Source organism: Haloferax sulfurifontis ATCC BAA-897 (assembly GCF_000337835.1).
In the GTDB taxonomy this organism is placed as follows: domain Archaea; phylum Halobacteriota; class Halobacteria; order Halobacteriales; family Haloferacaceae; genus Haloferax; species Haloferax denitrificans.
Window position 1 is genome coordinate 1 of record NZ_AOLM01000002.1, and the last position, 53,710, is coordinate 53,710.

Here is a 53,710-nt window from a genome sequence, read left to right on the forward strand (position 1 = left end):
GGCGGGGAGCGGTCCCCCGAACGACCGGTCGAGGACGGCGAGCCCGAGTCCCGTCGAGGCGGCGATGGTCACGCAGGCCGCCAGCGTCGCCCGTCGGGTCGGTTCGGTCCAGACGAGCGCGACGACGACGCCCGCGAGCACCAGCCACAGGTAGTCGCGGACGACGGGGTAGCCCTCGACCAGCACGTCGGTGAGCGGCACCGCGACCGGCACGGCCAGACAGAGCGCCGCGCCGCTCCCGAGCGCCGACAGCCGAAGCGCCTCCCGCCCCCGCCCGCCGAGGACGAGTTCGTGCGCCGGCAACGCGCCCGGCGCGAGCGCGGCGTCGGGCACGCCGAGCGTCAGCGCCGGCACCACGTCGAGGAACGTGTGAACCGTCGACGCGGCGAGGACGGCGGCCGCGACGGCGACCGGTGGACCGGGGAACTCGGACGCGACGCCGGCGAGAAGCAGGGCGAAGGCGTTGGCGTGGAGACCCGGGACCAGCCCCGAGCAGGTCCCGAGGAGGACGCCGACGGCCACGCCGAGGAGGGCGGCGACCGTCGGGTCGGCCGCGGCGGGAGCCGCGAGCGTCGCCGCTCGGCCGAGGAGGGAGACGACCGCGCCGCCAATGACGACCATCGCGCCGCAGTGGCCGCGGCTTCCGGTATGAAGCTACGCGCTCGGCGCCGACGCTGACGGCGACTGCGCCGTGGCCTGTATCCGAGTCGGCGGGCGTGCGGCCGACGCCGTCGCTGGCGGGTTACATCGAAAGAAATCGGAGTTTCGAAGCGAGCGTCGCCGCGGACGCGGCGGGGTCTCGCGGGAGTTAGCCGAAGAGCGCGCCGAGGCCCTCGCCGTCGGCCTCTTCGTCTTCGTCGTCGTCGTCGTCGCCGCCTTCGTCGGCGGCCTCTTCTTCGGCGTCTTCCTCGTCGTCGTCGTCAGCGGCCTCGACCTCGCCACCGGCGGAACCGCCCGCGGCGGGCGCGGGGGCGGCGGCGGCCGTCTCGATGGCCTCTTCGATGTCGACGTCCTCGAGCGCGGCGACGAGCGCCTTGACACGGGATTCTTCGACATCGACACCGGCGGCCTCGAGGACCGCGGTGATGTTCTCTTCGTTGACCTCTTCGTCCGACTCGTTCAGGATGAGCGCAGCGTAGACGTATTCCATTGTTGTGTACCTTGTGTGTTGTTAGAACAGGGAGCCGAGGGCGTCGCCAGCGTCTTCGTCGTCGTCGCCGTCGTCTTCGGCGGCGGCGTCGTCGGCGTCGGCGTCTGCCTCGTCGGCGTCCGCTGTTTCTTCGTCAGTCGATTCTTCTTCCTCGGCGGCACCCGTGTCAGCCGCGGACACGCCGCGGAGTTCCTCGGGAAGCGCCTCTTCGTCGTCGATGTTCGCCGCGAGCGCCCGAAGCTGGGCGTCCGCCTTCGAGATGAGCTCGGGCATGAAGTCCGGGCTCTCGATGTTGGCGAACAGACCGACGGCCTTGGCCTCGCTCGTCGCCTTGGCGATGAGCGTCGGCGCGGTCTGGGCGGTCGGGTAGACCGCGTTGACAGAGAGGTTCGTCGCGGCGGAGACGGCCGACTGGATGTCGGCGCGGTACTCGTCCACGTCGATGGCGAGTTCGTCGGGCTCGAACAGGACGCCTTCGGAGAAGACGCCGCGGAGGTCGAGACCGACCTCCTTGGGCTCGATGCCGAGTTCCGCCAGGACGTTCGCGAGTTCCTCGGAGACTTCCTCGCCCGCCGAAAGGACGTTGGAGTCTTCCGTCACCTTGATCGAGCCGTCCATGATGCGGGCGGACGCCCCGACCTGCTGGAGTTCGCCGACGAACGGACCCGGGTCGACACCGGTGTCACCCTCGGGGATGACGATGTCGTTCGGGGCGACTTCACCGGCGTTGATGGGCGCGGGCGTCTTCGACGCCTCGAGCTCCTTGTACAGGGCGAACGGGTTGTCGTTCGTGCCGATGAGGGCGACCTGCCCGGCGATGTACTCCTTGAGTTCCTCGAAGCCGTCGTTGACTTCGTCGAGCGCGCGGTTCGCGAGCGTGTTACGGCTCATGCGCACCGCGGCCGAGCCGTGAAGCTCGCGGCGCATGGCCTGAAGCTGGCGGCTCGGGATGCCCGCGACGCCGACGACGCCGACGGATTCGTAGGATTCGATGAAGTCGACGAGCTCGTCGACCTCTTCACGCTTCCACTGTGGGATGACCTCGGTCTGCCGGACCTCGGATTCGCTCATGCGGGCACCTCCACGGACGGCCCCATCGTCGTCTTCACGTAGACGGAGTCGATGTTGAGCGGGCCCTTTTCGAGCGTCGCTTCGAGACGACGGACGATGACGTCGATGTTCTCCGCGATCTCGTCGGGCGTCATGTCGTCTGCGCCGACGCGCGTGTGGAACGTACGACGGTCACGCGAGCGGAGCTGCACCGTGTTCTTCATCCGGTTCACCGTCTCGACGACGTCGTCGTCGGGCTGAAGCGGGGTCGGCATCTTACCACGGGGACCGAGCACGGTACCGAGGTAGCGACCGATGTCCTGCATCAGTCCAGCCTCGGCAACGAAGAAGTCGGTCTCGTCGGCAAGGTCTTTCGCCGCATCGGTGTCGTCGCCGAAGTCTTCGAGCTCATCGGGCCCGAGAACTTCGTCGGCGACATCCTCTGCGCGGAGCGCGGTTTCACCGGTCGCGAACACCACAATCTGGGTGTCCTGGCCGGTGCCAGACGGGAGCACGATGCTCTCGTCGACACGCTTCGACGGGTCGTTAAGATCTAAGTCTCGCAAGTTCACGGCGAGGTCAACCGTTTCGCGGAAGTTCCGCCCGGGTGCCTCGTCGAGTGCGCGAGAGACTGCGTCAACTATTGTGTCTGCCATTATTCACCTCCGTAGTACGCAGGATTGCTCCTACGGGTCAGTGAAACAGGCTACTGCCTGCCTCATCCGGCAGGACGAGTAGGCTCAACTTAAGTCCGTCGAACTACGGGAGCCGAAACACCCGAATTCGGGGGTTTCGCGTGCCACAGCCACACATGCGGGCTGGCGAGCACGCGAGCGATATGGGGGTCGCTCCGGCGCGGTCGGGTCGGTGGAGAGAAGAAAGCGGGCCGAGTCGCTCGGCCCGACGGAAAGGGCGGTTCGAACCGCCGAGGCGGGTCCGAGACGATTACTCGTCGTCGAAGTAGTCGTCGAAGTCGCCGCCGTCGATGCGCTGTTTGAACGTGCGGGCGTCTTCGCCTTCGATGGTGACGCCGAGGGACGCACACGTCCCGGCGACTTCCTTCGAGGCGTTCTTGAGGTCGTACGAGAGCAGGTCAGAGGACTTCTGCTCTGCGACCTTCTTCAGCTGTTCGATGGACATGTCGGCGACGAAGTTCTCCTGGGGTTCGCCGCTTCCGGTGTCGAATCCGACTTCGTCCTTGATGAGCGCCGCCGTCGGCGGGACGCCGACCTCGATGCTGAACGAGCCGTCGTCGTCGTACTCGACGGTGACGGGGACTTCCATGCCGTCGAAGGCCGCCGTCTGGTCGTTGATGTCGTTGACGACGTCCTGCACGTCGACAGGGGTCGGGCCGAGTTCCGGGCCGAGCGGCGGACCGGGGTTCGCCTTCCCGCCGGGAACGAGTACTTCGATAGTTCCAGCCATACGTGGAAACACCGTGTGGCGACTTTTAACGGTTTTCTTTCGCCCGGAGCCGTATGCGACAACTACGCACAGCTCGCGGGGCCGCCGTCCGCCCGCTTACAGTTCGACGCCGAACGAGTCCACGCCGCCCGCGAGCGCGGCCATCGACCCGAGGAGTTCGGCCACGTCGTCGAGGTCGCTCGTGGAGACGACCTCCACGGGCGTGTGCATGTAGCGGTTCGGGATGCCGATGTTGAGCGAGGGGATGCCGGAGCGACTCGTGTAGAAGGCGTCCGCGTCGGTGCCCGTGCGGACGCCGGCGGCCTGCAACTGCACGCCGATGTCGGCCTCCGCGGCCGCGTCGCGGGCGAGCGCGACGACGCTCGGGTGGTTCGCGCTCCCGCGGGAGACGACCGGACCCTCGCCGAGTTCGACGGGGCCTTTGCGCTTTCCGGGCACGTCGGGGTTGTCCGTCGCGTGAGTCACGTCGACGGCGACCATCGCGTCGGGGTCGAGGTCGTAGCCGACCATCTTCGCGCCCTGCACGCCGACTTCCTCTTGGACGGTGCTGACGGCGTACACCGTCGCGGCCACGTCGGCCTCGACGGCGGCGCGGAGGCCCTCCGCGGCCGACCACGTGCCGACGCGGTTGTCCATCCCGTTGGCCGCGACGCGGTCGCCCGCGAGGTCGCGGACCCGCGCTTCGACCGTCACGGGGTCGCCGACTTCGACGTGGTCCTTCGCGTCGCCCTTGCTCGTCGCGCCGATGTCGACGAACTGCTCTTCGAGGTCGTCGTACTCCTCGCTCCCCACGTCGCGGAGGTGGATGGCCGTCTGGCCGATGACGCCCGCCACGTCGCCGTCGTCGCCGTGGACCGTCACGTGCTGGCCCTTCGAGACGGTGCGGTCCGCGCCGCCGATGGGGCCGATGCGGACGAAGCCGTCGTCGTCGATGTCGCGGACGATGTAGCCGATTTGGTCTGCGTGGCCGGTGAAGGCGATTTCGGGGCCCCCGCCGGTTCCCTCGTGGACCGCGACGGCGTTGCCGTAGTCGTCGACCGTCACGTCGTCGGCGAACTGCGAGACGTAGTCCACCCACACGCGCTGGCCGGCGACCTCGTAGCCGGACGGACTGGGTGTGGTGAGCAGGTCTTCGAGGAAGGCGCGTCGGTCGTCGTCCATACGGGACGTTCGCGGGCGGCGGGACAAGAACACAGCGAATCCAGCACACCCCACCGGAAGCCGGTCGGTCGTCTCCGCGCACGGCGTCCCGCGGCGACCCGCATCGACCCGTCGCCACAAGGCATATCCATCTTGTGAGCGTACTGATGGATATGGCCGACTTCACCCTCTTCGAGGTCCACCTGCACGACGGATTCGAGTTCAGCCCGACCAACAGTTCGCCGCTTTTCTCCAAGCGCGGCGACGCGGAACTCGAAGCCGACGACGAATCGTACGACGACTACGACGCCGAGTTCGACGCCGACGAACGCGACGAGCTCGACGACGCCGAGTCGGACGAGTCGGGCGGCCGCTCCGGACTGGGGCTTCTCGTCGGGCTGGTCCTGCTCGTCGGCATCGCGGCGGCGGTCCGCTACATCCGCGGCGGCGACGACGACCTCGACGAGCTGACCGACCTCGACGACGACGCCGACGAGGAGCGCGGCGAAGTCGAAATCGACGCCTGAGCCGACGGCTCCGAACACCGTTTTTCCGCGGCCGTGTCACCGACTGTTTCCACCGGCCCCTATCCTCGATGCCCGCCGCCGGGTTCGACCGCAGTCGGATACCCTTAAGCGAATCCCGTAGCAACTCCGGAGTATGACCGTTTCGAGCGCTCCCGGCAAGGTGTATCTGTTCGGGGAGCACGCAGTCGTCTACGGCGAGCCGGCGGTCCCCTGCGCGGTCGAGCGCCGGGCGACCGTCACCGTCTCCGCCCGCGACGACGACCACGTCCGCGTCCGCGCCGAGGACCTGAGTCTCAACGGCTTCACCGTCGAGTACCGCGGCTCGACCGGCGACCGGCCCGACGTGGACGTTCCGGCACCGCTCGTGGAGGCCGCGATGGGCTACATCGACGCCGCGGTCGACCAGGCCCGCGACGCCGCCGACGCGCCCGACGCCGGCTTCGACATCACCGTCGAAAGCGACATCCCGCTGGGGGCCGGCCTCGGTTCCTCCGCGGCGGTTGTCGTCGCCGGCATCGACGCCGCGACCCGCGAACTCGGCGTCGAACTCGCGCCCCGCGAAATCGCGGAACATGCCTACCAAGCCGAACACGAGGTCCAAGACGGACAGGCGTCCCGCGCCGACACCTTCTGTTCGGCGATGGGCGGGGCCGTCCGCGTCGAGGGCGACGACTGCCGGACCATCGACGCGCCGCCGCTCCCGTTCGTCATCGGCTTCGACGGCGGCGCGGGCGACACCGGCGCGCTCGTCTCCGGCGTCCGCGCGCTCCGCGAGGAGTACGACTTCGCCGCCGACACCGTCTCGACCGTCGGCGACATCGTGCGCCGGGGCGAGGAACTGCTGGCCGAGGCGGACCCCGACGCCGACGACGCGCCCGAGGAACTCCTCTCCGAACTCGGCCGCTTCATGAACTTCAACCACGGCCTGCTGGAGGCCCTCGGCGTCTCCTCGCGCTCGCTGGACTCGATGGTGTGGGCCGCCCGCGAGGCCGGCGCGTACGGCGCGAAGCTGACGGGCGCTGGCGGCGGCGGCTGTATCGTCTCTCTGGACCCGACGCCCGAGACCCAGACCGCGCTCCGATTCACCCCCGGTTGCGAGGACGCCTTCCGCGCCGAACTCGCCACCGAGGGCGTCAGGGTCGAGGTGCCGCCCGAAGCGGACGCCGAGGGCGAGGCCGAGCGCGCTGGAGACGGAGAACACACGGGGGCTGACTCGGCGTGAGCCTCGTCGTCCTCAAACTCGGCGGGAGCGTCGTCACCGACAAGGACGAACCGGAGACCGTCGACGAGGCGGGGCTGGCGGCCGCCGCGGACGCGGTCGCGACCCTCGCCGAGTCGGGCCGCGTCGTCGTCGTTCACGGCGGCGGGAGCTTCGGCCACCACCACGCCGCCGAACACGGCGTCTCATCGGAGACCGGCAGTCACGACGCCCGCGGCGTGCGCGCCATCCACGACGCGATGAAACGCCTCAACGACGCCGTCCTCGACGCCCTCGCGGACCGCGGCGTCGCGGCCCTGCCGGTCCACCCGCTTTCGGCCGGCGCGCGCGAGACCGACGGCTCGCTGTTGCTTCCCCTCGCGGCGACCGAAACGATGCTCGACGAGGGCTTCGTCCCGGTCCTCCACGGAGATGTCATCGCGCACGCGGGCAAGGGCGCGACCATCGTCAGCGGCGACGACCTCGTGGTATCGCTCGCGTCCGGCCTCGGCGCGGACCGCGTCGGCCTCTGTTCGACCGTTCCCGGCGTGCTCGACGCCGACGGCGACGTGATTCCCGAGATTACGGCGTTCGCGGACGCGGCCGACGCGCTCGGCGGGTCGGACTCCACCGACGTGACCGGCGGCATGGCCGCGAAGGTCAGAAAACTGCTCGCGCTCGGCGCGCCGGCGCACGTCTTCGGCCCCGAGGGACTGTCGGCGTTCGTCGCCGGCGAGTCGCCGGGGACCGTCATCCGCGGGGAGTAGTCGGCGTCGGACTCGGGCTCGGATTCGGACTCGGGCTCAGTGTCAGGCTCAGAGTTCGACGACCAGCCCGTCTTCTGCGACTCGGACCTCGCCGTCGAAGCGGTCGCTCACGCTCGCCCGGAGGTCGTCGGTGACACGGTCGGCGTGCGGGTAGAGATGCGTCAGGTAGACCGAGTCGATGTCCCGCCCGGCGAGCGCCTCGCCCACCTGCGACGGCGTCGGGTGGTTCGACACGTCCACGTCGTCGGGGAACGAGCAGTCGTGCGCGAGGACGCTCGCGCCGTCGGCGAAGTCGCCGAGGGCCGAGAACGCCTCGGTGTCCCCGGAGAAGACGAAGTCGGCCTCGCCACGCTCGTTGCTGAAGCGGTAGGCGAGCGTCGGCATCGAGTGGCGGACCTCGAATCCCATCACGTCGAAGCCGGCGATGCCGAACTCGGTCGGGCCGACCTCCCGAATCTGCACGTCGAGGCGGCCCCGCAGGTAGTCGTGGACGTCGAACAGTCCCTCGACGAGCGTCTCGGTCCCCTCCGGGCCGACGATTTCGAGGCTGTCAGCGCCGGCGAGCCACCGGGCTTTCACGAGCGCCATGAGGTCCGACACGTGGTCGAGGTGGTGGTGCGTGAGGAGGACCGACGAGACCCCCTCGTAGCCGACCTCCGTCTCGGCGAGTCGGGCGAGGACGCCCGACCCGCAGTCCACGAGGAGGGCGTTACCGTCCGATTCGAGGAGGAGACCGGTCTGGGCGCGGCCGGTGACGGGCATCGCACTGCCGGTGCCGAGGAACGTGACGCGCATGCGCAGATCTACCACGGCGGCGGCGTTAGTCCTTGTGCTCGCCGGGGCGGCCGCCGCGGACACAGGCACAACCCTCATACCCGCGCGGGCTAACCCCGAGGTAATGACCCGGCGCGGCCGCTCGCTTCTCGCGTCGAGAGGCGGCGACTACGAGTTCGACCCCGAGTCGGTGTCGGTCGCCGACGAGGACGTCCTCGACCTGCTGGAGCCCGCCGTCCAAGAGTGGTGGGTCGACCGATTCGGCGAGTTCGTCCCCGACAACGGCGGCTTTTTCACCCCGCCGCAACGCGGGGCCATCCCGCACATCCACGACGGCGACAACGCCCTCATCTGCGCGCCGACGGGGTCGGGCAAGACGCTCGCCTCCTTCACCGCCATCATCAACGAACTGTTCCGCCGCGACCGGGAGTCGCCCGACGGCCTCGACAACTCGGTGTACTGCCTCTACGTCTCGCCGCTGAAGTCGCTCGCCAACGACATCCACCGGAACCTGACCGAGCCGCTTTCGGGCATCGCCGACATCGCCGAGGGCCGCGGCGAGACGGTGGACATCAGACACGCCATCCGCCACGGTGACACCTCCTCTGCGGACCGCCAGAAGATGCTGTCTGAGACGCCGCACATCCTCAACACGACGCCCGAGACGCTGGCGATTCTGCTCAACTCGCCGAAGTTCAAAGAGAAGCTCCGAACCGTCGAGTACGTCGTCGTCGACGAGATTCACAGCCTCGCGGAGAACAAACGCGGCACCCACCTGTCGGTGTCGCTGGAGCGACTGGAAGACCTCGCCGAGTCGTCGCCGACGCGCATCGGCTGTTCGGCCACTGTCGAACCGCTCGACACGGTCGCGGAGTTCCTCGTCGGTTGCGAGGACGGCGAGCCCCGTGACTACGAACTCGTGGACACGCGGTTCGTCCGCGACTTCGACGTCCGACTGGAGTGTCCGACCGACGACCTGATTCGGACGCCCCGAAGCGAGGTCCAGAATCGGTTTTACGACCGCCTGCACGACCTCGTGGCCTCGCACACGAACACGCTCGTGTTCACCAACACGCGGTCGGGCGCGGAGCGCGTCCTCCACAACCTCCGCGAGGAGTTCGACGACATCGACGAATCCAACTCTGGCTGTCACCACGGGAGCCTCTCGAAAGAGCGCAGACAGGAGATAGAGTCGAAGCTAAAAGCCGGCGAGTTGCGCGTCGTCACCACCTCCACGAGCCTCGAACTCGGCATCGACATGCCCCACATCGACCTCGTCGTGCAGGTCGGCTCCCCCAAGTCGGTCGCCGCGCTCCTCCAGCGGGTCGGCCGTGCCGGCCACCAGCTCGGCCAGACGGTCGAGGGACGCGTCATCGCCCTCGACAGGGACGAACTCGTCGAGTGCGCGGTGATGCTCTCGAAGGCCGAGTCGGGCTTCGTCGACCGGGTGTTCATCCCCGAGAACGCCTTCGACGTGGCCGCCCAGCAGGTGTACGGGATGGCCATCAACGCCATCCGCCCCGAGTCGGAACTCCGCGAGACGCTCCGGCGGGCCTACCCGTATCGGAACTTCTCCGACGACGACTTCGAGCGCCTGTTCCGCTATCTCACGGCCGACTACGACGGCCTCGAAGACAAAAACGTCTACGCGAAAATCTGGCGCGACACCAACGACCCGCCGGACGGCGAACACCACTACGAGGAGTACCCCGTCGGCGAGCCGCTCATCGGCAAACGCGGTCGGATGGCCCGCGTCATCTACATGACAAACATCGGCACGATTCCCGATTCCTTCACCTGCGACGTGCTGGTCCGCGGGGCCGACCAGTGGGTCGGCACGCTCGACGAGGGCTACCTCGACACGCTGGAGAAAGGCGACGTGTTCGTCCTCGGCGGCGACCACTTCGCGTACCGCTACCGCCGCGGGTCGAAGGTGTACGTCGACCGCACCGCCCAGCGCCCGACGGTCCCCTCGTGGTTCTCCGAGCGCCTGCCGCTTTCGTACGACCTCGGCCGCGAACTCGCGGCGTTTCAGGCCGACCTCGTGGCCCGACTCGACGCCGGCGGCGCGCCCGCCGTCAGGTCGTGGCTCCGGGAGTTCCCGCTCGACGAGAACAGCGTCCGCGCCGTCACGCGGATGTTCGACGAGCAGGTCAGGTACGCCGGCCCCGAGAGCGTGGCGACGCCCGACAGACTCGTCGTGGAGACCGAACTCGACCGCGACACCTACCGCCGGCACTTCTACGTCCACTGCACCTACGGCCGGCGGTTCAACGACGGTCTCTCGCGGCTCCTCGCGTACCACGCGGCCCGCCGGACGAACGCGAACGTGCAGGTCGCCGTCGCAGACAACGGCTTTTCGCTGTCGATGCCGCTCAACCGAAAAGTCGACCTCGCGGGCGTCCTCCGCGACCTCTCCCCCGAGGAAGTCGAGGACGACCTGCGGGCCGCCCTCGACGGCACCGACCTCCTGAAGCGCTACTTCCGCATCAACGCGACGCGCTCGCTCATGATTCTCAAGCGCTACAAGGGCTACGAGAAGTCCGCCGCCCAACAGCAGGTCTCCTCGGAGATGTTGCTGTCGTTCGCCCAGGACCTCGACGAGTTCGCGGTGATGGTAGAGACCTACCGCGAGATTCTCGAAGACAAGCTGAACCTCGCCGCCATCGAGGACGCGGTCGCGGCGATTCGGGCGGGCGACGTGGACGTGGTCGGCCACCAGGTCTCGTCGCCGACGCCGCGGGCGTTCGGCCTCGCCACGCTGACCGCGAGCGACGTGGTCCTCGCCGAAGACGAGAGCGCGGCGCTCAGAGAGTTCCACGAGCGCGTCAAAGCCGAAATCGGCGACGACGAGGCGGACCTCGGCATCGACGTGAGCTGACGGGGCGACAGGGCGACGGGACGACGGTCGGTGCGCCGCCGAGACGTCCTACCGGCGCGCCCACGCGAGCATCCGGTCGTAGAACGGGTCGGATTCGAGCGCGTCGGCGTCGCCGACGAGACACAGCGCCTTCTTCGCCCGCGTGAGGGCGACGTTGATGCGGCGGTGGTCCTCGAACAGCGGGCCGTCCAACTCGCCGGTGGCGACGAAGGAGACGACGATGACCTCCTTCGAGGAGCCCTGGAATCGGTCGACCGTGTCGACGGTCGCGTCGGTTCGGCGGGAGATCTCGGCGACTTGCGCCCGGAACGGCGCGATGACGCCGATGTCGTCGGTGTCGACGCCGGCGGCCTCGTAGGCGGCGACGACCTCGGCCACGCGGTCTGCCTCGACGGGATTCGTGTTGCCGACGCGCCGGCCGTCGGGGTCGACGAAGGAGACTTGGTCCGCGAGTTCGGCGGGGAGGTCCGCGGTGTCGACGCCGAGGTCGCGGAGGTGCTGAGCCGCGACGGCCCCCGTGGCCGGGCGGAGCGCGCCGTCGTAGAACTCCTTGGAGGCGAACGCCTGAATCCGCTGGGACATTCGGTACTGGCGGTCGAGCATGACCGAGGCGTCGGGGTAGGTTTCGATGAGCCGCTGGAACAGCGATTGCTGGAGGTCGTTTTCGGCGCGGACGACCGGCGGAAGCTGTTTGTGGTCGCCGACGAGGACGAACCGGTCGGCGAGGTTGACGGCGGCGAGCGTCCCCGGTTCGGTTATCTGCGACGCCTCGTCGACGAGCGCCGCGTCGAACGACTGCTCGCGCATCACGCGCGACCCGCAGGAGGCGGTGGTCGCGGCGACGACCGGCGCGTCGTGAAGGGCGGCGGCGAGCGCGTTCGGGTCGCCGCTCCGCGAGAGCCGAACGTCCTGCATGTCCTCGCGGACGCCCGATTCGGTGCCGACGCGAACGATATCTTCGAAGCCTTGGTCGCGCAGGGCTTCGAGCGCGTTGTCGACCGCGCGGTTCGTAAACGCCGAAAGGAGGACGCGGTTGCCGTCCTCGACGAGCGCGCGGATGGTGCGGGCGATGGTGTAAGTCTTGCCCGTCCCCGGCGGCCCGTGGATGAGCGCGAGGTCGTCGGCGTCGACCGCGAGGCGCACCGCGTCGTCCTGCGCGTCGTTGTTGTCGATGAACGTGCGACCCGCAGAGCGGTCCGCAAACTCGGGGTCGCGGCGGCCGAACAGCACGTCTTTCCGGTCGGGCGAGCCCTTGAGCACCGCGTCGTGGAGGGAGGTGAGCAGGCGGTCGACGGTGAGTTCGGAGGGGTACACGTCGAGGCGGCGGAGCGGCACGGGTTCGTCGGTCGTGACGACGATTTCGTCGCCGAGTTCGGCGATGCGCGCGAGTTCGGCGTGGCCCTCGACGGGGTGGCCGTCGCTGGCGAGCGCCACGTCGCCCGCGCGGAGCTTCGACACCGCGTCGTCGGTCTGCTTCGCCCGGAGTTCCCACGTGCCGTCGGGGCGCTCCGTCTGGCCGAGGGGTTCGAGGCCGATGAGCGCCCGGTCGTCGGCGGCGCGCTCCTCGGCGCTCTGGTCCCAGAGCTTTCGGTACTCGTTGTGGACCGACCGGCGTTCTTCCTCGACGGCGCGGTAGAAGCGGTCGAAGTAGTCGCGTTCGTCCTCGGGGACCGGCTTCCCGATTGCGCCGGCCTTCGACTCCTGGTCGAGTCTGCCGGAGACGACCATGCAGGTGTCCTTCTCGAAGCAGTACTCGCACTTCGAGTTCACCTCGTAGCCGGTCGGCACCGACGCGTCGTGTTCCATCGCCGCGATTTCGTTGCGAGTGCGGACGACGAATTCGAGGAGGCCGCGGCCGATGGAGAAGTCCTTCGCCGGCGAGAGGTCGCCGGACTCCTCGGTGCGGTCGAGCGTCGTGTTCTTCGTGTAGAGGAGCGTCCCCGTGTCGACCGGCACGCCCCGCTCTTCGAGGATGAGCGCGTAGGAGGCGGCCTGAATCTTGTCCTGGAACCGCGGGTCGCGGTTGAGGTTCTTGCCGGTCTTGAGTTCGACGGGCGACCCCCGGCGGAGGGCGTCGGCGCGGCCCTTGATGCCGAACGTCGGCGAGATGAGGGTGTACTCCGAGCGCCACTCGTCCTCGTCGGTGAGGACGCCCTGCGAGAGCCAGCCCTCGATGGCGGCGGCGTTGCGGCGCACCTCGTCTGCGACTTCGTCGACCTCGCGGCCGAGCAGGCCGAGTTCGAGGCCGCGCTCGTCGATGCGCTCGTCGATGGACGACTCGAGGTCGCGGCCGCGGAGGAGGTCGCCGAACACGTCGTGGACGATAGTCCCTTTCACCACCGGGTAGTTCAGCGGGATTCCCGAGAGCTTGTTCAGGTAGTACATCCGCGAGCACTGCACCCACGAGCGGATGTCGGTCACGTCCACGAGGAAGTCGGGTTCGACGACGACGAACGACTCCGAGCCGGTCGAGTACGTCGTTTCGCCGCGATACTCGGACTCCTCGGCGTCGGTGACGAGCAGGTCCATCCCCGGTTCGGCGTGCTCGGCGGCGTGGGTCCACTTCCCCCAGAGGGTAACAGTCACGGGGTCTGCGGTCCCGCGTTCGGGGCGGAGCGTCACCTCCGCCAGCGAGCGCTCGCCGTACTTCGTTTCGACGTCGCGCGGCTCGCCGACCTCGACGAGCGGACCGCGAAGGTTCACGTCGAAAGCGTGGGTGAGGCGCGGGCAAATAGCCGTCGGTGGGGCGCGGGCGGTTCGACGGGTCGCGTGCGCGACTCCCCGCGACCGTCACGCTCTTTCTCTCCCGCGCGGTACGCACACCCATGCGCGTCAGAGATTGGCAGGACATCCTCTCGGAGGTCGTCGACGACGGCCGCGACCGCGACCCCGACGCGTGGCGGGCCGTCGCGGGCACCCGGCGGCGGAGCCTCGGCGAGGACCTCTTTCTCGCCCACCCCGACGCCGGCGTCTACCAACTGAAGACGTACGCCAAGAACCCCTACGAGGTCCGCGGCGTCGGCGCTCGCGTCGCCCGCCGCGTCGACGACGGCCTCGACCCCCTGTTCCCGCGTCGGCGCGACGACGGCGAGAATGACGCCGGCCGGTTCGCCGTCCAAAGACCGCCCGAAGACGAGTCGCAGGCCGAGTCGATGGCGCGGCGACTCGAAGAGACCGTGAAGGTCCACGCCGACGCGCCGACCACCGCCGACGACTTCTTCACCGACGTGATGGAGGCGCTCGACAGCCCGGCGTTCGGCCCGATGGACTACGAGTTCGACGCCCGACCCGACCGCCTCGACGACCTCGCAGACGAGTTCACGGACGCCGACGAGTTGCTCTCGTCGGACCTCGACGACCTCATCGAGTCCGACGGCGTCGACCGCGGCTTCCAGTAGGATTCACCGGTTTCAAACCCTCGCACATCCATTACTCATCTATGAACGATAGGCTCGGCGGGCGGTCGCGGCACTCCCCGCACGGCGCGAGTTCGGAGGGACGATGGTCGGTTCGAGCATGAGCGACGAGGAGACGCGACTCGCCAACAACCGGCTCAAAATCGGCTTTATCCTGCTGGTCGGCGTGTCGGCCGCGCTCGTCGCCGTGCAGGCGGGCGCGACGCTCCTTCAGAGCGCAATCGCGCTCGTCGCCGGACTCGTCATCGGCGGCCTCCTCACGTGGTACCTGAAACGGTGGAGCCGCGAGTTCACCGCCGTGAACCGCCGGTAGAGGCGGTCGCTCAGGGCGACACCCGCGTGAGCCATCGCTCGGGCGCGTCCAGTTCCGCGTCGGTCGGTAGGTTCTCCGGGTGGTCCCACACCCGCGACGCGGCGGCGACGCCGCGCTCGTCGGCGACGTGCTCGAAGAAGCGAGCGCCGCGTTCGTACTGCCGGCGCTTGAGGCCGAGGCCGAGGAGCCGCCGCGCGAGTTTCGCGATCGGGCCGCCGCCCTGCCGACGCTCGTCGAGTTTCCGGCGGAGGTCCTCGTAGTCGTCGTCGAACGCTCGGTCCATCAGCAGTTCCGCGTAGCCCTCGACGGCCGTCATCGCCGTGTCGAGCTCGCGGAAGGCGTCGCGGTCGATGTCGCCGTCGACGAGGGCGTCGACCCCGCGTTGCATCCGCGATTCGAGGTGCGTCGAGAGCCACGGGGCCGCGCCGAACTCCGCGGCGTGCGCCACCTCGTGGAAGGCTATCCAGCGGCGGAACCGCGGGTAGTCCACGTCGAGGCTGTCGGCGACCCGGCGGATGTTCGGGTGGACGAAGTACAGGCCGTGGTCGTCGTCGCCCTCGGCGAGGAGAAGCGGGTCGTACTGCCCGAGGACGTTGTTGCCGAGAAACGAGAGGACGAAGGCGAACGACCCGGTGTTGACCGCGCGCGTGACGCCGGGGAGGACCGCGGGACCGTGTTCTTCGAACGGGGCCATCACCCGGCGGAACGTCGCCACGTTCGCGTCTATCCAGTGGTGTCGGTTCTGGACTTCGACGACCTCGGGCACGTCGAACTCGACCTCGGCGACGGCCGACAGACGGTCGCGCGCGTCGCGAACGTCGGCCGCGTAGCCCGCGCGCTCGGCGTCCGTGAGGTCGAGCGAGCCGGGGTCGGTCGCTGACTTCGCGGCCTCGGTGACGGCGTCCCAGTCGATGGTACCGGAGCCGGTCGCCGAAGCGTCCGCGACCGCTCTGACGCTCCGAAAGAGGTTCATACCGTACCGTGGCGGGCCGGACGCAAAACGCTTCGGTCGGGGTGTTCGAACCCGCCGATTCGCAGACACGACGACCCTAGACACTATACCGAGTCCGACGTGGGAGGCGTATGGACCGAACCATCGACCACGTCGCGTTCGGTGGTACCGAGCTGTACGAACTCCGCGCGGCCGCGAACGAGGTCGGTCTCACGCCGACTTACGGCGGCGAACACGGGACCGGAACGACCCACATGGCCGTCGTTCCGTTCCCCGACGGGTCGTACCTCGAACTCATCGCGCCGACGCTCGGGACCGACGCCGAGGACGCCGGCTTCTGGCCCGACTACCTCGCGGCCGACGCCGGCCCCGCGGCGTGGTGTCTGGAGACCGACGACGCCGCCGCCAGCGCGAAGACTGCCATCGACGCCGGGCTCCCCGTCGACGGTCCCCACGAGGCCTCCCGCGCTCGACCGGACGGTCGCCTCGTCGAGTGGGATATGTGCTTTGAGGGCACAGACCAGCGACTTCCCTTTTTCATCCGCGACCGAACCCCGCGGAGCTACCGCGTTCCGAGCGCCGTGCGAAACGCCGCCGTCCGCGGACTCCGAACCGTCGTCGTCGCCACCGCCGACCGCGAGGCGACCGCGGCGCTGTTCGCCCGGCGGCACCGCTACCCATCGCCGGTCGATATCAACGGCCCGTTCTCCGGGTTCGCCGTCCTCCCCGGCACGCCGCTCGCCCTGTGCGAACCCGGCGACGGCGCGCTTAAGGAGCGCATCGAGGAGGTCGGCGAGGGTCCGTGCGCGTTCCTCGTCGGCGTCACCGACCTCGACCGGGCGCGGAACTCGCTGTCGCTCGGCCCCGAAATTCGCTACAGCGACCGCCGCATGGCGTGGTTCGACCACGACCTGTTCGACGGTCGGTTGGGCGTGGTCGAACTCCCCTGAGCCGCCGATTGGAGCCGGATAACGGGCTCAAGCGGCGCAGTTGTTCGGCCCGAGTTCGAGTTCGGTCGCCTCCTCCTCGTCGCCGACGGAGGCCCGCCCGGTGTTGATGTCGATGACGCGCTCGTAGTTCACCGGCTTCTCGGGCGTGTCGTCGGCGACGCGAGAGACGAACGCTGACTCGTCCATCGACAGGAGGTCGAGGTCCGAACGCAGGTCGCCGAGCGTCGCGCTCACGAGTTCGCCCGGCGCGGCGACGCCGTAGCGTCCGTCCGCCCCGACGGAGACGTGGCCGGGGAGGACGCGCGTCTCGTCGGGAAGCGACAACAGCGTGTCGTGGAGCGTCCCGTAGAGGAGTTTCGCGCCCGTCGCCGCGTCGGCGTCACCGAACTGGAGCTCCGTGCGGCCGACCGACTCGACGAACAGCGTGTCGCCGGTGAGGAGGAATCGTCCGTCGACGAGGTAGTTCGTCATGTCCGAGGTGTGTCCCGGCGCGTGAATCGCCTCGATATCGTGGTCGCCGACGGTCAACGCCTCGCCGTCGTCGAGCGGGGTGAACTCGTACGCGACGTCGCGGTCGGCCGCCTCCGACCCGAGGTAGTACGGCACGCCGAGTCGGTCGGCGAGCGCGCGCCCCCCGGAGACGTGGTCGGCGTGGACGTGCGTGTCGAGTACACCAGTGACCGTCATCCTCGCGTCGGCGGCGACGAGTTCGAACTCGTGGGTCTGCCGGGTCGCGTCCACGACGACCGCCTCGCCGGCCGACCGCGAGCCGACGACGTAGCCGAGACAGCCCTTCGCGCGGCGCTGGACCTGCGCGACGAACAGGTCGTCGTCGCCGGTGTCGAGTTCGACCACCTCGTACAGCTTGCTCCAGTCTTCCATGCCGCCCTTGACGACCTCCACGTCGTCGTAGCCCCGCGTCGCGAGTTCGAAGCCGAACGACGTGGAAGACAGCCCTTTCCCGCAGATGGCGACGACCGGCCCCTCAGCGGCGAGGTCGCCGACGCGGTCCCAGTCCCAGTCGCCGCCGAGTCCGTCGACGGGGTGGAAAGGGACGTTGACCGCACCCTCGATGTGCCACGACTCGAAGCTCTCCGGCGGCCGCGTGTCGACCACGGTGAACGAGTCGCCGGCGTCTACTCTGTCTGCGAGTTCGCCCACGGTGAGCTGGTGGAGGAGTTTGCTCATGTGGTTAGCTATGGGAACGACGCACAAAACCATTTGCGGCGGACGCGGCCGACACGGCTCTCGCGCGGCGGGGAATCAAGGCACGGTCGGCGTTTCGTAACTGCGGCTGAACCGAGCGAAAGCGCCGCCGCTCGCCGGGCGGGCGTCAGAAAAGTCGAATCGAAACGTCGTCCCGAACTACAGTTCGTCCTCGAAGTCTTCGAGGGCGTAGACGGTGTCGGAGCCGCGGCGGTCGAGCGTCTCGTTGGCGAGGAGCCAGTAGACGACCGACAGCGCGCGTCGACCCTTGTTGTTCGTCGGGACGACGAGGTCGACGTTCGACGTCTGGTTGTTGGAGTCGCACATCGCGATGACCGGGATGCCGACCGTGATGGCCTCCTTGACGGCCTGCGCGTCACCGATCGGGTCAGTGACGACGACCACGTCGGGTTCGATGTAGCCGGCGTAGTCCGGGTTCGTCAGGGTTCCCGGGATGAAGCGGCCCGTGCGGGCGCGAGCGCCGACGGCGTCGGCGAACTTCTCGGCCGGGAAGCGACCGTACTGGCGGGAGGACGTGACCAGAATCTGCTCCGGACTGTAGTTCGCGAGGAAGTCCGCGGCGGTGCGGATTCGCGAGTCCGTCTGGCTGACGTCGAGCACGTAGAGCCCGTCGTCGCGGACACGGTGGATGAACCGGACCATGTCCTTGGTCTTCTGCTGGGTACCGATGTGGACACCGGCGGCCAGGTAGTCCTCGACCGGGATGAGCAGGTCGGCATCTTCGTCGGGCATGACGTCCTCGTCGAAGGCCGGTTCCGGCTCTGCTTCTTCTTCGGCCTCGGCGGCGTCGTCGGCCGCCTCGGCGGTCTCTGCTGTCTCGTCTTCGGTGGCGGCCTCGGCGGGTTCCGTCTCGGCGACCGCTTCGGTCTCCGTCTCGGGTTCCTCGTCGGCGACCTCCACCGCGTCGTTTTCGTTGTCGCTCATACTGCGTCGTCCGCGATGCGGATGAGTTCGTTCAGTTTGGCGGTTCGCTCGCCCTGCACCGTGCCAGTCTTGATGAACGGCGCGTCGGTTGCGACGGCGAGGTGTGCGATGGTCGCGTCTTCCGTCTCACCGGAGCGGTGAGAGATGACGGCGTCCATCCCGTTTCGGGAGGCCAGTTCGACGGCGTCGAACGCGTCGGTCAGCGTCCCGATCTGGTTCGGCTTGATGAGAATGGAGTTCGCGGCGCCCACGTCGATGCCGTCCTGCAGACGGTCGACGTTGGTGACGAACAGGTCGTCACCGCAGATGAGCGTGCGGTCGCCCACGCGCTCTGTGAGTTCCGCGAAGCCCTCGTAGTCGTTCTCGTCGAGGGGGTCTTCGACGTAGACGAGGTCGTACTCGTCGACCATCTCGGCGACGTAGTCGATCTGCTCGTCGGTCGTCTTCGTCTCGTCACCGTAGTGGTAGACGCCGTCTTCGAACATCTCCGAGGCCGCGATGTCGAGACCGAAGCCGATCTCGAAGCCGAGTTCGTCCTCGACGTCGGAGACCGCTTCGCCCATGATTTCGAACGCCTCGGCGTCCGATACCGGCGGCGCCCACGCGCCCTCGTCGCCCTTCGCGGCGGGCACGCCGCGCTCGTCGAGAATCTCGGACGCGCGGGCGTGGACCTTCGCGTTGGCGAAGACGGCTTCGGAGACGCTCGGCGCGCCGACCGGCGCGGCGAGGAACTCCTGGATGTTCGTCGCTTCCTTGGCGTGTTCACCGCCACCGATGACGTTCCCGAGCGGCGTCGGGAAGTTGTCGCCGCGGAACGCGCCGCCGAGATGCTGGTACAGGGGCGCACCGAGCACGTCGGAACCGGCCTTGGCGGCCGCCATCGAGATGGCGACCGCGCTGTTCGCGCCGATTTCCGAGAAGTTCTCGGAGCCGTCGGCGGCGCGGAGCGTCGCGTCGACCTCGCGCTGGTTGCCCGCGTGGACCTCGTCCACGAGTCGGGGAACCGCGTGTCGCCGCGCGGCGGCGATGGCTTCGGTCGGCGGCAGTTCGATTGCCTCGTACTCGCCGGTGGACGCACCGCTGGGGGCCGCAGCGCGACCGAACCCACCGGATTCGGTGAGCACGTCGGCTTCGACCGTCGGGTTCCCACGGGAGTCGAGCACGCGGCGCAGAGCTACGGATGTGATTCGTGTCATGTTGTCACTTACCCTCTCGTTTGACGGTGAACGGAAGTACACCTGCGTCGTACTCCTCAGCGGCGATTAATATCGGTTCTGTCTGTTCCGAATCGACGAGAACCGGTGCGCCGTAGGATACCTGCAGCGCTCGCGCGCCGAGGATGCGTGCCTTCTCGTATCGGTTGTACCGTTGCATCATTGGTAGGGAGACACGACGTCCACGAGGTCCTTGTGCGACACCATCATCCGCCGGCAGCAAGCACGGGTGACCCCGAGGTCGTCGAGGACGTCAGCGGGGTCCTCGTCTCCCTCGCGAGCACGGGCCTTGAATTCGTCCCAGTGTTCGCCGATCACTGTGCCGCAGGTGAAACACCGGACGGGAATCATCATGGTTAGATCACCTCAGCGGTAGGACTTCTGGTAACGAGCGCGCGCGCCCGGTCCGCCCCACTTCTTGGGTTCGGACTGGCGGACGTCGTTGACCAGAAGCGAGCGGTCGAACTCCATGTACGCGTCGCGAAGCTCCGCGTCGTTCAGGTGCTGCACCAGCCCACGAGCGAGCGCGGTGCGGACTGCGTCGGCCTGACCGGCCACGCCGCCGCCGTTGACGCGCACGTCGATGTCGACCTGCGAGCGGAGGTCCTCGCCTGCGATGCGGAACGGCTCCAGCATCTTGAGGCGGGCCATCTCCGGCTCGACCAGCTCGACCGGCTGGGAGTTGATTCGGACTCGACCCTCGCCCTCGCGCACGGTGGCGCGGGCGATTGCGGTCTTCTTCTTACCGGACGTGTTCGTTACCATGTGACGTTAGCACCCAGCTTCTCGGAGACCTCTCCGAGCGAGATGAACTTGATGTTCGAAAGGCGGTCCAGCGAGGTGTCTTCGAGCATCTCGCCGTCTTCGTCGTACGGATTGCCGACGTAGACGCGGACGTTCGAGAGCGCCTCGCGGCCGCGGGGCTTCTTGTACGGAAGCATGCCGCGGATGGCACGCTTGAAGATGCGGTCGGGACGCTTCGGGTAGTACGGACCCTGGTCCGAACCGACTTCGACGCGCTTTCTGTACTTGGCCATCACGTCCTCTTCCGAGCCCGTGATGACGGCGTCTTCCGCGTTGACGACGGCGACCGTCTCGCCCGCGAGGGCGCGCTGTGCGACCTCCGAGGCGACGCGGCCGACGATGCAGTTTCGAGCGTCGACGACGACGTCTGCGTCGAATTCTGCGAGGCTCATCGGATCACCCGTACGTTGGACCCGTCGGGGTTCTGTTCAGCGAGTTGTTCTAGCGTCACGGTGTCGCCGACCTGCTCGATCTTCTTTCGAGCGGTGGACGAGAAGTCCACGGCCGCGACTGTGACGTTCTTCTGCAGCACACCGCTACCCAGCACCTTGCCGGGCACGACGACGGTCTCGTCTTCCTGAGCGTATCGTTCGATACGACCAAGGTTGACTTCCGCGTGGGTGCGCCGTGGCTTTTCGAGACGGTCCGCGACATCCTGCCAGACGTTGGCACCGGACTCACGCGAGACCGCCTTCAGCTCGGCGATGAGACTGTTGAGTCTCGGGTTCGTCTTACTCATTGTCTACCTCCAGAGAGAAAGCGGAGTGCAGGGAGCAGGATTTGAACCTGCGGACTCCTATGAGACAGCGCCCTGAACGCTGCGCCGTTGGCCAGACTTGGCTATCCCTGCAAGTATTCCGCTGTACTTCATGCCCCGTAAAAACACCTTCGGTCCGACCCGCCGCCGTGAGGGAGTCACACGCCACGCTATCGGTGGCTGTGACCCCTCGTGGGGCGGGCGAACGTCGGTGTTGAGACGGGGCAGTGTTCATTCTTACAGTGCGACCTTCTCTTCGAGTTCGGCCGCGCGGTCACCTAAGGAGGCGACGGCGCGCGTCACGAGCTCGTCGACGTCGAACGAACCGTCCGTCTCCACACTGAAGACGAACGCTCCGGGCACGTCGTGTACTTCGACCTCTTTACCGGGGTACCGCTCCGTCAGGTCGTTGCCGAACGTCTCCGTCGCGACGAGGTCGCCGTCTTCGGCGTCCCCCTCGGCGTGCTCCGCCGCGGCCTCTTCGATGACGCCGCGGAGGATGTTCGGCTCCTGTTCATCGAACTCGCCGGCGTCGCCGACGACCTCCACGCGCTGGAGGTGTCGGTAGCCGACGGCGACCCCGCCTTGGTTCTTGGCGTGGTCTTTACCGTAGCCGAGGACGGCGTCTGCCTCGAACTCGAGGCGCTGGCCCTCCTTCAGCTCGATGATGGGGATGTTCTCGTCCGCCGGGACGACCATGTCGTCCGCGGATTCGATGTCCCCGGAGTACGCGGTTGCCGGCCCGTCGACTTCGAGCGCGACGGTGACGGTGTCACCGGGCTCGAAGTCGTCGAGAGGCGTGGTCAACGGAACCAGACCGAGACGAAGCCCGATCATCTCGTCGAACATGACCGAGGTGTTCTCCACGAACCGAACGGTGTCGATGGAGAACGTCGGCACGTCGGCGACCATCGCCCGGCGAATGCCGTTGGCTAGCGCCGGGGTCAGACCGCGCGCGACGAAACGGGCGCGTCGGTCTTCGCGTTCGATGAACTCGACCTGGAAGTCGTTTACCATGGTGTGTTAGAGTCGGCTGTTTTTCGGCGCGCGAGTTCCGTCGTGCGGAATCGGCGTCACGTCCTCGATGCGACCGATTTCGAGACCGGCGCGAGCGAGGGCGCGAATCGTTGCCTGTGCGCCGGGTCCGGGGCTCTTGTTACCGTTGCCACCGGGACCGCGAACGCGGACGTGCAGACCGGCGATACCGGCCGCCTTAATCTGGTCGGCGACGCTCTCTGCCATCTGCATGGCCGCGTACGGAGATGCCTCGTCACGGTTCTGCTTGACGACGGAACCGCCGGACGACTTGACGATCGTCTCGGCGCCCGTGATGTCAGTCACCGTGATGAGCGTGTTGTTGAACGATGCGTGAACGTGGGCGATTCCCCACTTGTCACCGGTTTCGGATTCGCTCATTCTTGGGCCTCCGCGCGCTCAGGGTGCAGTTCGTCCGCGAGCTTCGACGTCTCGTCGAACGCCACGGTGTCCTCTTCGTCGACCTCGACCTTGCGGGAGGGGACGGTCGTCCGCGCACCGTCGACGGTCACGTGACCGTGGACGATGAACTGACGGGCCTGCTGGGGCGTCTGTGCGAGCCCCTTGCGGTAGGCGACCGTCTGGAACCGACGTTCGAGGATGTCGGTCACGTCGAGACGGAGTGTCTGGGAGATGTCGTCCTCCGCAGAGAGGATGCCGTAGCGGCGCATGCGCGCCATGAACTCGTCACCGAGCGACTCGGCTTCCTCGACGTCACCCTGGGCCTCGCCGAGGAGGCGTCGCGCCTCGCGGCGGAGGTTGCGCAGTTCGGACTGCGCGCGCCAGAGTTCTTCCTTGTTCTTGAGACCGTACCGAGAGAGGAGGTCCGATTCCTGCGCGATACGCTCGCCCTGGAACGGGTGGTTCGGGGTCTCGTAGAACTTGGTGTTGTTACCCGTCGTCATTCTTCAGCCTGCGCCTCCTTGATCTCCTCGACGTTGACACCGATGGTGCCTTCGGTACGTCCAGTGGACTTCGTCCGCTGGCCGCGAACCTTCTGGCCGCGCTGGTGTCGAACGCCCTTGTAGGAGCTGATCATCTTCATGCGGTTGATATCATGCCGCCGCTTTTCTTCGAGGTCCGAACCCGTGATGTGGTCGGTCTCACCGGAGAAGAAGTCCTTCCGTCGGTTTGCCATCCACTCGGGGGCGTGGTCCTCGAAGTTCTCGACGACATCGACAACGGAGTCGATCTCGTCTTCGGGGAGCTTACCGAACAGCGCCGTTCGGTTCACTTCCGCGGCGTCGGCGATGATGCGCGCTGTGCGCTTGCCGATACCCTTCATGTCCGTCAGACTGCGCTCTACCGTCTTCGTCCCGTCAAGGTCGGTCTGACCAATTCGGATGAAGTAACGGAGGTCCTCTTCCTCCTCCAGAGAGCCGTCCTGTGGTTCTTCTGCACTCATGACTTTGGAAGTCGTGTTGTGAGCGTTGCGGCGGGGATTCGAACCCCGGGGGCTTGACGCCACTGAGTTAGCAACCCAGCGCCTTGGGCCAGGCTTGGCTACCGCAACACTTCGGTTGTGTTAGTTTCGCCCTTCCGGACTCGGGGACGACATTCCCCTACATCGATTGCATCCGTTACGAGACGGGGGCATTACTTAAACATCACGAAAGGGACCTCGCGTGACAGCCCGAGACACCGCCGCTCGCGGGCGATGTGGTGTGGTATACCACCTCACCGAAATCATAATAATGGTGGTTACGTATTCACGCCAATGAGTTCGACAGAGTCCGCGACCGCGACGACGAAGCCCGTGCGAATCGACACCGCCGAGGAGCTCGACGCCCTCGTGGCCGAACACGACCGCGTCCTCCTCGACATCTACACCAAAGGCTGTACGCTGTGTCAGAGCATCGAACCCGTCCTCGGCAACGTCGCGAAAGCCACCGACGTGGTCGTCGCGATGCTAAATCCGCAGACGGATATGTCGGTCGCAGAGCGGTACACGATTCGGAGCGTCCCGACGCTCCTCCTGTTCGAGGACGGCGACCTCGTCGACCGTCTCGCCGACGGCTTCCAAGGGGCGCAGGCGGTCGTCGACTTCGTCGAGAAAGAGCGGTAAGGTCGGGTCGCGTCGGTTCGGCGCGGCCGCCGGCGGGGGCACTCTCTTTCGACCCCGCGGTGGCGGTCTCAGCGGTCGGTCGGTTCGTCGAGTCGGGTCGTACACCAGTGACAGAAGTCGATGTCGGCGTCGACCTCGCGGCCGCACTCGGGGCACGTGACGGCGTCCGCGTCGGGGTCGGCGACGGTGGCCGCCGACTCCTCGGCGTCTTCGACGGCGGAGCGCTCTGCCCGCGCCGCGGCCTGCCGCAGGCCGAGGAAGAAGGCGTCGAGGACGCTCGCGAAGCTCACCACGAGAATGGGCACCAGTTCCCCGAGCACCGCGGCGAACTCCGACGGCGGGATGGCCGCACCGCCGGTCAGCGGGTCGAACGCCTCCGGCGGAACGAACAGCGCGGACACCGCGAACGTGAGAAGCACCCAGAGCGCGGCCCGCCGCCAGCGTCGCAGATACAGGTGCCCGAGCCCCGTGAGTACGAGGCCGAGTATCGCGGCGAGCCAAGGGCGGTGTTTCGTGAGTGCGGACATACGTGGATTGGGTTGATTCTCGCTCATGAGAGTTCCGTTCGTGAGACGCGGCGAGCGAACGCGCTCGCGCGTCCGCCGCTGACGCCGAGCGACCGAACGCACATCGACACGTGAACCGACGTGGAACGGACACATAAAGTGAGCCACGCAACCCGGCGCGGCGCTCCCGAAACAGTCTCCGCGAGCGCGAATTATCGTCGCTCGGGCAAGTCGATGGCCTCGTCGTCGCCTGCACTCGGAACGACGAGTGCCGGTACCCCGACGTGGCGGACGACTCGCCCGACCACGGTTCCCGCGGTGCGGTGCTCCGCGAGCCGAACCCTGTCGTCCCCGCCGACGCCGAGGACGACCGCATCGGCTCCCGTCCGTTCGACGTGCGCCAGCAGTTCGGCCGCGGGGACGCCGGTTCGGACGCTCCCGCCGGACTCGACGGCGTCTCTCGCGGCCGCGGCGGCGACGGCGTTCACGCGGGCTCTCGCCTCGGTTTCGAGCGACCGGCGCGTGTCGGGCGACGCCGTCGAGACGGCGCGCTCGTCGACGACCGCGAGCGGTTCGAGAACCCCGCGAGTCGCCGCGACGATGCGGCGAGCGAGCGTCGCGGCCGACCCCGACGACGGCGCGTCGTCGGCGAAGAGCGCGATTCGCCGGTACGTCGGCTGGGGTGACGCCGACGGAACCACGAGCGTCGGGACCGGCGACGCGTCAAGGACGCGCTCTGCGACCGACCCGACGAGGAACCGACCGGGACCGGACCGGCCGTGGCGACCGAGGACGAGCAGGTCGCCGTCGCCGACGACGCGTTCGACCGCGGTCGCGGCCGGCCCGCCGACGACTTCCGAGGTCAGACGGACGCCCGCGAGGAGCGCCCGACGCGTGACCGCGCCGACGGCTTCCTCCGCTTCGACGGCGGCGCTAGCGGACAGTCCGGCGGTCTCGGGTCCGGACGTCTCGGTCGCGTGAGTCGGTTGCACGCCGGTCGCGGAGACGACGTGGAACGGCGCGTCGAGGACGCGGGCGAGAAACAGCGCGTGGGCCGCGGCGGTCGCCGCGGGGGCGCTTCCGTCCGTCGCGAGAACCACTCGCTCGACGGTGACAGTCATGCGACCCGAGAGGTCGTCGGAGGAGAAAAGCTCGCGCGTCGGGGCGACCGGCGCTCAGGCGCCGATGTACTCCTCGTTTATCGTCCAGCCGTCGTCGCCGTCGCGGACGAGGTACTCGCCGTAGTACGGCACGCGGTTTTCGACGACAGCCTCGAACGTCTCGCGGATGTCCGCGCGCGTCATCTCGCCCATCGGGCGCAGGTCGTCGTTGCGGTTGAGACAGCCCTTCAGGTACCCTTCGTGCGTCACGCGCACGCGGTGGCAGTTGGCGCAGAACTCGGGGTTCTCGACGGGGTCGACGATTTCGACCATGCCCTTGCCGACGTAGTAGCGGCGGCGGTGGTGCATGTCGCGGACCTCCACCTCGTCGGCGAGGTCGGCCAGCCACCGGTGGACGCGCTCGATGTCGATGTTCCACTCCGGGCGGCCCGTCAGTTCGGGCATGTACTGGATGAGTTGGAGCTGAAGCCCCTCGTTTTCGGCGACGTACTCGACCATCTCCTCGACGTGGCCGGCGGTCTTCGTGAACACGACCATGTTGAGCTTCACGGGCGTGAGGCCGGCGTCGACCGCGGCCTTGGCGCCCTCCATCACCTTGTCGTACGCGCCGGACTTCGTGATTTGGGCGAACGCCTCGGGGTCGAGGGCGTCCTGCGAGACGTTCACGCGGTCGAGTCCGGCCGCGACGAGGTCCTCGGCGCGGTCACCGAGGAACGTCCCGTTGGTGGTGAGCGAGGTCTCCATCGAATCCGGCGTCCGGCGAATAATCTCTTCGAGGTCCGCGCGGAGCATCGGCTCGCCGCCGGTGAACTTCACCTTCTCGACGCCGTACTCCTCGACGACTTCGAGAAAGCGGACCACGTCGTCGGCGCTCATCTCCGCGTCGGAGGCGTCCATCGGCCCGCGCGTGTCGCCCAACCCTTCGTTGTGGCAGTAGACGCAGTCGAAGTTACACCGGTCGGTCAGAGAGATTCGAACGCCAGTTACCTCGCGGCCGAAGTCGTCCACCAGCACCATATACCGAATCCTGGGAGTGTACGTTGATAAATTCGCTGTCGATAGCCGGGGCGTAGTAACCGTATTTCGTTACGGACGCGGCGTCTCGAAGTCGGTGCGGGTTGGGTCGGCGACGCACCGACGGCGGTCGGAGCCCGACGCGGGCCGCACGCTGGCCGGGTCGTTAACGGCGACCGTCACCGCGCGACGAGACCTTACAAAACCCTTATCGGCCGCACCGCCGGAGTGACGGACATGGACGAAGCCGACGTACGCGACCGCTTGCGTGCGGTCGAGGACCCCGAACTCGGAGACGACATCGTCTCGCTCGGACTGGTGAACGCCGTCGAGGTGGACGGCGACACCGCCCGTATCTCGCTCGCGCTCGGTGCCCCGTACTCCCCGGCGGAGACGGACATCGGCCATCGAATCCGCGAGGTCCTCGCCGAGGACGGACTGGAGGCCGACCTCACCGCCAAGGTCCCGACCGACCGCGACCCCGACGAGGAGGTGCTCCCGGGCGTGAAGAACATCATCGCCGTCGCCTCCGGCAAGGGCGGCGTCGGCAAATCGACGGTCGCCGTGAACCTCGCGGCGGGGCTCTCGAAACTCGGCGCGCGCGTCGGCCTGTTCGACGCCGACATCTACGGGCCGAACGTCCCGCGGATGGTCGCCGCCGAGGAGGCCCCGCAGGCGACCCAAGACCAGACCATCGTCCCGCCCGAGAAGTACGGGATGAAGCTCATGTCGATGGCCTTCCTCGTCGGCGACGACGACCCCGTCATCTGGCGCGGCCCGATGGTCCACCAGCTTCTCACCCAGCTCGTCGAGGACGTCGAGTGGGGCAGTCTCGACTACCTCATCCTCGACCTGCCGCCGGGCACGGGCGACACGCAACTTTCCATCCTCCAGACGCTCCCGCTCACGGGCGCGGTCATCGTCACGACCCCGCAGAACGTCGCCCTCGACGACGCCAACAAGGGGCTTCGGATGTTCGGCAAGCACGACACGAACGTCCTCGGCATCGTCGAGAACATGAGCACGTTCCGGTGTCCCGACTGCGGCAACCGCCACGACATCTTCGGCGCGGGCGGCGGCCGCGAGTTCGCCGCGTCGAACGACCTGCCGTTCCTCGGGGCGCTCCCGCTCGACCCGGCCGTCCGCGAGGGCGGCGACGGCGGCAAGCCCATCGTCCTCGAAGACGACGACGAGACGGCCGACGCGTTCCGCGTGATGACCGAGAACATCGCCGACATGGTCGGTGTCGTCCAGCGGCGAACCGTCAGCGAGCGATGAGCGACGGCGGACGACCCGACGCGGACTCGAACTCCGATACCGACGCCGACGAAGTCGACTGGGAGATGGCCCCGGACTCGGACGCCGACTTCCCCGCGGACCCCGAACGCGTCGCGTTCCTCCGTGAAATCGCCGACGACATCTACGGCGAGTCCTCCGAGAGCCGGCAGGTGTCGGCCATCCTCTACCGCGTCAGCGACCTCTACGACCCCGACGGCGACACCTCGCCCGAGGAGATTTACCTGAACGTCCGCCACATCATGGACATCAAGGCGCAGGGCGGCATCGACCGCTGAACCGTCGGAACCCACGCCTCCCCAGTCCCCGGCTGGTGTCCGCCTCCAGCGGCTTCACTTCCGCTTTCTCTGAGTCCGCGGTTCGACCGCCAGCGCCGCCTCCGTCGACTCGCCCGCCTATCCGCCTCGTGTTCACTTTCACCACGGACTGGACGCCGGGGGACGCTGAACCTGCGCGGACCGGGCGGGTTTTGGTTCCGGAGCCGAATTCGAGGGTGTGGACGCACACCAACGCCAGTTCCGGAACCCCTTCTCGATGGACACCGACTGCACGAACTGCTCGGCGCTCTGCGAGACGCGCGAGCGGGTCGTCCACGGCTACGGCGACGTGGGCGCGGAGTTCCTGTTCGTCGGCGAGGCCCCGACCGCGGCCGCGGAGCGGACGGGCGTCCCCTTCACCGGCGACGAGACCGGAAAGCGCGTCCAGCGCATCCTCGGCGACCTCGGGTTCGTCCGGTCCGACCCGGACGCCGACGAGCCGGACGTGCAGAACGTCTTTTTCACGTATCTCACGCGCTGTCGACATCCCGACCGAGGGCCGACCGATAACGAAGTTGCGACCTGCGAGCCGTATCTGAACGCGGAGATTCGGATGATAAACCCGCACATCATCGTCCCCGTCGGACAGGCCGCACTGGAGGCGCTCGCGTTCGATTACACCACGCGTGCGGCCGACAGCTTCGACGTCGACGCGGAGCACGCGACGACCATCCGCGGCCGCGGCTTCGAACTCGTCCCGATGAAGGAACCGGAGCGCCTGACCGACGACGACGCCGAGGCGTTCGTCGAACACGTCAGCGAGTCCGTCTTCGCCCGGGACTACCGGCAGACGAAGGGCCGGCAGAGTCGCTGAGGCGGCCCGCGGGGTTCGAGGCGTCCGCGACCACGCCTCGCAAGCGGCGGGTTCAAGGGTTCCCCGAAGCGAGGGAGGGTATGACGGTCATCGCCGTACTCGCCGAACCGCCGCGGCCGGGACTGGTGCTTTCGGAACTCGCGGAGACGAGTCCGCTCTCCGAGTCCGAAGCCGCGGAGCTCTACGCCGCGATGCTCAAAGACGTCTGTATCGCCGTCGAGCGGTCGGGCGGCGACCTCCTCGTCAACTACCGCGCCGAGGACGACATCCCCGACGGGTTCGCCGGGGACCACGAGTCGGAAGCCGAGGTTCGGAGCGTCGTCGCCGACGCCCTCGGCGGCACCGACGACGCGCGGTTCGAACCGCAGGTCGGCTCGACGTTCTCCGCCCGCGCGGGCAACACCGTCTCGCACCTCCTCAACGAAGAGGAGGTCCACTCGGTCGCCGTCGTCCGCCCGGTCGCGCCGCTTCTCGGCCGCACCCACATCGACAGCGCGGCGATGAAGCTCCGGAGCACGCCGGTCGTCCTCGGTCCCTCGACGGAGGGTCGGGTCTACTTCTCGGGCTTTCTCGACCCCATCGACTTCACCGACGCCTACGCGGAGCCGGAGGTCGAGACGCTCGCCGAGCGCGCCGACGACGCGGGCCACGGCCTCGACTACGTCCCGATGTTGCCCGTCCTCGAAACGGGCGCGGACCTCGCGACGGTCGTGCCGATGCTCCGCTCGCGGGTCGAATCCGAGCGGCTCGTCCCCGAGCACACGACGACGTTCGTCTTCGAGAAGGGGCTTCGGGTCGAATCGACCGACGGCGTGTTGGAGCTCGTCCGCGACTGAGCGAAGCGACAACACTTAGGTATCCGACTCAAAATTCCCGTGTGAAGGTGGGATGGCGGAGTGGCCTAACGCGCCTGCCTTGAAAGCAGGTTTCCTCACGGAATCCTGGGTTCAAATCCCAGTCCCACCGCATTCTCAGAGAACCGAGACGCGCAGGTTTATCTGTGCGTCTCCGGTGAACGCGTGACGCGGAAACGGACTGGGATCTGAAGCAGGGAGCGGAGCGAACGACGTGAGCGGAGCGAGTGGGGTTCAAATCCCAGTCCAGCCGCACAACCCATACCGACAACCGATAAAACGCGACCGACGGACTGCGACCCGCTCAGAACCGGTACGCCATCATCACCTCGTCGACGTGTTCGTCGCCGATGGTGTAGTGGTCTCTGCGAATCGCCTCGGTCTCCCAGCCGTGGTCGCCGAGGAACTCCAGCGCGCGGTCGTTCGTCATCGGGACGCTGTTGTACACCTTCCGGAAGCCGTTGGCCTCGGCCCAGTCGAGGCCGCGGCGAAGGAGCAGGCTCCCGATGCCCGACCCGCGGTAGTCCTCCTTGACGCCGACGGTCTGCTGGGCGGTCTCGCGGATGCGCGACACCTGCGGGAGGTCGAGGTGCGTCCAGCCGACGACCTCCTCGCCGAGAGTGGCGACGAAGAACACGCGGGACTCGACGCGGTTGTGGCGCGTGACGGCCTCGTCGTAGAGGAGTTGCTCGGCGATGGTCTCGGCGACGACGTACGTCTCCTCGGAGGTCACGTCGCGAATCGCGTCGATGAGGCCCTCGAAGTCGCGCTGGCGGCCCGGCCGGATGGTGACGATGCCGGCGTCGGTCTCGTGTTCCTCGATAGCGCCCACGTCGAGCGCCAACTGGAGCGTCCCGCCGTCCTCTTCGAGGTAGCCGCGGGACTTCAGCCGGTCGAGTTCGCTCTGGAACTCGTCGGAGGACACGGGCGCGACGTCGAGGAGGACGTTTCGCTTGGCGGTGCCGTGCCGCTCGACGTACTCGTAAATCAGCTTGCTGGCCTCGGATTCGAACGTCGGCCGCTCGGTCGCTCGCATGACTCCGAGAACGATGGCGTGCCACGCGTATATTTCTTGTTTATCGGTAGCAAGCCACATGAGATTGTGACGGCGACCTGACGCCGACGCGGCGGCGACGCGCCGCGTGACAAATCCCCACAGATGCGTAACGGCTTTGAATCGGCCTGCCAACACTCGGGTATGGATTGGCCACACGACCCGGACGGCGAAGAGGGGAGCGAAGGCGGACGCAAGTACGGCCAGGCGGTCATCGCGAAGAAAGTCGACGAAGACGAGGACTTCCCGCTGAACAAAGCGGAGTTCGTCGAGGAGTTCGGCGACCACCCCATCCGACTCGACTACGAGCGCGTCGTCTCGCTCGCGGACATCTTCGAGCACGTCGAAGGCGAGGAGTTCGGCGACTTCGTCGAGCTACACAAGGCCATCGGCAAGGCGATGCGCGAAAACGGCTTTTGGTTCTACGAGGGCGCAGACCAGTTCGTCACCGGCAAGAACGCGTAACCTTCGGGACATCTGTTTTCGGCCCGCGACGGCGAGCTAGTTGCCGGACCCGCGAAACGAGGTCCGCTCTTGGACTTTCTGCTCGATAGCGTCGCGCTCCCAGGTGCGCGTCTCGTCGCCCTCCACTTCGGCTTGCACCTTCTCTTCGAGGAGCGTGACGGCGACGCTGTTGGCTCCCTCGGGGATGATGAGGTCCGCGTGCTTCTTCGTCGGCTCGATGAACTGCTCGTGCATCGGCTTGACCGTCGAGAGATACTGGTCGATGACGCCCTGAAGGTCGCGTCCGCGGTCGATGGCGTCGCGCTGGATGCGCCGGAGGATGCGGACGTCGGCGTCGGTCTCCACGTAGAGCCGGAGGTCGAGCATCTCGTTTACGTCCTCGTCGTAGAGCGCGAGAATCCCTTCGAGGATGATGACGTCGGTCGGCTCGACGGTCTCCCGCTCGGGCTTTCGGTTGTGAATCTCGAAGTCGTACCGGGGCATCTCGACCGCTCTCCCCTCCAGCAACTCCGAGAGCTGTTCGTACAGGAGGTCCCACTCGAACGCCGAGGGGTGGTCGTAGTTCACCTGCTCGCGCTCGTCCATCTCCAAGTGGCTCTGGTCCTTGTAGTAGTTGTCAATCGGAATCCGCGTCACGGACTCGCCGACGTTCTCCGTGATGAGTCGGGACACGGTGGTTTTCCCGGCACCGCTCCCCCCCGCGATACCGATGACGAACGACGGGATGGTCATTGTCCCAAAGACGCCCGCGAACGGGTTTGAACGCAGCGGTTCGCCGGCTTCGGCGGACGAGTATATAAAACACGTTGACAGGCAGTTTCACACAACCGATTCTCGCACCGCCGTCGGTCGCAATTATCATGGCTTTTCAAACGCGGGAAGTAAGTTTTATAAGTAGGAGTTGCCATTGGCTTTCACATGGTACGTGATATCGTACGCCGCGACTTCCTCAAGGGAGTGGGAGCCGCGGGCGCGGCAGGCTTGACTGGCTTATCCGGATGTATCGGTGGCGGCGGCGGTGGCGGCGGCCCCGAGGGGCTCGTCGTCATCGGCTACCCCGAAAGCGGTATTCAACTGTTCCGTGACTACTACAGCGCGTCCGACGGGAGCGAGGAGATTCTCGTGCCCGACGGGATGCGCTCCGGCTCGATGCCCGGGCAGGTCGGCAACGACATGGCGAACGTGACCGGGACGGCACCCGCGGCGGGCGGTCCGAACCAAGAGACGTTCAATCAGCTGTTCGAAGACGAGTACGATGCGGCACCGGGCGTCTTCACGTCGCAGACGTACGACTCGGTCGCGATTCAGCTTCTCGCGAACGCCGCCGCCGGGGAGAACTCCGGGCCGGCCATCAAAGATCAGATGCGCCGGATGGCGAACCCCGGCGGGATGACCGTCGGACCGGACAACCTCGTAGAGGGTATCGAGGCCGCCGCGAACGGCGAAGACATCGACTACCAGGGCGCGTCGTCGTCCGTCAACTTCGACGAGAACGGCGACCCGGCGGAAGCCGCGTACGCCATCTGGGAGTTCGACGCCGAGAACAACGCCACGTCGAGCGTCGAGACGCAGTCGTTCGCCGGTGAGAACCCCGACGGGAACGGCCCGTCGGCGGACAGCGGCCCGGGCGGCTCCGACCGCGAGATGTCGGTCGGTATCCTCCTGCCCGAGACCGGCGACCTCGCGGCCGTCGGTGCGCCGATGATTCAGGCCGGTCAGATTCCGGTCATGCAGGTCAACGACGCCAACCCGGCCGGCCTCTCGGTCAACGCGCAGATCGAAGACACCCAGACGTCCCCGGACGCCGGTGTCTCCGCCGCGCAGTCGCTCGTCTCCGCGGGCGTTCCCTCGGTCTGTGGGTCGGCGTCGTCCGGCGTGAACGTCCCCGTCTCACAGCAGGCGTTCATCCCGAACGAAATCGTCGGCTGTTCGCCGTCCTCGACGGCGCTGTCCGTCTCGAACCTCGAAGACAACGACTTCATCTTCCGGACCGCACCCTCGGACTTCCTGCAGGGCCGCGTCATGGCGCAGGTCATGTCCGAGCGCCTCGAAGTCAGCTCGGTCTCGACGCTGTACGTCAACAACGACTACGGCCAACAGCTCTCCGAGCGCTTCGCGAACGTGTTCAGCGACTCGTTCGACGGCGAGGTGTACAACCAGGTCGCGTTCAACATCGGCGAGTCCTCGTACTCCTCCGTCATCGAGACGGCGCTGTCCGGTCCGGAGAACTAACCCGACGACAACCCCGAATTTTCTTTCGTCGCCGCCGACGCGAGCGACTGCGCTCTGTCGCCGCGCCCACGTACCAGTTCGCGCCTCCGTTCCTGTTCCGTTTCCGTCCGTTTCAGTTCCAGCTATTCCGTTTCCGTCTATTCCGTTCCGCCTTCCCGCCGCACGCCTCCGGGGGACACAAGATATACATACGACCACTGACAGATTCGAGTCGATGAAGCGACGCGCCCTCCTCTCGACCGTCGCCGGGTCGGCTCTCGGACTCGCCGGCGGCTGTCTCTCCGACACCGACGCCCCGACCGACACACCCACGAACCCGCAGACCACCACGGCCGCGACTGACGGCCCGGCCGAGTCAGACACGCCGGGGCCGGGTTCCGAGTCCGGCGCCGGTCTCTCGGTCGTCAACGAGGACGACGAGCCGCACGCGCTGTCGGTCCGAGTGACCGACGGCGACGAGACGCGCGTCGACAGTTCGCTCGACGTCGGTGCCGGCCCCGGCTACGGTCGGAACGTCGCGAACGACCTCGTCGACGCCGGTCGTTACCGCGTCGTCGCGGAACTCGACACGGGCGCGACGCTCGACTACGAGTGGACGGTCACGAACGAGACGCGCCGCCTCGAACTCGTCGTCACGTCCGACGCCGGCCTCGAACCGCGACAGCGCGTGACGCCGGCACTCGACGACGCCGACCTGCCGTACTCGGTGCCGGGCTCGACGGACATCTTCTCGCCGCCGACCGCGGGGATTCGGAACCGGAGCGACGCCGACGCCCGGCTGACGGTCGCCATCGAACACGGCGGGACCCGCTTTTTCGAGCACGCGTTCGACGCGGCGACCGACAGAGAGATTTCGACGCCGGCGCTCGTGAAGTCCCACGGCACCTACGAGGTGTTCGTGGAGGCCGACGACGGCCGCACCGCGACCCACGAGTGGCACATCCCGGAGAAGTGGGCGTGGCCGACGCTCGCGGTACTCGTCGCGGACGACGGCTCGCTCCGGGTCGGCTCTGGATGGCCCGAGATGGCCTCGGTTCGCGTGACGAACGAGGACGAGACGGAACGCGACCTGACGCTGACGCTCGTCCGACCCGACGACGCCGATGCCGGCGGTGACGACGCCGGCGGGGCCGGCACCGACTCTGGTGGTACGGTCGTCTCGGAGACGGCGCAGACTGTCCCACCCGGTGAGTCGACCGTGGCGGTCGACATCCCCATCGGCGACGAGTACGAGCTAACCGTCGAGACGGCCGCGGGGTCGGAGACGGTCGACTACCCGGCGTGTTACTGCTGGAGCACGACTGCGGAAGTAACGGTCGGCGGTAACTCGGCGGGGGGTTCGAACGGCGGAGACGACGGTCCGTCGGTCGAGTCGTTCCAGTACGTCTGCGAGTGATCGCCGAAAAATAACGCCGGATTTCGAGGCGGGCTATCCGCCGAGGAAGTCCTGCCGGACCTGTTCGTCTTCGAGGAGCGCCGTCCCGGTGTCCATGTAGCGGTTCTGTCCGTTGGCGAGGACGTAGCCGCGGTCACAGCGCCGGAGCGCCTCCTTGGCGTTCTGTTCGACCATCAGGATGGCCGTGCCGGCCTCGTTGATTTCGTCGATTTTGTCGAACATCTCCTCGACGAGGTCGGGCGCGAGGCCCGCCGACGGCTCGTCTAAGAGCAGGAGGTCGGGGTCGAGCATGAGCGCGCGACCCATCGCGAGCATCTGCTGTTGCCCGCCGGACATGGTGCCCGCCTTCTGGTCTTTCCGCTCTCTGAGGATGGGGAACCGCTCGTAGACCGCCTCCATGGCGTCCTTCGGTACCTCGTCGAGGATGTACGCGCCCATTTCGAGGTTCTCTTCGACCGTCAGCGTCGGGAAGACGTTGTCGTTCTGCGGGACGTAGCCGATGCCGACGTGGATGATGTCCTCGGGCCGGCGGCCGGTGATGTCCTCGTCTTTGAACCGGACGTTGCCCCCCATGTGGACGGTCAGTCCGAAGACGGACTTCATCGTCGTCGATTTGCCGGCCCCGTTCGGCCCGACGATGGTGACGTACTCGCCGTCGAACACGTCCATGTCGACGTCGGTGAGAATCTGGAGGTCGCCGTAGCCGGCGTCGAGGTTGCGGACGCGCAGGAGCACGTCGTCGCGGCCCTCGACGCCCGCGCCGCTCGTCGCGTCGGTGTTGGCGTCGACGCTCATACGTTGCCTCCGAGGTAGGCCTCGATGACCTCTTCGTTGCTCCGAATCTCGTCTGGCGTCCCCTCGGTGAGCACCGAGCCCTGGTGGAGGACGATGACGTGTTCACAGTTGTTCATGATGAGGTCCATGTCGTGTTCGACGAGCAGGAACGTGTAGCCCTGCTCGCGGAGTTCGTGTACGTGTTCGAGTAGCTTCTTCTCGAGCGTGGGGTTGACCCCGGCGAACGGTTCGTCCAAGAGTAGCATGTCGGGGTCGGTCAGAAGCGCCCGCGCCATTTCGAGGAGTTTGCGCTGGCCGCCCGAGAGGTTGCCCGCGTACTCCTCTGCGATGTGGGCGATGTCGAAGAAGTCGAGCACCTCCCAGACGCGTTCGAGCAGTTCCTCTTCCTGTTCGCGGACGTCGTCGCGGACGCCCGGCATGACCGAGCGCCACAGCGTCTCGCCCCGCTGGTGTTTCGGCGCGAGCATCATGTTTTCGAGGACGGTCATCTCGCTCAGTTCGCGGGCGATTTGGAACGTCCGGACCATCCCGCGGTTGGCGATTTGGTGCGGCTCCTCGCCGGTGATGTCCTCGCCGTTGAACGTGACCGTGCCGGCGTCGGGCTTGAGCATGCCCGTGATGAGGTTGAACGTCGTCGACTTGCCGGCCCCGTTCGGGCCGATGAGGCCCGTGAGCGTCCCGGATTCGACCTCGAAGGTCGCGCCGTCGACGGCGGTGATGCCGCCGAAGGACTTCTCCAGTCCCTCGACCTGAAGCGGGTAGTCGACCGACGTGTCGACCCCGGAGGCGAACGCGCCGAGCGCCCCCTCGTCGACCTTGTTCGCCACGTCTTCGACGGGCTGGTCGGCGGCGTCACTCATCGGTCTCACCCCCTTCGGCCGCGGCGTCGACACCGCCGTCGGTGCGGACCGAATCGTCGTCCCCGCCGTCGGCGGTCATCGACTTCGGCCGCGACAGCGGGATGACCGACGCCGTCTCCTTGCGGTAGCCGAGCATCCCCTCCGGCCGGTTGTGCATCAGCCAGATGAGCACGAGGCCCATCACGACCAGTTGGAGCTGTCGGATGCTGTCGACCGTGTACAGGAGGAACGGCACGGGGTCGAACTGCGAGATGAGCGGCGAGATGGCCTGCCCGAAGCCGGACGGCGAGTCGAGGTTGGGGAACACCGCCGTCACGAGGTTCTGGAAGTACCGCGGCCCCTGATAGAGCACCGCCGCGAAGACGGCCCCGCCGAGGACGCTCCCCGTGTTCGAGCCGGCCCCGCCGATGATGAGGGCAATCCAGACGAAGAACGTCACGCGCGGCCGGAAGAAGTTCGGCGTCACCGCGCCCTGCGGGACGAGCCAGAGGATGCCGGCGAGCCCCATCAGCGCACAGCCGAGCATGAACGACTTGATTTTGAACCGGTCCGTGTTTTTGCCGAGGGCGTTCGCCACGTCCTCGTCCTCGCGGATGGCCTTCAGCACGCGGCCGAACGGCGACTCGCCGGTGCGCTTGAGTAACCAGTAGAACGCCGCGACGAAGCCGAGGAGCAACAGCCCGTAGATGAGGCCGTCGACGACCGGCTTGGGGTTCCTCGGCACCACCACTTGGAAGGCGTCGACGAAGCCGAGGTACGCGTCCCAGAGGCCGACGCCGCGGAGCAACGCCTCAAGCGGCGGGGCGAAGTCGAGGATGAGTCCCGACCCGCCGCCGAAGCCGACGCGGTTGCCGAACAGCTGGAACTGCTGGAGTTCGCCCGAGAGGAAGCTGAACCGGACGATTTCCGACATGGCGATGGTGACGATAGCCAAGTAGTCGGCCCGCAACCGGAGCGCCGGGAGCGCGACCACGAGCCCCAACAGCGCGGCCGCGAGCATCCCGGCGAGGATGCCGACCCAAAGCGGGAGACCGAGACCGCCGACCTGCGCCGCGCCGCCGGCGACGTACGTCGGTTTCGTCACGATTGCCGTGACGTAGACGCCGACGGCCATGAAGCCGACGATGCCGATGTTGAACAGCCCGGTGTACCCCCAATGGAGGTTGAGCGCGAGCGACAGCATGGCGAAGACGCCGATGTAGAACGTCAGCGTCGCGATGGAGTTGAGCTGTCCGCGGAGCGTGTAGCCGAGGACGAACCCGGCGAGGACGTACGCGAGGTACGTCGCGAGGAGGACCAGCACGATGAGGCCCGCGTCGCCGCCCGGAATGCGGTCGGTGAAGTCGTCGCGGACGCTCATGCGGTCGCCCTCCCGCTGAACAGCCCGGACGGTTTCACGAGCAGGATGACGATCATGACGACGAAGGCGGCGGCCCGCGAGAACGCCGAGGGAATCCACAGGACCGACATGGACGCCGTCAGCCCGATGACGAGGCCACCGGCGATGGCCCCGTAGATGGAGCCGATGCCGCCGAGGATGACCGCGGCGAAGATGAGAAGCAACAGGAGCCACCCGTCGTTGAACCCGAGTGTCCCCTTCCAGAGGATGAACATGTACCCGGCGACGCCGGTCAGTCCGCCGCCGATAATCCACGTCGCGCGGACGACGCGCTCGGTGGAGATACCGGTGATGAGCGCGAGGTCCTTGTTGTCGGCCATCGCGCGCATCGCCTTCCCGAGTTTCGTCCGCTGTAAGAGGACGTGAACCCCGAGCATCAGCGCCGAGGCGACGACGAGGAGCGTGATGTCGTGGGCGTTGATGAAGACCGTGCCGTCGATGAAGTACAGCGATACCGAGGGCGGCTGGGCGGTCGTGCCGCGAACGTCGGAACCGAAGACGAACTGCATCAGGTAGCGGAGCGCGAACGCGACGCCGACGCTCGTGATGAGAAGCGTGATGCCGTCCTCGTTTCGAATCGGCCTGAAGATGGTTCGGTCGACCGCGAGCGACAGCGCGATGGAGAAGGCGCCGGAGACGACGATGCCGGCGACGACCGCCAGCGGCGTCGAGAGTACCCCGATACCGAGCGTCCCACCGTAGACCGACCCCCCGGCCCCGACGAGCAGGAGCGCGCCGATATCGGCGCGGCCCAACCCGGCGATGAGGTACGTCGTCGCCCACCCCGAGAACGCACCGGCCGTGATGTAGTCGCCGTGCGAGAAATTAGCGAAGTTTAGAATACTGTACGTCATCGACAACCCGATGCCCGCGAGGCCGATTACGAGCCCCCGCATCAGACCATCCCAGACGAGCGTGCCAATGTCGGCAAACTGCGTCTGCCCCGTTGCTAACCCGCGAAGTAAGTCACCGAGTAGTACGACTACGATGACCGCCAAGACGAGCGCGAACGGACGCTCGATGGCGAACTGCCTTCCACGGGAGTAGGTTTCGGCAATACCCATTGATAACTATCCTCATGATATGTGCGGACCATAAACATAGATAAATCTTTCCCCATCGGTCGTCTTTACTGACCCTACTCGGCATCCCGCAGGAATGCGATTCCCCGATTTGGAGTCGAATCGGCGACACTTAAATGCGGATAGAGCCACGACAGACCCCATGCGCGTCAGTTCGGCGGCGTTTTCGGACCTCGACGACCTCGCCGACCTGTGGGTCGAACTCGCCGCGGACCAGCGGGCGTTCGGGTCGCACCTCCGCGCCGACGCCAACCGGACGCCGATTCGGGAGGCGCTGGCTCGGCACGTCGCCGCCGACGGGGTGCTCGTCGCCCGCGAAGGCGATTCGGCGGGCGGTACGGAGGGTGGCACGGAGGGTGAGACAGGGGCCGGAAGCGACACGGAGGCCGCGGGCGCGGGCGGTCTCGTCGGCTTCGTCATGTTCGACATCGAGGCGGGGGCGTACGAACAGGACGTGACCCGCGGGATGATTCGGAACCTGTTCGTTCGCCCGTCGTCCCGAGACGCCGGCGTGGGCACGCGACTGCTGGAGGCCGCGGAGAACGCCCTCGGAGCGGCTGGAGCCGACACCGTCGCGCTGGACGTGCTGGCGGCCAACGACGCCGCCCGTCGGTTCTACCGACGACACGGCTATCGACCCCACCGCGTCGAACTGGAGAAATCGATGCGAAGCGATACACACTCAAAGGAGGACGGGTAATCGACAGACGCGCCAGGAGAGCATGGGCGGTTCATGCACTCGACTTGTAATCGAGACTTCGTGGGTTCGAATCCCACTCCTGGCTTCTTTCGGCGTTTCGTTCGTTCTTCCCGAGTCTCGTCGTCACCCAGCCACCGTCGCAGTCGGTGCCTCGACGCGCGCCGTCAGTTCCGGCGGGCGGGCGACCGCACGCGAATGAGGAGAAGGGACCCCGGAACGCCGAGGACGAGCGCGCGGAACGGGTTATGCTTGATGATAACGTCGGGGTCGAGCGGCTCCGACTGGAGGTCCGTGATGCGGATACACGAGTAGTAGACCGTGACGTGAGTCAACACGTACGCGAACGCCGCGGGGACGACGACCGGATACCGAACCCCGAGCATCGCCAGCGCCTCGAACGCGAGGGCGGTGAGCGCCGAGATGAAAAGGAGGTTTCCCAGTTGGAGCGTGACGCCGGTCAGCGCGGTTATCGCGGTGTCGAACAGCGACGCGCCGTAGGGCGTGTACGTGAGGGCGGTGACGACAGCCACCGCTCCGAGAAAGAGCCCGGCGAACAACCCAGACAGCGCGTACACGAACTCCATTGGAGGACCGTTACGGGCCCGACGAGTGCGGGGAATTTAGTTCTACCCCCCTCGTTATCGCGGGAGAAAATTAGAGAACGCCGCCCTGCGCGGCGCTGGACCGCCGTCGAGACGGAATTTTATCTTCACCCGGAGCATCTCGTTCGGTATGCACGCGACCGACCAGTTCATGCTCGCCGTGACGCTCCTCCTCTTCGCGCTCCTCCTCGTCGGCTTGCTTCTCGCACTCGTGTAGGGAGAAAACTTATGTGATATTCATGGAGGATACTAGTTACCATGCCGGAATGTCAGAACTGTGGTTCGTTCGTGACGCCCGCATACGCTCGAGTCTTCACCCCCGATGGCATGGAGGACCCGCGCGTCTGTCCGAACTGCGAGGATATGGTCCGCGACGGCGCACAGGTGCGGGCGGCCCGCTCACCGAGAAATCACTAACGGTCCGAGCCGTTACTGCGCGACGTGGTAGTGCTCGGCGTCCTGTCGGACGAAGCCGCGCTTCGAGAGCGTGCTGAGAATGCTGTAGAGAGCGATTTTCTTCATCTCCAGCCCGTTTTGCAGGTCGGTGATGGACGCGCCGTCGTGCGTGGTGAGATAGAGGTACACGAGTTTGGCCGAGGGCGATTCGAGTTCGCCGGGGACTTCGATGGTCGGAACCGTCTGTTGCATGGTCGTTGTCATCCTCTTTGCTTCGACGATAATAAAACTCTCTTACAACAATCGTCGAAGAACGGGGGCCGGGAATGAGGCGTCGAACGTCTCGAATTCGGGAGAATCGTCGAATTCGTCACGAACGTACATCGCACGAAACCCGGCGTTCGACGCCTCCGACTTCGACGACAGTCGAAGAGCGCGAGTCGCGGGTCGTCGAGTCCCGAACGCTCCGGGCGTCGCGGTTTCGAGACGGAAGGGGCGGGAGTCGAACCACGCGAAGCCATTGAAAACCACCGGTCCGACCGCGAGGGCCTGTGCCGGTGTGCTCTACCACTGAGCCACCCTTCCGGCCGGGCGTAGGTGTCGAGCGGGCAAATAGCCGTTGGTGGGTTCGGTCACGGGCACGCGGTTCGGCGGGTCGAGCGCCCGTCGATGCGCCGCTGGGCGGCTGGCGGCGTCGAAAGAAATGTCGCCTGCGACGACGCGACCGGCGCGGTCGGAGTCGGCTCAGTAGCTCCGGACCTTCGGCTCGTAGGTCTTGTTCTCGCCTTCGAGGATGACCGGCTTGTACCAGAGTTCCGGGCGGCCGTCGTTCCACGAGAGCATCGTGTGCTTGAGCCACTCCTCGTCGCGGCGCTCTTGGTACTCCTTGCGCCAGTGGGCACCGCGGAACTCGTTGCGCGCGAGCGCGCCGAGCGTGATTGCCTCCGCGATGTCAAGGATGTTGCGCATCTCCAGCGTCTGCAGGAGGTCCGTGTTGAACGTCCGCGACTTGTCGGCCACGAACACCTGCTGGTAGAGTTCGCGCGCCTCGCGGAGGTCGCGGAGCGCGTCCTTGAGCGCCGACTCCTCGCGGAAGACGTTCACGTTGCGCGTCATCGACTTCTGGACGCGCTCGCGAATCTCGGCCTGCTGGATGCCGTCGTCTCGCTCCAGGAGCGTCTCGATGGTCTCGCGCTCGTCTTCGACGGCGCGCTGGACGAGGTCGGTCCCGGAGACGGACGCGCCGGCGTCGGCGGCCGTCCCGCCGTCCGCGACGGCGTCCTCGCCGATGCCCGCTTCGCCGAGTTCGACCGGCGAGTCGACCTCGCCGAGTTCGTACTCGCCTTCCTTGCCGGTCGTGATTCTGGCGTCCTCCATGTCCTTGCCCGCGGCGTGGTGGCCGGCGCGCTTGCCGAAGACGATGAGTTCGGGGAGCGCGTTGCCGCCGAGGCGGTTGCCGCCGTGGACGGAGGCGCAGGCGCACTCGCCGGCCGCGTACAGGCCGGAGATGCACGTCTCGCCGTTCTCGTCGGTCTCGATGCCGCCCATCGCGTAGTGCTGGCCGGGCTTGACCGGCATCGGCGCGTCGAGCGGGTTGACGCCCTCGAAGTCCTCCGAGAGGTGGACGATGTTCTCGAGGCGGTCGATGATGCGCTCCTCGCCGAGGTGGCGCATGTCGAGGTGGACGTACTCGTCTTCGATGCCGCGGCCCTCGTTGACCTCCGTGAGTTCGGCGCGGGAGACCACGTCGCGGGAGGCGAGTTCGCCGAGGTTGTTCGCGTAGCCGTACTCGAACATGAAGCGCTCGCCGTTTTCGTTGTAGAGGATGCCGCCCTCGCCGCGAACGCCCTCGGTGATGAGGACGCCCGTCGAGGGGAGCGTCGTCGGGTGGAACTGGATGAACTCCATGTCCTCCATCGGCGCGCCCGCGCGGTAGGCCATCGCGACGCCGTCGCCGGTGTTGGCGACCGCGTTCGTCGTGTGGTCGTAGACCTGTCCGAGACCGCCGGTGGCGAGGATGACGCCGTTGCGGGCGCGGAAGCCCTCGACCTGTCCGGTCTGGACGTCGTAGGCGACGATGCCGTGGCAGGTTCGGTCCTCCGGCGTCTCCTCGTCGGAGACGGCCAGCCGGGTGACGTGCCACTCGTCGTACACCTTGATGCCGCGTTTGACGAGTTGCTCGTACATCGTGTGGAGCAACTGGTGGCCCGTCTCCGCGCCCGCGTAGGTGGTCCGCGGGAACGAGAGCCCGCCGAACGGCCGCTGGCTGACGCGGCCGTCGTCGTCCCGGGAGAACGCCATTCCCCAGTGTTCGAGCTTGATGGTCTCTTTCGGACTGTCCTTACAGAGGGTCTCGGCCGCCGGCGCGTCGGCGAGATAGTCCGAGCCCTTCATCGTGTCGTAGGCGTGGTCCTCCCACGAGTCGCCTTCGCGGAGCGCGGCGTTGATGCCGCCCTCCGCCGCGCCCGTGTGACTTCGGACCGGGTGGAGCTTCGACACGATGGCCACGTCGGCTCCTTCCTCGTGTGCCGCAATCGCCGCGCGCAGGCCCGCCCCGCCCGCGCCGACTACGATAACGTCGTGTTCGTACATGGTGTGTTTGGGTGTGTCGTAGGGTTGGTCGAACTTCAGGGTTTCACCGGGAAGTTCACCAGAACTTCAGGTTGTTCTTAATCGCCTCGCGCTTGAGCTCCTGGATGTGCTCCGTGAGGGGGATGTCCTTCGGGCACACCTCGGTACAGGAGAACTGCGTCTGACAGCGCCAGACGCCGTGTTCCTGTTCGAGGATTTCGAGGCGGCGCTGTTTCATGTCCTCGCCCTCGCGTTCGTCCATGGCGAAGCGGTAGGCCTTGTTGATGGCCGCGGGACCGAGGTACTCGTTGTCGCCGGCGGCGATGTTACACGAGGACATACACGCGCTACACCAGATGCAACGGGTGGACATCTTGACCTTCTCGCGGTTCTCGCGCGTCTGGCGTTGCTCGTCGAGTTCGCCGTCCGGAAGCGAGTTCGTCTGGAAGTACGGCTCGACGGACTCCATCTGGTCGTAGAAGTGCTCCATGTCGACGACGAGGTCCTTGACCACGTCGGAGTGCGGGAGCGGTTCGACTCGAATCGGCTCCGAGAGGTCCGACAGCTGGGTCTTACAGCCGAGTCGTTGCGAACCGTTGACGAACAGCGCGTCGGACCCGCAGATGGCCTGCCGGCAGGAGTGCCGGAAGGTCAGCGAGGAGTCGTAGTGGTCCCGCGCCCACATCAGCGCGTCGAGGACCGTCATCCCCTGTTTGTACGGGACGTGGAAGTCGTCGAAGCGGGGCTCCTGTTTCTCCGGCACCTCGGGGTCGTAGCGGAAGACCTTGAGGTGGTAGGTGTCGTCCGCGGAACGCGCTTTCTCGGCCGCCTCGGCCTCGCGCTGTTCTTGGACGCGCTCGGCGCGCTCGCGCTTTTTCGCGTCGCGCTTCTGCTTGCCGGCGGACGCGGTTTCGGTGGCCGATTCCTCTTCGACTGATTCGGGAACTTGCGTGCTCATTAGATGGGAACACCTCCGGCCCACGCGAGGGCCGTGCGGACGCCCTGCACGATGAGGAGGACGCTCGCGAGACCGAGAATCGCCTTGACCGCCGTCTTCCGGGTGCCCGAGAGGCCCTGGTTGACGAGGGCGTTGTAGACGCCGTTGACCCCGTGGAACGTCGCGGTGACGAGGAACAGGATCATCAGCGAGAAGTACGTCAACTGCTCCATGCGCGCCTGCGAGAGCGCGAACGTCACTTCGTCGGCGTGGTTGAGGAAGTGGAGCAGGAAGAAGTGGAACGCCAGCACCACGACGAGGAACGCGGCGGTCAGCCGTTGCCAGAGCCACCGCCGGCCGCCGGGCTCGAAGGACGTGTATCGCTCCGCCATCAGATGCTCACCCCCGAGAGGAACGTGGGGACGCTCGCGACGACGATGACACCCGTGAGGATGAGCGACGCGTAGAAGCTCCTGTCCTGCGCTTCCAGCCCGACGCCCAGGTCGACGAACAGCAGTCGCAGTCCGTTGAGGATGTGGAACACCGCCACCGCGAGCAGTCCGACTTCGAGAATACGCACGACCAGGAGGCTCTCCAGCGCCTGAATCGTGTTCGTGTACGCCGCCGCGCCCGAGAGGGCCGTCGACAACACGGCGATGTGGGTGAAGAGATAGCCCACAAGCACCCAGCCGGTGAACTTGTGGAATATCCAGGCCCACATGCCGGCCGAGAACTCCCGCCATCTGCTGAAGTCCTCGATGAGGCCCCGATTGTAAGACTGACTCATGCTCCTGTGAGTGTCGGGAAGGGGAGGGTATAGAACTTACGTGTATGGAGTTTCGTGAGGGTCGGCAAAAATCGCCGGCCCCACGGCTGTCTCGGGTCGGGGCGGCCGGTCTCAGCGCGTCGCTTCGGGAGCGCCGGACTGCTCGCGCTCGACGACGCGCCGCACCTTGTCCTTCAGTTCGACGAGGTGGCAAAGCGGGTTGCCGGGGTAGACGACCGGGTTTTCGAGGACGCCGACGAGCAGGCCCGTGAAGGGGGCGACGACGGTCACGTTGTCGTCCTTGAACGGGTTCGTAATCGTGCAGATGCGGTCGCCCTCGTGGACGAGCGCGCCGCGGTCGTGGTGCATGTCGACGATGCCGCCCGCGTCGGCGCGGAGCCACGTCTTTTCGTTTTCGTCCGAGATGACGGTCCGCCAGCCCGGCCAGTTGACCGTCGAGGTCTCCCGGAGGCCGTACTCGGCGAAGACGCTCTCGACGCCCGCGAGCGCCTCGTCGATGAGTTCGCGCTGGAAGCGGTGGGCCTCGCCCATCTCGACGGTGATGGCCGGCGTTCCGCTCGCCGACGACTCGGTGCGGAGCATCCCGCTGGACCCGGAACTGTCGATGATGACGTGCGAGCCGAAGGCGTTGGCGAGGCGCGCGACCGCGGGGTCGGACATGTCCGCGCGGACGTGGAGCATGTTGGTCCGCCCCCGCGTCGACGTGTGGAAGTCGATGCCGAGGTCGCAGGGCGCGATGAAGTTCTGGTAGATGCGGTGGGCCATCCGCTTTGCCCCCGTCGAGGTCTCGGACCCGGGGAACGACCGGTTCAGGTCGCGGTCGTAGATGGGGAGGTACCGCTGTTGAGCGAGAAAGGCGGGGACGTTCATCACCGGCATGCAGACGAGCGTGCCCGCGAGGTCCGCGAGGTCCCACTCGTAGGCCACCTCGCGGACGACCTCGATACCGTTCAGTTCGTCGCCGTGGGCGGCGGCGGAGAGGAACACGGTCGGCCCCGCCCGCTCCCCGTTGATGATGGTGACGGGGATGCGAACCGGGTCGCCGAGATACGTCTCGGAGATGCCGTACCGGATGTCCTGTGTCTCGCCCGGCTCGACCTTCCCGCCGTTGTAGGTGAAGGCCTCGTTGTCGGCCATGTGATGCGATGGGAGGGCCGGGGTTATAAACGGTCGCGACGGACCGCCCGACGCCGCCCTCGCAGTTGCGAACCGGGGGCCTCCGGCTCTCGACCGTCATGCCTTTGAAACCAGGAGGACATCAACTGAGTATGTCCACCACAGACGACGCCGTGCGTGTCGGCGTGCTTTCTCTGCACAACAGCAAGGAGACGAAGGCAATCCTCAACGCGGTCGAAGACCTCGGTCACGAGCCGGTGTGGCTCCGTCGGGAGAACGCGGCGGTCAGCATCGAAGACGGCGAGGTGACAGTCGAGCCTGAGGTGGACATCATCGCGAACCGACTGCTCCTGTCGAACACCGAGGAACCCGCGGAACTGCTCGGGCTGGCGACGACGTTCAACCGCATCCGGCCGATGCTCAACGAGCCGAACGCGGTCCTCGCGGCCATCCACAAGTTCGCCACCGCCGCGACGCTCGCCAACTGGAACATCCAGGTGCCCGACGCGCTCCTCGCGCTCTCGAACGACCGGCTCAACAAGGGCCGCGAGCGCTTCGGCGACGTCGGCGTCTACAAGTCCGCCATCGGTACCCACGGCGGCGGGACGTGGAAGGTCGACCTGACCGAACCCGTCAACCCGAAGGTCGGCAACCGGCAGGCGTTCCTCCAGAAGCTCATCGACCGCGACGGCGACCGCCACCGCGACCTGCGGGTCTACATCGTCGACGGCGAAATCATCGGCGCGATGTACCGCTACGCCCCGGAGGGTGACTGGCGGACCAACGTCGCTCTCGGCGGCGACGTGCTCAACGCGACCGACGAGATGCCCGAGGAAGCGCGGGAAACGGCGCTCTACACGGCCGAAGTGATGGAGATGGACTACGTCGGCGTCGACCTCGTGGAGGGCGAAGACGGCTGGTTCGTCCTCGAAGCCAACCCGACCGCCGGCTTCAAAGGTCTGTATCAGGCGACGGGCAAGAGCCCCGCCCCGCACATCGCCAAGCTCGCAATCGAGCGCGCGGGCGGCGAGGTCGACGAGACGCGCGTCGAGGAACTGTCGGCGACGCTCGACGACTCCGTCCCCTCGTGTGCCCCCAACGAGTCGCCCATTTTCGACGGCGAAGCGCCCATCATCGGCTACATCGAGGAGGTCGTCGTCAACGGGACCAGTGGCTCCCAGCAGACCCTCGCCAAGTCGGACACCGGCGCGACCCGGACGAGCATCGACACGAGCCTCGCCGCCGAAATCGGTGCGGGGCCCATCAAGAGCATGACGCGCGTGAAGTCCGGGAGCCTCAAGAGCGGGAAGGCCCGCCCCGTGGTCGACCTCGTCATCGGTATCGGCGGCACCCAGCACACCGTGACCGCCAGCGTCGAGGACCGCTCGCACATGGACTACCCGCTTCTCCTCGGGCGCGACATCCTCGAACACTACCGCGTGGACGTGCGCCGCCGCGCCAACGCCGACCGCAACGACAGCGACGACGAGGAAGAGGAACTCCTCGAAGAGTAAGTCGGCCGCCGGCGCGACCGCGCCCGACGCATTCGCCTCGGTCGCGCGTGCCCGCGACCGCCCCCGAGAAACGCGCACTTTTCTCCCCGACGGCCCAACCACGAGTCGATGAGCGACGACGCCTACCGCGAACTCCGGGCCGACCCGCATCTCGGCGACGTGGTCGAAGAGCACGGCCCGCTCTCGCTCGACCCCGCCGACGACCCCTTCGAGCGACTGGTCGTCTCGATTGTCAACCAACAGCTCTCGACGACCGCGGCGGCGACGATTCGGGACCGCTTGTTCGACCGCGTCGAAGTCACCCCCGAAGGCATACTCGCCGCCGACGAGGCCGTCCTCCGCGACTGCGGCCTCTCGAACCAGAAGGTCGGTTACGTCCGCAACGTCGCCGACGCGTTCCGAGACGGCCTGTCGGCCGAATCGCTTCGGGCGATGAACGACGACGAGGTCGTCGCGGCGCTCACAGAGATTCGCGGCGTCGGCGACTGGACCGCGAAGATGTTTCTCATCTTCGTGCTCGCCCGCGAGGACGTGTTCCCGGTCGAAGACCTCGGGATTCGACGCGGCATGGAGCACGTCTTCGGCTTCGAGCGCGACGCCGTCTCCCGCGGCGAGATGCGCGAGCGCGCCGAGCGATGGGCACCGTATCGGAGCTACGCCAGCCGGTATCTCTGGCGGTGCGTGGACTAACGGCGAATGGGTGGAAAGCCGAACTGACCCAGTTAATCGACTGACTGCGGCGATGTTGTTCGGCGGGGGAATAAACAGTGCTTACGTTTACATCTCAGACGAGGGAAACGTTGAAACCGCGACGCAGTATAACGTTCTTCCATGAACGTAGATGACGTCGACAGTATCACCGTTCTCGGAGCGGGCAACATGGGCCACGGCATCGCGGAGGTCGCGGCGCTCGCCGGCTACGACGTCGTCCTGCGCGACATCGAAGACGAGTTCGTCCAGCAGGGCTACGACAAAATCGAGTGGTCGCTGAACAAACTCGCCGAGAAGGACCGACTCTCGCAGGAGGACGCCGACGCGGCGCTCGCCCGCGTGTCGACCGCGGTCGACCTCGCCGAGGCCGTCGCCGACGCCGACGTAGTCATCGAGGCCGTCCCGGAAAAAATGTCGATTAAAAAGGAGGTGTACACCGAGTTGGAGGAACACGCCCCCGACCACACAGTTTTCGCCACCAACACCTCCAGTCTCTCTATCACCGAACTCTCCGAGGTGACGGAGCGACCCGAGCGCTTCTGCGGGATGCACTTTTTCAACCCGCCGGTCCGCATGGACCTCGTCGAAGTCATCTCCGGCGCGCACACCGACGACGAGACGCTCGACCTCGTCGAAGACCTCGCCGAGTCGATGGGCAAGACGCCCGTCCGCGTCCGCAAGGACAGCCCCGGCTTCATCGTGAACCGCATCCTCGTCCCGCTGATGAACGAGGCCGCGTGGATCGTCCACGCCGGCGACGCGACGATGGCCGAAGTCGACTCCACGACGAAGTACGACATGGGCCTCCCGATGGGGAGTTTCGAACTCGCCGACTACGTCGGCATCGACGTGGGCTTCCACGTCCTCGAATACATGCACGAGGTGCTCGGCGACGCCTACGAACCCTGTCCGCTCCTCTCCGAGAAAGTCGACGCGGGCGACCTCGGCCAGAAGACCGGGCAGGGCTTCTACGACTACGAGGACGGCGAGGGCGCTGAGGTCCCCCACGACGAGGGGAGCGAGGGGGTCAAAAACCGCCTGCTGGGCGTCATGGCGAACGAGGTCGCGGGCCTCGTCGAAAACGACGTGGCCGACCCAGCCGCCATCGACCGCGCGGTCAAACTCGGCGGACGCTTCCCCGACGGCCCGGCGAAGATGGCCGACAGCGCCGGTATCGCCCCCCTCGTCGACGCGCTCGACGACCTGCACGACGAGACCGGCGAAGCGCGCTACGAGGCCGTCGCGTACCTCCGCGACCTCGCCCAGTCCGGCGAGGGCTTCTACGGCGACGGCGACGAGGGGTCCGACGACGCCCCCGCGTTCGACACCATCTCGGTTGACGTGCGCGAGGGCGTCGGCCACATCACGCTCGACCGCCCGCACCGACTCAACACCATCAGCACGGAGCTCATCGAGGAGCTGTCGACGGCCATCGACCTGTTTTCCGACGACGGCGACGTTCGCGCCGTCCTCCTCACGGGGGCCGGCGAACGCGCCTTCTCCGCCGGTGCGGACGTGACCAGTATCGCCGCGAGCGGCCCCGACGCCCTGACCGGCACCGAACTCTCCCGGACGGGCCAACAGACGTTCGGCAAACTCGAAGCGAGCGATATGCCCGTCGTCGCCGCCATCGACGGCTTCTGTCTGGGCGGCGGCATGGAACTCACCATGTGCGCCGACCTCCGAATCGCCACGAAACGCTCCGAGTTCGGCCAACCGGAACACAACCTCGGTCTCGTCCCCGGGTGGGGCGGCACCGTCCGACTCCAGCGCATCGTCGGCACGGGTCGAGCGAAGGAGATCATCTTCACCGCCGACCGGTACGACGCCGAGACGATGGCCGACTACGGCTTCGTCAACGAACTGTTCGAGAGCGAGAACTTCGAGACCGACGCGTTCGAGTACGCCAAACAGTTCGCACAGGGACCGCCCGTCGCCCAGCGACTCACCAAACGCGCCATGCACAGCGCGTGGGAAGACAGCGACGCCGGTCTCGAAGTCGAATCACAGGCGTTCGGACTGGTGTTCACGACCACTGACCTGATGGAGGGAGTCGCCGCCTTCACGAGCGACCGCGACCCCGAGTTCACGGGCGAGTAATCGGCCGTCGTGGGTGGGTTCCTCTCACTCACCCGCGATGGAACGCAACGCTTAAAATAGTCCAACGACCACTCGTGAATGCAGACGCTCGGTTGGTGTAGTCCGGCCAATCATCTTGGCCTTTCGAGCCGAGGACCAGGGTTCAAATCCCTGACCGAGCACTTCTCACGAACACAATCCTCCGAGAGGTCTCCGTGTCTCTCGGTTCTGGCTATGACCCAAGTGCTTCGACGACGTCTTCGACCGTGAACAGTCGCAAGTCGTCTCGTTCCGCAGCTGCTTCCTCGACGGATGCTTTGAACCCGCTCCGCGAGAAGAGCGCGTAGACTTCTTCACGAGGACCACCGCTGTCCGGCGTCCAGCGGAGCTCTTCGGTGTGTCGTTCCAGAGACGCGAGCGCACCGTACCCGAGTGGTGACTGCTGAAACTTGCACTCGCCGACGAGTAGTGTGTCACCGGTCGTGAGGCCGACCACGTCGATCTCGTGCTCATTGTACCACCACTGACCGACGTCGGAAATCGTGTATTGCGGGTACAACGTCCGGAGCGCGCCACCGCAGAGCTCTTCGAACGACCCGGACGCGAAGTTCGGAAGCTCCGGTTCGATGAGCGCCTCGAACGCGTCTTCGCCGAGTGCGTCGTACTGCTCGCCCGACCCGTACACGAAATTGAACCAGAAGCGGAAGAATGGGTCTCGAATACGGTACCGACTCCGTTTACTGCGGGTTTTCTGCTCGGTAACTGGGACGTGTTGATCGACGAGTCGGAGCCGGGACAGACGATTCAGGTACTTCGACAACTGATTGTAGTCGATCCCGGTGGTACCTGCAATCTCGTTTCGGCTCGTGTTCCCACCCGCGATAGATTCGAGGATGGAGAAGTAGCGGGTCGGCTCGGTGAGTTCCATTCGGAGCACGTAATCCGGTTCGTCGTGGAGAGTGCCGTGTCGAGACAGAATCGTTCGGTGAACGTTCTCAGCGAGTGTTGCGTCGGGGAGGACTTCTTCGAGGTAGTACGGAACGCCGCCAAACACGCTCCACGTCAGCACTTGTTCCGCCGGTGTGTAGGCATCGTCGAAGAACTCCATTGCGGCGTCGAACGGAAGCTGTCTGATGTCGAGTTTGAGAGATGACCGACCGTACAGCGGACTGTTCCCGAGCAACGCCGCCTCTTCCATCATACTTATCGACGACCCGACGAGCACGAACGTCGCCGCCGAGTCATCGAGTTCGTGGTCGAACAGAGCTTGCAGGACTGACGGCAGACTCTCGTCTTGCGCTACGAGATACGGGAATTCGTCGAGGACGACGATCGCGTCTTGGTCCGCCAAATAGCCGAGAACGTACTCCCAGTCGTCACGAATGCGCGTGACGCCCGGGTAGGTGTCCGCGGCGACCTCGACGAACTGTTCGAGTTGCAGTGCGCGCGTCTTCTGTCGCGCCTGGTAGACGACAGCGTCGTCGTACTCCTGGAGCGAGTGCTTGACCAGCGCCGTCTTTCCGAGTCGCCGCCGACCGAACACGACGGCGAGTTCCGCGGACTCGGACTCGTACAGTGAGCGAAGTCGGAGGAGTTCCTCGGTTCGGTCCACGAACCTGTCCATACCCGGCTCACGATGTCGCACATGATAATTCTTGTCGTTATCGTACTTTAGAGTATGATACTTTGAAGTATCATACGTAGGCTGTGTACTTCGATGCGCGTCGGAGTAGCAGTCGTTCGTCTGGCAACACCGAAATACCGCCGAATCGAACTTGGCCGGTGGACAAGCGTCTGGTGAGTTGAGTAGGTGGCCCGCGCGCGTCTAGTCAGGCGGCCGGAAACCGCGGTTGCGCGGAAGTGGGTGCACTCGGTGTGGGAGAGTTCCCGGCGAACGAGGGAGCCCTTTCGAGCCGAGGACAGAGGTTCAAATCCCCTCCCGAGCACTTCTCTGGGAAACAACGTGACGAAGAGAGATCGGAGCAGAGGGGATTTGAACTAGCGAGCAACGTGTTGCGGGTGGCGTTCAACTCCCTGACTGATCAGCCCCCTGCTGAACTATCTTCGGAGAGTGAACGACTGCGTTGCACGTCCCCGACCGACCCGTCGCCCGCGGACCGACCCGATTAGCTTGCACGTTTTTAACGATGGCAATTAAAATATGGACGATAGCATGGAACCCGACCGTCCCGAGACGAGGAGTCGGTGATGCTCGAAGAGTTCGTCTCGCAACTCGACCCCGTGGTCGCCCGCCTGTTCGTCGCGGCGGCGTTGGGGATGTTCCTCGGCTTGGAGCGCGAGCGGTCGAAAAAGAGCGCCGGCGTTCGGACGTTCACGCTGATGAGCCTCCTCGGCGGCATCGCCGTCGCGGTCGGGAGCGACATCCTCCTCGCGGTCGGCGGGCTGTTGGTCGTCGCGCAGGCGGTGTTGCTCGGGAGTCGCGGGCTGTTCGAACATCGGACGAACGTTCGGCATGGCGACGGCGACGCCGAACCCGACGCGGGTTTCACCACCGGTACCGAC

59 protein-coding genes and 6 tRNA genes (1 of these 65 cut by a window edge) are annotated in these 53,710 nt (G+C 66.7%); 24 read left to right on the forward strand and 41 right to left on the reverse strand.

Going from position 1 to position 53,710, the window contains the following annotated elements; all coding sequences use genetic code 11:
• The 6 genes from C441_RS00020 to C441_RS00045 all read right to left on the reverse strand — a co-directional run.
• The coding region (locus C441_RS00020) for a tripartite tricarboxylate transporter permease (protein WP_007273229.1) at positions 1 to 621 on the reverse strand (621 nt) is incomplete at its 3' end.
• Positions 622 to 808: 187 nt separating this feature from the next.
• Positions 809 to 1,150 carry a 50S ribosomal protein P1 gene (gene rpl12p / locus C441_RS00025; RefSeq protein ID WP_007273230.1) on the reverse strand — a complete coding sequence of 114 codons (342 nt, stop codon included), beginning with the start codon at positions 1,148 to 1,150 and terminating at the stop codon, positions 809 to 811.
• Between the two features lie 21 nt (positions 1,151 to 1,171).
• Positions 1,172 to 2,221 carry a 50S ribosomal protein L10 gene (locus C441_RS00030; protein ID WP_007273231.1) on the reverse strand — a complete coding sequence of 350 codons (1,050 nt, stop codon included), beginning with the start codon at positions 2,219 to 2,221 and terminating at the stop codon, positions 1,172 to 1,174.
• The gene (locus C441_RS00035; protein WP_004969375.1) at positions 2,218 to 2,856 is read right to left on the reverse strand and encodes a 50S ribosomal protein L1; all 639 of its coding nucleotides are present in this window, start codon (positions 2,854 to 2,856) and stop codon (positions 2,218 to 2,220) included. The genes C441_RS00030 and C441_RS00035 overlap by 4 nt, the downstream gene beginning before the upstream one ends.
• 289 nt (positions 2,857 to 3,145) lie before the next feature.
• Complete coding sequence (locus C441_RS00040) at positions 3,146 to 3,625, reverse strand: 50S ribosomal protein L11 (RefSeq protein WP_004043005.1); 480 nt, start codon at positions 3,623 to 3,625, stop codon at positions 3,146 to 3,148.
• A gap of 96 nt (positions 3,626 to 3,721) precedes the next feature.
• Positions 3,722 to 4,786, reverse strand: coding sequence for a M42 family peptidase (locus C441_RS00045; RefSeq protein ID WP_007273232.1), 1,065 nt, complete (start codon positions 4,784 to 4,786; stop codon positions 3,722 to 3,724).
• A gap of 152 nt (positions 4,787 to 4,938) precedes the next feature.
• Between C441_RS00045 and C441_RS00050 the strand changes: the two genes are divergently transcribed.
• The 3 genes from C441_RS00050 to C441_RS00060 all read left to right on the forward strand — a co-directional run bounded on the left by C441_RS00050 (position 4,939) and on the right by C441_RS00060 (position 7,257).
• Positions 4,939 to 5,292, forward strand: a complete 354-nt coding sequence (locus tag C441_RS00050; protein ID WP_007273233.1) for a hypothetical protein — start codon at positions 4,939 to 4,941, stop codon at positions 5,290 to 5,292.
• A gap of 133 nt (positions 5,293 to 5,425) precedes the next feature.
• Entirely contained in the window at positions 5,426 to 6,514 is a 1,089-nt protein-coding gene (gene mvk, locus C441_RS00055) for a mevalonate kinase (protein ID WP_007273234.1), read from the forward strand.
• Entirely contained in the window at positions 6,511 to 7,257 is a 747-nt protein-coding gene (locus C441_RS00060) for an isopentenyl phosphate kinase (RefSeq protein WP_007273235.1), read from the forward strand. The genes mvk and C441_RS00060 overlap by 4 nt, the downstream gene beginning before the upstream one ends.
• Before the next feature lie 48 nt (positions 7,258 to 7,305).
• On the opposite strand, the gene C441_RS00065 is transcribed toward C441_RS00060, so the two are convergent.
• On the reverse strand, positions 7,306 to 8,052 hold the full coding sequence (locus C441_RS00065; RefSeq protein WP_004969370.1) for an MBL fold metallo-hydrolase: 747 nt from the start codon (positions 8,050 to 8,052) through the stop codon (positions 7,306 to 7,308).
• Between the two features lie 103 nt (positions 8,053 to 8,155).
• On the opposite strand from C441_RS00065, the gene C441_RS00070 reads away from it, so the two are divergent.
• Complete coding sequence (locus C441_RS00070; protein WP_007273236.1) at positions 8,156 to 10,912, forward strand: ATP-dependent helicase; 2,757 nt, start codon at positions 8,156 to 8,158, stop codon at positions 10,910 to 10,912.
• A 48-nt stretch (positions 10,913 to 10,960) separates the two neighbouring features.
• Here the strand turns inward: C441_RS00070 and C441_RS00075 are convergent, their stop codons facing one another.
• On the reverse strand, positions 10,961 to 13,615 hold the full coding sequence (locus C441_RS00075; protein WP_007273237.1) for an AAA domain-containing protein: 2,655 nt from the start codon (positions 13,613 to 13,615) through the stop codon (positions 10,961 to 10,963).
• A gap of 122 nt (positions 13,616 to 13,737) precedes the next feature.
• Here C441_RS00075 and C441_RS00080 point away from each other — a divergent pair, with 122 nt between their 5' ends.
• On the forward strand, positions 13,738 to 14,310 hold the full coding sequence (locus C441_RS00080; protein ID WP_007273238.1) for a hypothetical protein: 573 nt from the start codon (positions 13,738 to 13,740) through the stop codon (positions 14,308 to 14,310).
• A 103-nt stretch (positions 14,311 to 14,413) separates the two neighbouring features.
• Positions 14,414 to 14,641 carry a hypothetical protein gene (locus C441_RS00085; RefSeq protein WP_007273239.1) on the forward strand — a complete coding sequence of 76 codons (228 nt, stop codon included), beginning with the start codon at positions 14,414 to 14,416 and terminating at the stop codon, positions 14,639 to 14,641.
• Positions 14,642 to 14,651: 10 nt separating this feature from the next.
• Here the strand turns inward: C441_RS00085 and C441_RS00090 are convergent, their stop codons facing one another.
• Positions 14,652 to 15,614 (reverse strand): zinc-dependent metalloprotease, encoded by a 963-nt coding sequence (locus C441_RS00090; RefSeq protein ID WP_007273240.1) that lies wholly within the window; start codon positions 15,612 to 15,614, stop codon positions 14,652 to 14,654.
• A gap of 110 nt (positions 15,615 to 15,724) precedes the next feature.
• On the opposite strand from C441_RS00090, the gene C441_RS00095 reads away from it, so the two are divergent.
• The gene (locus tag C441_RS00095; RefSeq protein WP_007273241.1) at positions 15,725 to 16,543 is read left to right on the forward strand and encodes a VOC family protein; all 819 of its coding nucleotides are present in this window, start codon (positions 15,725 to 15,727) and stop codon (positions 16,541 to 16,543) included.
• A gap of 27 nt (positions 16,544 to 16,570) precedes the next feature.
• Here C441_RS00095 and C441_RS00100 read toward each other — a convergent pair whose 3' ends face one another.
• From C441_RS00100 to C441_RS00160, 14 genes are all read right to left on the reverse strand, one after another.
• On the reverse strand, positions 16,571 to 17,731 hold the full coding sequence (locus C441_RS00100) for an MBL fold metallo-hydrolase (RefSeq protein ID WP_007273242.1): 1,161 nt from the start codon (positions 17,729 to 17,731) through the stop codon (positions 16,571 to 16,573).
• A 177-nt stretch (positions 17,732 to 17,908) separates the two neighbouring features.
• Positions 17,909 to 18,694, reverse strand: a complete 786-nt coding sequence (gene rpsB, locus C441_RS00105) for a 30S ribosomal protein S2 (RefSeq protein ID WP_004969362.1) — start codon at positions 18,692 to 18,694, stop codon at positions 17,909 to 17,911.
• Positions 18,691 to 19,890: a phosphopyruvate hydratase gene (gene eno, locus C441_RS00110; RefSeq protein ID WP_004969361.1), complete on the reverse strand. Its 1,200-nt coding sequence runs from the start codon at positions 19,888 to 19,890 to the stop codon at positions 18,691 to 18,693. Before eno ends, rpsB begins: the two co-directional genes overlap by 4 nt.
• A 4-nt stretch (positions 19,891 to 19,894) precedes the next feature.
• Positions 19,895 to 20,071, reverse strand: a complete 177-nt coding sequence (locus C441_RS18765) for a DNA-directed RNA polymerase subunit K (RefSeq protein WP_004043021.1) — start codon at positions 20,069 to 20,071, stop codon at positions 19,895 to 19,897.
• Positions 20,068 to 20,262: a DNA-directed RNA polymerase subunit N gene (locus C441_RS00115; protein WP_004061330.1), complete on the reverse strand. Its 195-nt coding sequence runs from the start codon at positions 20,260 to 20,262 to the stop codon at positions 20,068 to 20,070. The genes C441_RS18765 and C441_RS00115 overlap by 4 nt, the downstream gene beginning before the upstream one ends.
• 12 nt (positions 20,263 to 20,274) lie before the next feature.
• Positions 20,275 to 20,673: a 30S ribosomal protein S9 gene (locus C441_RS00120; RefSeq protein WP_004969360.1), complete on the reverse strand. Its 399-nt coding sequence runs from the start codon at positions 20,671 to 20,673 to the stop codon at positions 20,275 to 20,277.
• Entirely contained in the window at positions 20,667 to 21,104 is a 438-nt protein-coding gene (locus C441_RS00125; protein WP_004061328.1) for a 50S ribosomal protein L13, read from the reverse strand. Before C441_RS00125 ends, C441_RS00120 begins: the two co-directional genes overlap by 7 nt.
• The gene (locus C441_RS00130) at positions 21,101 to 21,451 is read right to left on the reverse strand and encodes a 50S ribosomal protein L18e (protein ID WP_004043025.1); all 351 of its coding nucleotides are present in this window, start codon (positions 21,449 to 21,451) and stop codon (positions 21,101 to 21,103) included. The genes C441_RS00125 and C441_RS00130 overlap by 4 nt, the downstream gene beginning before the upstream one ends.
• A 26-nt stretch (positions 21,452 to 21,477) precedes the next feature.
• Positions 21,478 to 21,562: transfer RNA gene (locus C441_RS00135), tRNA-Leu, on the reverse strand.
• Positions 21,563 to 21,706: 144 nt separating this feature from the next.
• The gene (locus C441_RS00140) at positions 21,707 to 22,486 is read right to left on the reverse strand and encodes a DNA-directed RNA polymerase subunit D (RefSeq protein WP_004061327.1); all 780 of its coding nucleotides are present in this window, start codon (positions 22,484 to 22,486) and stop codon (positions 21,707 to 21,709) included.
• A 6-nt stretch (positions 22,487 to 22,492) separates the two neighbouring features.
• Positions 22,493 to 22,885: a 30S ribosomal protein S11 gene (locus tag C441_RS00145; protein ID WP_004043027.1), complete on the reverse strand. Its 393-nt coding sequence runs from the start codon at positions 22,883 to 22,885 to the stop codon at positions 22,493 to 22,495.
• Positions 22,882 to 23,409: a 30S ribosomal protein S4 gene (locus C441_RS00150; protein ID WP_007273243.1), complete on the reverse strand. Its 528-nt coding sequence runs from the start codon at positions 23,407 to 23,409 to the stop codon at positions 22,882 to 22,884. Before C441_RS00150 ends, C441_RS00145 begins: the two co-directional genes overlap by 4 nt.
• The gene (locus tag C441_RS00155; protein WP_007273244.1) at positions 23,406 to 23,909 is read right to left on the reverse strand and encodes a 30S ribosomal protein S13; all 504 of its coding nucleotides are present in this window, start codon (positions 23,907 to 23,909) and stop codon (positions 23,406 to 23,408) included. Before C441_RS00155 ends, C441_RS00150 begins: the two co-directional genes overlap by 4 nt.
• Before the next feature lie 23 nt (positions 23,910 to 23,932).
• Positions 23,933 to 24,017: transfer RNA gene (locus tag C441_RS00160), tRNA-Ser, on the reverse strand.
• Positions 24,018 to 24,221: 204 nt separating this feature from the next.
• On the opposite strand from C441_RS00160, the gene C441_RS00165 reads away from it, so the two are divergent.
• On the forward strand, positions 24,222 to 24,569 hold the full coding sequence (locus tag C441_RS00165) for a thioredoxin family protein (protein ID WP_007273245.1): 348 nt from the start codon (positions 24,222 to 24,224) through the stop codon (positions 24,567 to 24,569).
• A 68-nt stretch (positions 24,570 to 24,637) separates the two neighbouring features.
• Here C441_RS00165 and C441_RS00170 read toward each other — a convergent pair whose 3' ends face one another.
• The 3 genes from C441_RS00170 to moaA form a co-directional block, all read right to left on the reverse strand.
• Entirely contained in the window at positions 24,638 to 25,096 is a 459-nt protein-coding gene (locus C441_RS00170; protein WP_007273246.1) for a zinc ribbon domain-containing protein, read from the reverse strand.
• A gap of 191 nt (positions 25,097 to 25,287) precedes the next feature.
• Positions 25,288 to 26,196 (reverse strand): universal stress protein, encoded by a 909-nt coding sequence (locus C441_RS00175; RefSeq protein WP_007273247.1) that lies wholly within the window; start codon positions 26,194 to 26,196, stop codon positions 25,288 to 25,290.
• A 54-nt stretch (positions 26,197 to 26,250) separates the two neighbouring features.
• A complete protein-coding gene (gene moaA, locus C441_RS00180; RefSeq protein WP_007273248.1) occupies positions 26,251 to 27,213 on the reverse strand; it encodes a GTP 3',8-cyclase MoaA in 963 nt (320 codons plus the stop codon).
• A gap of 234 nt (positions 27,214 to 27,447) precedes the next feature.
• Here moaA and C441_RS00185 point away from each other — a divergent pair, with 234 nt between their 5' ends.
• From C441_RS00185 to C441_RS00205, 5 genes are all read left to right on the forward strand, one after another.
• Positions 27,448 to 28,488 (forward strand): Mrp/NBP35 family ATP-binding protein, encoded by a 1,041-nt coding sequence (locus C441_RS00185; protein ID WP_007273249.1) that lies wholly within the window; start codon positions 27,448 to 27,450, stop codon positions 28,486 to 28,488.
• Positions 28,485 to 28,784 carry a hypothetical protein gene (locus C441_RS00190; RefSeq protein WP_007273250.1) on the forward strand — a complete coding sequence of 100 codons (300 nt, stop codon included), beginning with the start codon at positions 28,485 to 28,487 and terminating at the stop codon, positions 28,782 to 28,784. Before C441_RS00185 ends, C441_RS00190 begins: the two co-directional genes overlap by 4 nt.
• Before the next feature lie 217 nt (positions 28,785 to 29,001).
• Complete coding sequence (locus C441_RS00195) at positions 29,002 to 29,637, forward strand: uracil-DNA glycosylase (RefSeq protein WP_007273251.1); 636 nt, start codon at positions 29,002 to 29,004, stop codon at positions 29,635 to 29,637.
• Positions 29,638 to 29,717: 80 nt separating this feature from the next.
• Complete coding sequence (locus C441_RS00200) at positions 29,718 to 30,473, forward strand: hypothetical protein (RefSeq protein WP_007273252.1); 756 nt, start codon at positions 29,718 to 29,720, stop codon at positions 30,471 to 30,473.
• 46 nt (positions 30,474 to 30,519) lie between these two features.
• Positions 30,520 to 30,603: transfer RNA gene (locus C441_RS00205), tRNA-Ser, on the forward strand.
• Positions 30,604 to 30,795: 192 nt separating this feature from the next.
• On the opposite strand, the gene C441_RS00210 is transcribed toward C441_RS00205, so the two are convergent.
• Positions 30,796 to 31,527 carry a GNAT family N-acetyltransferase gene (locus tag C441_RS00210; RefSeq protein ID WP_007273253.1) on the reverse strand — a complete coding sequence of 244 codons (732 nt, stop codon included), beginning with the start codon at positions 31,525 to 31,527 and terminating at the stop codon, positions 30,796 to 30,798.
• Between the two features lie 162 nt (positions 31,528 to 31,689).
• Between C441_RS00210 and C441_RS00215 the strand changes: the two genes are divergently transcribed.
• Positions 31,690 to 32,010 carry a DUF5785 family protein gene (locus tag C441_RS00215; RefSeq protein WP_004969348.1) on the forward strand — a complete coding sequence of 107 codons (321 nt, stop codon included), beginning with the start codon at positions 31,690 to 31,692 and terminating at the stop codon, positions 32,008 to 32,010.
• A 36-nt stretch (positions 32,011 to 32,046) separates the two neighbouring features.
• Here C441_RS00215 and udk read toward each other — a convergent pair whose 3' ends face one another.
• On the reverse strand, positions 32,047 to 32,742 hold the full coding sequence (gene udk / locus C441_RS00220) for a uridine kinase (RefSeq protein WP_007273254.1): 696 nt from the start codon (positions 32,740 to 32,742) through the stop codon (positions 32,047 to 32,049).
• A gap of 186 nt (positions 32,743 to 32,928) precedes the next feature.
• Between udk and C441_RS00225 the strand changes: the two genes are divergently transcribed.
• A complete protein-coding gene (locus C441_RS00225; RefSeq protein ID WP_049920345.1) occupies positions 32,929 to 34,242 on the forward strand; it encodes an ABC transporter substrate-binding protein in 1,314 nt (437 codons plus the stop codon).
• Positions 34,243 to 34,456: 214 nt separating this feature from the next.
• On the forward strand, positions 34,457 to 35,638 hold the full coding sequence (locus C441_RS00230; protein ID WP_007273256.1) for a hypothetical protein: 1,182 nt from the start codon (positions 34,457 to 34,459) through the stop codon (positions 35,636 to 35,638).
• A gap of 33 nt (positions 35,639 to 35,671) precedes the next feature.
• Here the strand turns inward: C441_RS00230 and C441_RS00235 are convergent, their stop codons facing one another.
• Genes C441_RS00235 through C441_RS00250 form a run of 4 tightly spaced genes read right to left on the reverse strand, consistent with a single transcriptional unit; the run spans position 35,672 to position 39,588 of the window.
• Positions 35,672 to 36,433: an ABC transporter ATP-binding protein gene (locus C441_RS00235; protein ID WP_004969344.1), complete on the reverse strand. Its 762-nt coding sequence runs from the start codon at positions 36,431 to 36,433 to the stop codon at positions 35,672 to 35,674.
• Complete coding sequence (locus C441_RS00240; protein ID WP_007273257.1) at positions 36,430 to 37,293, reverse strand: ABC transporter ATP-binding protein; 864 nt, start codon at positions 37,291 to 37,293, stop codon at positions 36,430 to 36,432. Before C441_RS00240 ends, C441_RS00235 begins: the two co-directional genes overlap by 4 nt.
• Positions 37,286 to 38,653 (reverse strand): branched-chain amino acid ABC transporter permease, encoded by a 1,368-nt coding sequence (locus C441_RS00245; RefSeq protein WP_007273258.1) that lies wholly within the window; start codon positions 38,651 to 38,653, stop codon positions 37,286 to 37,288. The genes C441_RS00240 and C441_RS00245 overlap by 8 nt, the downstream gene beginning before the upstream one ends.
• A complete protein-coding gene (locus C441_RS00250; protein WP_007273259.1) occupies positions 38,650 to 39,588 on the reverse strand; it encodes a branched-chain amino acid ABC transporter permease in 939 nt (312 codons plus the stop codon). Before C441_RS00250 ends, C441_RS00245 begins: the two co-directional genes overlap by 4 nt.
• Positions 39,589 to 39,916: 328 nt before the next feature.
• Here C441_RS00250 and C441_RS00255 point away from each other — a divergent pair, with 328 nt between their 5' ends.
• Together C441_RS00255 and C441_RS00260 are read left to right on the forward strand one after the other, a co-directional pair.
• Positions 39,917 to 40,474 carry a GNAT family N-acetyltransferase gene (locus C441_RS00255; RefSeq protein WP_007273260.1) on the forward strand — a complete coding sequence of 186 codons (558 nt, stop codon included), beginning with the start codon at positions 39,917 to 39,919 and terminating at the stop codon, positions 40,472 to 40,474.
• An 11-nt stretch (positions 40,475 to 40,485) separates the two neighbouring features.
• A tRNA-Thr gene (locus C441_RS00260) sits at positions 40,486 to 40,559 on the forward strand.
• Between the two features lie 79 nt (positions 40,560 to 40,638).
• Here the strand turns inward: C441_RS00260 and C441_RS00265 are convergent.
• On the reverse strand, positions 40,639 to 41,058 hold the full coding sequence (locus C441_RS00265) for a hypothetical protein (protein ID WP_004969339.1): 420 nt from the start codon (positions 41,056 to 41,058) through the stop codon (positions 40,639 to 40,641).
• A gap of 276 nt (positions 41,059 to 41,334) precedes the next feature.
• On the opposite strand from C441_RS00265, the gene C441_RS20720 reads away from it, so the two are divergent.
• Entirely contained in the window at positions 41,335 to 41,493 is a 159-nt protein-coding gene (locus C441_RS20720) for a DUF7563 family protein (protein WP_004969338.1), read from the forward strand.
• A gap of 12 nt (positions 41,494 to 41,505) precedes the next feature.
• Here the strand turns inward: C441_RS20720 and C441_RS00270 are convergent, their stop codons facing one another.
• The 7 genes from C441_RS00270 to C441_RS00295 all read right to left on the reverse strand — a co-directional run bounded on the left by C441_RS00270 (position 41,506) and on the right by C441_RS00295 (position 46,904).
• Positions 41,506 to 41,724, reverse strand: a complete 219-nt coding sequence (locus tag C441_RS00270) for a helix-turn-helix domain-containing protein (RefSeq protein WP_004969337.1) — start codon at positions 41,722 to 41,724, stop codon at positions 41,506 to 41,508.
• A gap of 235 nt (positions 41,725 to 41,959) precedes the next feature.
• Positions 41,960 to 42,057: transfer RNA gene (locus C441_RS19410), tRNA-OTHER, on the reverse strand.
• A gap of 159 nt (positions 42,058 to 42,216) precedes the next feature.
• Entirely contained in the window at positions 42,217 to 44,064 is a 1,848-nt protein-coding gene (locus C441_RS00275) for an FAD-binding protein (protein WP_007273261.1), read from the reverse strand.
• Positions 44,065 to 44,119: 55 nt separating this feature from the next.
• Positions 44,120 to 45,001 carry a succinate dehydrogenase/fumarate reductase iron-sulfur subunit gene (locus tag C441_RS00280; RefSeq protein ID WP_004969335.1) on the reverse strand — a complete coding sequence of 294 codons (882 nt, stop codon included), beginning with the start codon at positions 44,999 to 45,001 and terminating at the stop codon, positions 44,120 to 44,122.
• Positions 45,001 to 45,372, reverse strand: coding sequence for a succinate dehydrogenase hydrophobic membrane anchor subunit (locus tag C441_RS00285; protein ID WP_004969334.1), 372 nt, complete (start codon positions 45,370 to 45,372; stop codon positions 45,001 to 45,003). Before C441_RS00285 ends, C441_RS00280 begins: the two co-directional genes overlap by 1 nt.
• Positions 45,372 to 45,767: a succinate dehydrogenase, cytochrome b556 subunit gene (gene sdhC / locus C441_RS00290; RefSeq protein ID WP_004969333.1), complete on the reverse strand. Its 396-nt coding sequence runs from the start codon at positions 45,765 to 45,767 to the stop codon at positions 45,372 to 45,374. The genes C441_RS00285 and sdhC overlap by 1 nt, the downstream gene beginning before the upstream one ends.
• 111 nt (positions 45,768 to 45,878) lie before the next feature.
• Positions 45,879 to 46,904, reverse strand: a complete 1,026-nt coding sequence (locus tag C441_RS00295) for a succinylglutamate desuccinylase/aspartoacylase family protein (protein WP_004969332.1) — start codon at positions 46,902 to 46,904, stop codon at positions 45,879 to 45,881.
• A 131-nt stretch (positions 46,905 to 47,035) separates the two neighbouring features.
• Here C441_RS00295 and C441_RS00300 point away from each other — a divergent pair, with 131 nt between their 5' ends.
• From C441_RS00300 to C441_RS00315, 4 genes are all read left to right on the forward strand, one after another.
• A complete protein-coding gene (locus tag C441_RS00300; protein ID WP_007273262.1) occupies positions 47,036 to 48,397 on the forward strand; it encodes a putative ATP-dependent zinc protease in 1,362 nt (453 codons plus the stop codon).
• Between the two features lie 108 nt (positions 48,398 to 48,505).
• Positions 48,506 to 49,087 carry a DNA-3-methyladenine glycosylase family protein gene (locus C441_RS00305; RefSeq protein WP_007273263.1) on the forward strand — a complete coding sequence of 194 codons (582 nt, stop codon included), beginning with the start codon at positions 48,506 to 48,508 and terminating at the stop codon, positions 49,085 to 49,087.
• A 141-nt stretch (positions 49,088 to 49,228) separates the two neighbouring features.
• A complete protein-coding gene (locus C441_RS00310; RefSeq protein WP_007273264.1) occupies positions 49,229 to 51,208 on the forward strand; it encodes a 3-hydroxyacyl-CoA dehydrogenase/enoyl-CoA hydratase family protein in 1,980 nt (659 codons plus the stop codon).
• 86 nt (positions 51,209 to 51,294) lie between these two features.
• Positions 51,295 to 51,369 (forward strand) — tRNA-Glu (locus C441_RS00315).
• A gap of 50 nt (positions 51,370 to 51,419) precedes the next feature.
• Here C441_RS00315 and C441_RS00320 read toward each other — a convergent pair.
• Positions 51,420 to 52,811, reverse strand: coding sequence for an ATP-binding protein (locus C441_RS00320; protein WP_007273265.1), 1,392 nt, complete (start codon positions 52,809 to 52,811; stop codon positions 51,420 to 51,422).
• A 584-nt stretch (positions 52,812 to 53,395) separates the two neighbouring features.
• Here C441_RS00320 and C441_RS00325 point away from each other — a divergent pair.
• Positions 53,396 to 53,710 carry the start of an MgtC/SapB family protein gene (locus C441_RS00325; RefSeq protein ID WP_007273266.1) on the forward strand. 1,059 nt of this gene lie beyond the right edge of the window, so 315 of the gene's 1,374 nt are visible here — the first part of the coding sequence; it begins with the start codon at positions 53,396 to 53,398; its stop codon lies beyond the right edge, outside the window.

Bases quoted from the DNA above. Each gene is read 5' to 3' on its own strand.
- C441_RS00145 (WP_004043027.1), bottom strand. From the start codon at position 22,885: ATGAGCGAATCCGAAACCGGTGACAAGTGGGGAATCGCCCACGTTCAC.
- C441_RS00130 (WP_004043025.1), bottom strand. From the start codon at position 21,451: ATGAGTAAGACGAACCCGAGACTCAACAGTCTCATCGCCGAGCTGAAG.
- C441_RS18765 (WP_004043021.1), bottom strand. From the start codon at position 20,071: ATGATGCAACGGTACAACCGATACGAGAAGGCACGCATCCTCGGCGCG.
- C441_RS00270 (WP_004969337.1), bottom strand. From the start codon at position 41,724: ATGCAACAGACGGTTCCGACCATCGAAGTCCCCGGCGAACTCGAATCG.
- C441_RS00030 (WP_007273231.1), bottom strand. From the start codon at position 2,221: ATGAGCGAATCCGAGGTCCGGCAGACCGAGGTCATCCCACAGTGGAAG.
- C441_RS00175 (WP_007273247.1), bottom strand. From the start codon at position 26,196: ATGACTGTCACCGTCGAGCGAGTGGTTCTCGCGACGGACGGAAGCGCC.
- C441_RS00085 (WP_007273239.1), top strand. From the start codon at position 14,414: ATGGTCGGTTCGAGCATGAGCGACGAGGAGACGCGACTCGCCAACAAC.
- C441_RS00240 (WP_007273257.1), bottom strand. From the start codon at position 37,293: ATGAGTGACGCCGCCGACCAGCCCGTCGAAGACGTGGCGAACAAGGTC.
- C441_RS00035 (WP_004969375.1), bottom strand. From the start codon at position 2,856: ATGGCAGACACAATAGTTGACGCAGTCTCTCGCGCACTCGACGAGGCA.
- C441_RS00265 (WP_004969339.1), bottom strand. From the start codon at position 41,058: ATGGAGTTCGTGTACGCGCTGTCTGGGTTGTTCGCCGGGCTCTTTCTC.
- C441_RS00215 (WP_004969348.1), top strand. From the start codon at position 31,690: ATGGATTGGCCACACGACCCGGACGGCGAAGAGGGGAGCGAAGGCGGA.
- C441_RS00305 (WP_007273263.1), top strand. From the start codon at position 48,506: ATGAGCGACGACGCCTACCGCGAACTCCGGGCCGACCCGCATCTCGGC.
- C441_RS00045 (WP_007273232.1), bottom strand. From the start codon at position 4,786: ATGGACGACGACCGACGCGCCTTCCTCGAAGACCTGCTCACCACACCC.
- C441_RS00050 (WP_007273233.1), top strand. From the start codon at position 4,939: ATGGCCGACTTCACCCTCTTCGAGGTCCACCTGCACGACGGATTCGAG.
- C441_RS00165 (WP_007273245.1), top strand. From the start codon at position 24,222: ATGAGTTCGACAGAGTCCGCGACCGCGACGACGAAGCCCGTGCGAATC.
- C441_RS00225 (WP_049920345.1), top strand. From the start codon at position 32,929: ATGGTACGTGATATCGTACGCCGCGACTTCCTCAAGGGAGTGGGAGCC.
- C441_RS00040 (WP_004043005.1), bottom strand. From the start codon at position 3,625: ATGGCTGGAACTATCGAAGTACTCGTTCCCGGCGGGAAGGCGAACCCC.
- C441_RS00275 (WP_007273261.1), bottom strand. From the start codon at position 44,064: ATGTACGAACACGACGTTATCGTAGTCGGCGCGGGCGGGGCGGGCCTG.
- C441_RS00095 (WP_007273241.1), top strand. From the start codon at position 15,725: ATGGACCGAACCATCGACCACGTCGCGTTCGGTGGTACCGAGCTGTAC.
- C441_RS00230 (WP_007273256.1), top strand. From the start codon at position 34,457: ATGAAGCGACGCGCCCTCCTCTCGACCGTCGCCGGGTCGGCTCTCGGA.
- C441_RS00250 (WP_007273259.1), bottom strand. From the start codon at position 39,588: ATGCGGGGGCTCGTAATCGGCCTCGCGGGCATCGGGTTGTCGATGACG.
- C441_RS00200 (WP_007273252.1), top strand. From the start codon at position 29,718: ATGACGGTCATCGCCGTACTCGCCGAACCGCCGCGGCCGGGACTGGTG.
- C441_RS00210 (WP_007273253.1), bottom strand. From the start codon at position 31,527: ATGCGAGCGACCGAGCGGCCGACGTTCGAATCCGAGGCCAGCAAGCTG.
- C441_RS20720 (WP_004969338.1), top strand. From the start codon at position 41,335: ATGCCGGAATGTCAGAACTGTGGTTCGTTCGTGACGCCCGCATACGCT.
- rpl12p (WP_007273230.1), bottom strand. From the start codon at position 1,150: ATGGAATACGTCTACGCTGCGCTCATCCTGAACGAGTCGGACGAAGAG.
- C441_RS00280 (WP_004969335.1), bottom strand. From the start codon at position 45,001: ATGAGCACGCAAGTTCCCGAATCAGTCGAAGAGGAATCGGCCACCGAA.
- C441_RS00320 (WP_007273265.1), bottom strand. From the start codon at position 52,811: ATGGACAGGTTCGTGGACCGAACCGAGGAACTCCTCCGACTTCGCTCA.
- mvk (WP_007273234.1), top strand. From the start codon at position 5,426: ATGACCGTTTCGAGCGCTCCCGGCAAGGTGTATCTGTTCGGGGAGCAC.
- C441_RS00300 (WP_007273262.1), top strand. From the start codon at position 47,036: ATGTCCACCACAGACGACGCCGTGCGTGTCGGCGTGCTTTCTCTGCAC.
- eno (WP_004969361.1), bottom strand. From the start codon at position 19,890: ATGACACGAATCACATCCGTAGCTCTGCGCCGCGTGCTCGACTCCCGT.
- C441_RS00090 (WP_007273240.1), bottom strand. From the start codon at position 15,614: ATGAACCTCTTTCGGAGCGTCAGAGCGGTCGCGGACGCTTCGGCGACC.
- C441_RS00155 (WP_007273244.1), bottom strand. From the start codon at position 23,909: ATGAGTGCAGAAGAACCACAGGACGGCTCTCTGGAGGAGGAAGAGGAC.
- C441_RS00150 (WP_007273243.1), bottom strand. From the start codon at position 23,409: ATGACGACGGGTAACAACACCAAGTTCTACGAGACCCCGAACCACCCG.
- C441_RS00065 (WP_004969370.1), bottom strand. From the start codon at position 8,052: ATGCGCGTCACGTTCCTCGGCACCGGCAGTGCGATGCCCGTCACCGGC.
- moaA (WP_007273248.1), bottom strand. From the start codon at position 27,213: ATGGTGCTGGTGGACGACTTCGGCCGCGAGGTAACTGGCGTTCGAATC.
- C441_RS00245 (WP_007273258.1), bottom strand. From the start codon at position 38,653: ATGAGCGTCCGCGACGACTTCACCGACCGCATTCCGGGCGGCGACGCG.
- C441_RS00070 (WP_007273236.1), top strand. From the start codon at position 8,156: ATGACCCGGCGCGGCCGCTCGCTTCTCGCGTCGAGAGGCGGCGACTAC.
- C441_RS00295 (WP_004969332.1), bottom strand. From the start codon at position 46,904: ATGGCCGACAACGAGGCCTTCACCTACAACGGCGGGAAGGTCGAGCCG.
- sdhC (WP_004969333.1), bottom strand. From the start codon at position 45,767: ATGAGTCAGTCTTACAATCGGGGCCTCATCGAGGACTTCAGCAGATGG.
- C441_RS00255 (WP_007273260.1), top strand. From the start codon at position 39,917: ATGCGCGTCAGTTCGGCGGCGTTTTCGGACCTCGACGACCTCGCCGAC.
- C441_RS00080 (WP_007273238.1), top strand. From the start codon at position 13,738: ATGCGCGTCAGAGATTGGCAGGACATCCTCTCGGAGGTCGTCGACGAC.
- C441_RS00125 (WP_004061328.1), bottom strand. From the start codon at position 21,104: ATGAGCCTCGCAGAATTCGACGCAGACGTCGTCGTCGACGCTCGAAAC.
- C441_RS00140 (WP_004061327.1), bottom strand. From the start codon at position 22,486: ATGGTAAACGACTTCCAGGTCGAGTTCATCGAACGCGAAGACCGACGC.
- C441_RS00120 (WP_004969360.1), bottom strand. From the start codon at position 20,673: ATGGTAACGAACACGTCCGGTAAGAAGAAGACCGCAATCGCCCGCGCC.
- C441_RS00235 (WP_004969344.1), bottom strand. From the start codon at position 36,433: ATGAGCGTCGACGCCAACACCGACGCGACGAGCGGCGCGGGCGTCGAG.
- C441_RS00115 (WP_004061330.1), bottom strand. From the start codon at position 20,262: ATGATGATTCCCGTCCGGTGTTTCACCTGCGGCACAGTGATCGGCGAA.
- C441_RS00285 (WP_004969334.1), bottom strand. From the start codon at position 45,372: ATGGCGGAGCGATACACGTCCTTCGAGCCCGGCGGCCGGCGGTGGCTC.
- C441_RS00310 (WP_007273264.1), top strand. From the start codon at position 49,229: ATGAACGTAGATGACGTCGACAGTATCACCGTTCTCGGAGCGGGCAAC.
- C441_RS00185 (WP_007273249.1), top strand. From the start codon at position 27,448: ATGGACGAAGCCGACGTACGCGACCGCTTGCGTGCGGTCGAGGACCCC.
- rpsB (WP_004969362.1), bottom strand. From the start codon at position 18,694: ATGAGCGACAACGAAAACGACGCGGTGGAGGTCGCCGACGAGGAACCC.
- C441_RS00170 (WP_007273246.1), bottom strand. From the start codon at position 25,096: ATGTCCGCACTCACGAAACACCGCCCTTGGCTCGCCGCGATACTCGGC.
- C441_RS00100 (WP_007273242.1), bottom strand. From the start codon at position 17,731: ATGAGCAAACTCCTCCACCAGCTCACCGTGGGCGAACTCGCAGACAGA.
- udk (WP_007273254.1), bottom strand. From the start codon at position 32,742: ATGACCATCCCGTCGTTCGTCATCGGTATCGCGGGGGGGAGCGGTGCC.
- C441_RS00190 (WP_007273250.1), top strand. From the start codon at position 28,485: ATGAGCGACGGCGGACGACCCGACGCGGACTCGAACTCCGATACCGAC.